The 57,671-nt window shown below is 71.4% G+C and carries 42 protein-coding genes (2 of these 42 cut by a window edge); 27 read left to right on the top strand and 15 right to left on the bottom strand.

Annotation, left to right across the window (positions count from 1 at the left end):
* Nucleotides 1-390 carry the 3' end of a hypothetical protein gene (locus tag WME89_RS33540; RefSeq protein ID WP_438003731.1) on the top strand. The gene continues 1,164 nt to the left of window position 1, outside the view, so the window shows 390 of its 1,554 coding nt (coding positions 1,165-1,554); its start codon lies beyond the left edge, outside the window; the stop codon is at nucleotides 388-390.
* 331 nt (nucleotides 391-721) lie between these two features.
* Here WME89_RS33540 and WME89_RS33535 read toward each other — a convergent pair whose 3' ends face one another.
* Together WME89_RS33535 and WME89_RS33530 are read right to left on the bottom strand one after the other, a co-directional pair.
* Nucleotides 722-1,417, bottom strand: coding sequence for a double-CXXCG motif protein (locus WME89_RS33535; RefSeq protein WP_438003730.1), 696 nt, complete (start codon nucleotides 1,415-1,417; stop codon nucleotides 722-724).
* Nucleotides 1,418-1,422: 5 nt separating this feature from the next.
* On the bottom strand, nucleotides 1,423-8,118 hold the full coding sequence (locus WME89_RS33530) for an RHS repeat-associated core domain-containing protein (RefSeq protein ID WP_438003729.1): 6,696 nt from the start codon (nucleotides 8,116-8,118) through the stop codon (nucleotides 1,423-1,425).
* A gap of 643 nt (nucleotides 8,119-8,761) precedes the next feature.
* On the opposite strand from WME89_RS33530, the gene WME89_RS33525 reads away from it, so the two are divergent.
* Together WME89_RS33525 and WME89_RS33520 are read left to right on the top strand one after the other, a co-directional pair.
* Complete coding sequence (locus WME89_RS33525) at nucleotides 8,762-9,220, top strand: hypothetical protein (RefSeq protein ID WP_438003728.1); 459 nt, start codon at nucleotides 8,762-8,764, stop codon at nucleotides 9,218-9,220.
* A 440-nt stretch (nucleotides 9,221-9,660) separates the two neighbouring features.
* Entirely contained in the window at nucleotides 9,661-11,034 is a 1,374-nt protein-coding gene (locus WME89_RS33520; protein WP_438012004.1) for a tyrosine-type recombinase/integrase, read from the top strand.
* 9 nt (nucleotides 11,035-11,043) lie between these two features.
* On the opposite strand, the gene WME89_RS33515 is transcribed toward WME89_RS33520, so the two are convergent.
* From WME89_RS33515 to WME89_RS33505, 3 genes are all read right to left on the bottom strand, one after another.
* Entirely contained in the window at nucleotides 11,044-11,817 is a 774-nt protein-coding gene (locus WME89_RS33515) for a YsnF/AvaK domain-containing protein (protein ID WP_438003727.1), read from the bottom strand.
* A 111-nt stretch (nucleotides 11,818-11,928) separates the two neighbouring features.
* A complete protein-coding gene (locus WME89_RS33510; RefSeq protein ID WP_438003726.1) occupies nucleotides 11,929-12,300 on the bottom strand; it encodes a DUF2382 domain-containing protein in 372 nt (123 codons plus the stop codon).
* A gap of 461 nt (nucleotides 12,301-12,761) precedes the next feature.
* A complete protein-coding gene (locus WME89_RS33505; protein ID WP_438003725.1) occupies nucleotides 12,762-13,367 on the bottom strand; it encodes a hypothetical protein in 606 nt (201 codons plus the stop codon).
* Nucleotides 13,368-13,598: 231 nt separating this feature from the next.
* Between WME89_RS33505 and WME89_RS33500 the strand changes: the two genes are divergently transcribed.
* From WME89_RS33500 to WME89_RS33480, 5 genes are all read left to right on the top strand, one after another.
* Nucleotides 13,599-14,501 carry a hypothetical protein gene (locus tag WME89_RS33500; RefSeq protein ID WP_438003724.1) on the top strand — a complete coding sequence of 301 codons (903 nt, stop codon included), beginning with the start codon at nucleotides 13,599-13,601 and terminating at the stop codon, nucleotides 14,499-14,501.
* Nucleotides 14,498-15,373 (top strand): S8 family peptidase, encoded by an 876-nt coding sequence (locus WME89_RS33495; RefSeq protein WP_438003723.1) that lies wholly within the window; start codon nucleotides 14,498-14,500, stop codon nucleotides 15,371-15,373. The genes WME89_RS33500 and WME89_RS33495 overlap by 4 nt, the downstream gene beginning before the upstream one ends.
* The gene (locus WME89_RS33490; protein ID WP_438003722.1) at nucleotides 15,360-17,270 is read left to right on the top strand and encodes a hypothetical protein; all 1,911 of its coding nucleotides are present in this window, start codon (nucleotides 15,360-15,362) and stop codon (nucleotides 17,268-17,270) included. The genes WME89_RS33495 and WME89_RS33490 overlap by 14 nt, the downstream gene beginning before the upstream one ends.
* Before the next feature lie 544 nt (nucleotides 17,271-17,814).
* Entirely contained in the window at nucleotides 17,815-18,675 is an 861-nt protein-coding gene (locus WME89_RS33485) for a PAS domain-containing protein (protein WP_438003721.1), read from the top strand.
* A 309-nt stretch (nucleotides 18,676-18,984) separates the two neighbouring features.
* Nucleotides 18,985-19,788 carry a sensor histidine kinase gene (locus tag WME89_RS33480; protein ID WP_438003720.1) on the top strand — a complete coding sequence of 268 codons (804 nt, stop codon included), beginning with the start codon at nucleotides 18,985-18,987 and terminating at the stop codon, nucleotides 19,786-19,788.
* A gap of 209 nt (nucleotides 19,789-19,997) precedes the next feature.
* On the opposite strand, the gene WME89_RS33475 is transcribed toward WME89_RS33480, so the two are convergent.
* On the bottom strand, nucleotides 19,998-21,851 hold the full coding sequence (locus WME89_RS33475) for a sigma 54-interacting transcriptional regulator (RefSeq protein ID WP_438003719.1): 1,854 nt from the start codon (nucleotides 21,849-21,851) through the stop codon (nucleotides 19,998-20,000).
* Nucleotides 21,852-22,011: 160 nt separating this feature from the next.
* Here WME89_RS33475 and WME89_RS33470 point away from each other — a divergent pair, with 160 nt between their 5' ends.
* Together WME89_RS33470 and WME89_RS33465 are read left to right on the top strand one after the other, a co-directional pair.
* Nucleotides 22,012-24,264, top strand: a complete 2,253-nt coding sequence (locus WME89_RS33470) for a TOMM precursor leader peptide-binding protein (RefSeq protein ID WP_438003718.1) — start codon at nucleotides 22,012-22,014, stop codon at nucleotides 24,262-24,264.
* Between the two features lie 37 nt (nucleotides 24,265-24,301).
* Entirely contained in the window at nucleotides 24,302-25,474 is a 1,173-nt protein-coding gene (locus tag WME89_RS33465) for an amidohydrolase family protein (protein ID WP_438003717.1), read from the top strand.
* Nucleotide 25,475: 1 nt separating this feature from the next.
* Here WME89_RS33465 and WME89_RS33460 read toward each other — a convergent pair whose 3' ends face one another.
* On the bottom strand, nucleotides 25,476-25,820 hold the full coding sequence (locus WME89_RS33460; protein WP_438003716.1) for a BMA_0021/BMA_0022 family TOMM bacteriocin: 345 nt from the start codon (nucleotides 25,818-25,820) through the stop codon (nucleotides 25,476-25,478).
* Nucleotides 25,821-26,069: 249 nt separating this feature from the next.
* Complete coding sequence (locus tag WME89_RS33455; protein ID WP_438003715.1) at nucleotides 26,070-30,308, bottom strand: TOMM system kinase/cyclase fusion protein; 4,239 nt, start codon at nucleotides 30,306-30,308, stop codon at nucleotides 26,070-26,072.
* Nucleotides 30,309-30,638: 330 nt separating this feature from the next.
* Here WME89_RS33455 and WME89_RS33450 point away from each other — a divergent pair, with 330 nt between their 5' ends.
* Entirely contained in the window at nucleotides 30,639-31,979 is a 1,341-nt protein-coding gene (locus tag WME89_RS33450; protein WP_438003714.1) for an MFS transporter, read from the top strand.
* A 5-nt stretch (nucleotides 31,980-31,984) separates the two neighbouring features.
* Here WME89_RS33450 and WME89_RS33445 read toward each other — a convergent pair whose 3' ends face one another.
* Complete coding sequence (locus WME89_RS33445) at nucleotides 31,985-33,481, bottom strand: arabinan endo-1,5-alpha-L-arabinosidase (protein WP_438003713.1); 1,497 nt, start codon at nucleotides 33,479-33,481, stop codon at nucleotides 31,985-31,987.
* A 136-nt stretch (nucleotides 33,482-33,617) separates the two neighbouring features.
* On the opposite strand from WME89_RS33445, the gene WME89_RS33440 reads away from it, so the two are divergent.
* Complete coding sequence (locus WME89_RS33440; protein ID WP_438003712.1) at nucleotides 33,618-34,460, top strand: hypothetical protein; 843 nt, start codon at nucleotides 33,618-33,620, stop codon at nucleotides 34,458-34,460.
* 21 nt (nucleotides 34,461-34,481) lie between these two features.
* Here the strand turns inward: WME89_RS33440 and WME89_RS33435 are convergent, their stop codons facing one another.
* Nucleotides 34,482-35,540 (bottom strand): GDSL-type esterase/lipase family protein, encoded by a 1,059-nt coding sequence (locus WME89_RS33435; protein ID WP_438003711.1) that lies wholly within the window; start codon nucleotides 35,538-35,540, stop codon nucleotides 34,482-34,484.
* 934 nt (nucleotides 35,541-36,474) lie between these two features.
* Between WME89_RS33435 and WME89_RS33430 the strand changes: the two genes are divergently transcribed.
* From WME89_RS33430 to WME89_RS33395, 8 genes are all read left to right on the top strand, one after another.
* Entirely contained in the window at nucleotides 36,475-37,716 is a 1,242-nt protein-coding gene (locus WME89_RS33430) for an enolase C-terminal domain-like protein (protein ID WP_438003710.1), read from the top strand.
* A complete protein-coding gene (locus WME89_RS33425) occupies nucleotides 37,713-38,831 on the top strand; it encodes a hypothetical protein (protein WP_438003709.1) in 1,119 nt (372 codons plus the stop codon). Before WME89_RS33430 ends, WME89_RS33425 begins: the two co-directional genes overlap by 4 nt.
* Nucleotides 38,828-39,601: an SDR family NAD(P)-dependent oxidoreductase gene (locus WME89_RS33420; protein WP_438003708.1), complete on the top strand. Its 774-nt coding sequence runs from the start codon at nucleotides 38,828-38,830 to the stop codon at nucleotides 39,599-39,601. Before WME89_RS33425 ends, WME89_RS33420 begins: the two co-directional genes overlap by 4 nt.
* A complete protein-coding gene (locus WME89_RS33415) occupies nucleotides 39,598-41,262 on the top strand; it encodes an MFS transporter (protein WP_438003707.1) in 1,665 nt (554 codons plus the stop codon). The genes WME89_RS33420 and WME89_RS33415 overlap by 4 nt, the downstream gene beginning before the upstream one ends.
* Before the next feature lie 110 nt (nucleotides 41,263-41,372).
* Complete coding sequence (locus tag WME89_RS33410) at nucleotides 41,373-42,470, top strand: PfkB family carbohydrate kinase (protein ID WP_438003706.1); 1,098 nt, start codon at nucleotides 41,373-41,375, stop codon at nucleotides 42,468-42,470.
* Nucleotides 42,471-42,574: 104 nt separating this feature from the next.
* Complete coding sequence (locus WME89_RS33405; RefSeq protein ID WP_437618655.1) at nucleotides 42,575-43,216, top strand: bifunctional 4-hydroxy-2-oxoglutarate aldolase/2-dehydro-3-deoxy-phosphogluconate aldolase; 642 nt, start codon at nucleotides 42,575-42,577, stop codon at nucleotides 43,214-43,216.
* 234 nt (nucleotides 43,217-43,450) lie between these two features.
* The gene (locus WME89_RS33400) at nucleotides 43,451-44,941 is read left to right on the top strand and encodes a hypothetical protein (RefSeq protein ID WP_438003705.1); all 1,491 of its coding nucleotides are present in this window, start codon (nucleotides 43,451-43,453) and stop codon (nucleotides 44,939-44,941) included.
* 160 nt (nucleotides 44,942-45,101) lie between these two features.
* Nucleotides 45,102-47,165, top strand: coding sequence for a dipeptidyl-peptidase 3 family protein (locus tag WME89_RS33395; protein WP_438003704.1), 2,064 nt, complete (start codon nucleotides 45,102-45,104; stop codon nucleotides 47,163-47,165).
* Nucleotides 47,166-47,247: 82 nt separating this feature from the next.
* On the opposite strand, the gene WME89_RS33390 is transcribed toward WME89_RS33395, so the two are convergent.
* Complete coding sequence (locus WME89_RS33390; RefSeq protein ID WP_438003703.1) at nucleotides 47,248-48,135, bottom strand: phosphotransferase family protein; 888 nt, start codon at nucleotides 48,133-48,135, stop codon at nucleotides 47,248-47,250.
* 228 nt (nucleotides 48,136-48,363) lie between these two features.
* On the opposite strand from WME89_RS33390, the gene WME89_RS33385 reads away from it, so the two are divergent.
* Both WME89_RS33385 and WME89_RS33380 read left to right on the top strand, forming a co-directional pair.
* Nucleotides 48,364-48,804: a hypothetical protein gene (locus tag WME89_RS33385; protein WP_438003702.1), complete on the top strand. Its 441-nt coding sequence runs from the start codon at nucleotides 48,364-48,366 to the stop codon at nucleotides 48,802-48,804.
* A gap of 36 nt (nucleotides 48,805-48,840) precedes the next feature.
* Nucleotides 48,841-49,440 carry an antibiotic biosynthesis monooxygenase family protein gene (locus WME89_RS33380; RefSeq protein WP_438003701.1) on the top strand — a complete coding sequence of 200 codons (600 nt, stop codon included), beginning with the start codon at nucleotides 48,841-48,843 and terminating at the stop codon, nucleotides 49,438-49,440.
* 43 nt (nucleotides 49,441-49,483) lie between these two features.
* On the opposite strand, the gene WME89_RS33375 is transcribed toward WME89_RS33380, so the two are convergent.
* On the bottom strand, nucleotides 49,484-50,173 hold the full coding sequence (locus WME89_RS33375; RefSeq protein ID WP_438003700.1) for a TetR/AcrR family transcriptional regulator: 690 nt from the start codon (nucleotides 50,171-50,173) through the stop codon (nucleotides 49,484-49,486).
* A gap of 99 nt (nucleotides 50,174-50,272) precedes the next feature.
* Between WME89_RS33375 and WME89_RS33370 the strand changes: the two genes are divergently transcribed.
* Nucleotides 50,273-51,625, top strand: a complete 1,353-nt coding sequence (locus WME89_RS33370) for an alpha/beta hydrolase family protein (RefSeq protein ID WP_438003699.1) — start codon at nucleotides 50,273-50,275, stop codon at nucleotides 51,623-51,625.
* Nucleotides 51,622-52,668 carry a DUF6268 family outer membrane beta-barrel protein gene (locus tag WME89_RS33365; RefSeq protein WP_438003698.1) on the top strand — a complete coding sequence of 349 codons (1,047 nt, stop codon included), beginning with the start codon at nucleotides 51,622-51,624 and terminating at the stop codon, nucleotides 52,666-52,668. Before WME89_RS33370 ends, WME89_RS33365 begins: the two co-directional genes overlap by 4 nt.
* A gap of 175 nt (nucleotides 52,669-52,843) precedes the next feature.
* Here WME89_RS33365 and WME89_RS33360 read toward each other — a convergent pair whose 3' ends face one another.
* Nucleotides 52,844-53,326 (bottom strand): SRPBCC family protein, encoded by a 483-nt coding sequence (locus WME89_RS33360; protein ID WP_438003697.1) that lies wholly within the window; start codon nucleotides 53,324-53,326, stop codon nucleotides 52,844-52,846.
* A gap of 440 nt (nucleotides 53,327-53,766) precedes the next feature.
* Here WME89_RS33360 and WME89_RS33355 point away from each other — a divergent pair, with 440 nt between their 5' ends.
* Nucleotides 53,767-54,399: a MarC family protein gene (locus tag WME89_RS33355; RefSeq protein WP_438003696.1), complete on the top strand. Its 633-nt coding sequence runs from the start codon at nucleotides 53,767-53,769 to the stop codon at nucleotides 54,397-54,399.
* Between the two features lie 30 nt (nucleotides 54,400-54,429).
* Here WME89_RS33355 and WME89_RS33350 read toward each other — a convergent pair whose 3' ends face one another.
* Complete coding sequence (locus WME89_RS33350) at nucleotides 54,430-55,299, bottom strand: PAS domain-containing protein (protein WP_438003695.1); 870 nt, start codon at nucleotides 55,297-55,299, stop codon at nucleotides 54,430-54,432.
* A 577-nt stretch (nucleotides 55,300-55,876) separates the two neighbouring features.
* Between WME89_RS33350 and WME89_RS33345 the strand changes: the two genes are divergently transcribed.
* Nucleotides 55,877-56,791, top strand: coding sequence for an NAD-dependent epimerase/dehydratase family protein (locus WME89_RS33345; RefSeq protein ID WP_438003694.1), 915 nt, complete (start codon nucleotides 55,877-55,879; stop codon nucleotides 56,789-56,791).
* Here WME89_RS33345 and WME89_RS33340 read toward each other — a convergent pair.
* Complete coding sequence (locus tag WME89_RS33340; protein ID WP_438003693.1) at nucleotides 56,769-57,191, bottom strand: cupin domain-containing protein; 423 nt, start codon at nucleotides 57,189-57,191, stop codon at nucleotides 56,769-56,771. The two genes, WME89_RS33345 and WME89_RS33340, sit on opposite strands and share 23 nt — an antisense overlap.
* A 189-nt stretch (nucleotides 57,192-57,380) precedes the next feature.
* Here WME89_RS33340 and WME89_RS33335 point away from each other — a divergent pair, with 189 nt between their 5' ends.
* Nucleotides 57,381-57,671: the start of a TetR/AcrR family transcriptional regulator gene (locus WME89_RS33335; protein WP_438003692.1), read on the top strand. Its footprint extends 348 nt past the window's final position; only the first 291 of its 639 coding nucleotides appear in the window; the start codon lies at nucleotides 57,381-57,383; its stop codon lies off the right edge, out of view.

Genomic DNA, 57,671 nt, shown 5'->3' with positions numbered 1-57,671 from the left:
CCGAGCATCGGGATCGTGGCGCTCCACGCCAAGGTGACGGTGCGCGACAGCGTCATCATCAGCTACGACGGGGGCCCAGGTGGGGACGGCGGGGTGCCGGAGGAAGGCGGCAAAGGCGGTCGAGGCGCGCCAGGCGGCGCTGCGGGGGACGGCACGTGGTCTTGCCAGGGGGCCAGCGGTGGTCTAGGCGGCCCCGGCGGCTACGGCGGCCCCGGGCGCGGCGGCGACTCGATCGGCATCGCCTACCTCGACGAGGACCAGCTCACCTTGGATGGCGTTACCTTCGAGCTAGGGCTGCCGGGCCCAGGCGGCACGAGCTGGGCTTGGTCTGGCGACGTGATCACGGGGGAGGACGGCGTCGCCGTCGAGACGCTTCGCTTCCGCGAATAGGTGCGAACTTTAGCTTCTTCGGTGGACTCTGAATCGACGCCAAGCGAGCAATCCAACTTGAGTCCACTCAGATCTGTGCATTGCATCGAGTTGTTGAGCACCTAGTTATACGGATTCTCCTGGAAGCGCCCGCGTTGTCCACGTCCGTCAAGTGCCAGTAGGCGAACCTCGTTCCGCTGTCGCGTTCGGCGATCACATGACCGTGCGTGTCGTGTTCGTAGGCCATGACCAACGGCGCCGCGTTGGCCGGCGCAGGCAGATGGAATCCAAGATTGCTTGTTCGTTGCTCGGCCATCACGTGAACACGAAACGCTTCTGCGATGCGGGCACATCAAACAGGAATCGCCACGAGGTTCGAAAAATTTGCACCGATAGTCTTCGCGACACGGTCGGTTACAACGATGATATTTGGATTGTGGTCAAGGAGTACAAAATCGGATCCATCCCAGCGCGTTTCGTCAACCGACAGGTCTTTGGGTGAGGGGAATCCACGACGCCCGCAGACTTCACAGAGCCGAATGCTGTCAGCTGTCGAACCCCGTCGCCACGCACGCCCATGGACAACAAGCTCCCACATTTCGACCTCTCCGCAGTCGGCAGGCAGATCAACATGCGCAAAGGACACGCCGCTGAGTCCCGCTGCTACCAGTGCGTCTCTCACACGGGAGCCAATCCATACCTGGCCAGGGATGGGATGCACGGCGTCTTCCTGGATCGCGGCTGTACAAGTTCCCATCGGTGGACCCAGCTCGGCACCGGGGGTTAGATCATCGGGAGACGCATGCAACAGATTGGCCCACTCGTCTCGAGCTAGTTTCCAATCCATCAACGGGAGAAAACGTACCCCGAAGAAGTCATCGGCCGTTGACGGCAATGAAACACGTAGTCGGTCGCTGGAGGACCAAGGGCCGCACAGATCACATGATATGCCCGGGATGCGGTAAGCTGCCGTCGACATCACGGGGTTGCGAGAGTTGTCTTCTTGATCGGATTGGTATTCCGGGTGCGTCAACTTGAAGAATTGCATTGTGCTCACCTATACGGCACAATCGGCAGACGGTTGAGCCCATACTCATCCATGAGACGTCCGCCAAATTGGTAGATGTCCTTGGCTGTTGCGTTCGGATTCGCCTCGATGAACTCGGCCCATCTCTGGTTGTAGCGTCCTGGTGTGTTCAGTTCGCCCCGACCATGAACACTGCTCAAATGGTGACCCTGGCTTATCTCTACGGTGAATTTGTCGATATCTACACCGCGCGCTTGAAAGAAGGTCTTGAATTTTTGCGGGAATATATGATGCCTCTGGATCTTCACCGGCGCGAGCAGCGCTGCTGGCGTCTGCGGTACTCCCACTGCAGCCGAGGGCGTGCCTTGTGGGCCTGTCGTTCCTGACCCGCTTGACATCAGCGCCTGCGACAGCCCCTGGAGCCCCGCCGCGATGTTGCCGACCCCACCGACGACGAGCCCGGTCGACACCGCGATCGCAGGCACACCGATCGCGGCGCCGATGCCGGTGGCGCTCGTGATGCCCCCGAAGACCTCCCCCGTCAAGCCCCCGATCGTGAGGGCGAGCCCACCCACGATCTGCCCGATGGCCAGGCCCATCCTGGCTTCCGGCGTCCCATGGGCCAGCACGCCCGCGGCATCCAGGAGCCCGTGCCCCACGCCGGCGAAAGGGACCGCCCCGAGCAACAACCCGGCGACGAACCCTCCCTCGATCTGGACATAGGGGTTCTGCGACCAGTCGATCGGCGCCGTGGTCACCGGCTGCGGCACATGCCCCGAGGCGCTCCCGGTCGTGCTCACGTCAACCGGCGCCGCCGCCGCGCCGACCTCCGCAGCCTCACGCGAACCTTCCACCTGACTGGGCACTGTCTTGAGGCATTCGAGGCCGCTGCAACTCAGGATGCGCTGAACCTCCGGATCGTTGACGAACTCCGGATTGACCGGAAGCGGGTACCCCGGCTCGAACCCGCTCGGATCCACGAAGTTGAGCGGGCTATTAAGAACGTAGCTGTACGGATTCCAACTCTGTGCGAAGGCCGGGAGCGACACGATCGGGTCCGTTGTCAAGAACCGCCCGACCTTGGGATCATAGACTCGGCCTTTCATGTTCACGAGCCCGAGTTCGTCGTCGCTCTCGTGCCCCGTGAACCCTTGCGTCGTCTTGCTGGAGAACGAAGCCGGCGCGCGCTCTCCCCACACGTGGTTCCTGCGTTGCCCGAACGGATCGTAGCTCCGCCGTTCGATCACGTCTCCGTCCTCGTCGGTGAGCGCATCGATGGATCCGAGGTGTTCGACGTGCACGTAGTGCGTGCCGTCGTCAGATCCGCCCCGGGTCACGATCGCCACCACCCGCTCCGGCGAGTGAACGTAATATTGATGCTCCACGGCGCCCGATCCCGCCTCGGTGACCCGCTCGTACAGGTCGTCGAAGTAGAGCGTCTCCCGCTCCGGGGTTGTCTTGCGGATCCGCTGCTGGTCGCCGTCGTAGCCGAACGTGATGGTGCGCGCGCCCTGCGTGATGCGCTCCGGCAGGTCGAACGGCGTATAATGCACCGTCGTGCCGCCGGGCCGCGCGATCTGATGGCCCACGGCGTTGTAGGCAAAGCTGTCCGTGCCCGCGCCGGTTACCGCGTGCGGGTGCAGCGGGTCATCGTAGGAGAGCGTTCCGACGTCCGACTTGAAGGTGAGATTACCGTTCGGGTCGTGGTCGTAGCTGAGCGCGCAGGGGGCCGAGGCGCGCTCGACGTCGCTGAAGTACGCGCAGGTCAGCCGCTGGAGCGCGTCGTGGCGGAAGCGCTCCGTCTTGTTCTCGGGCTGGAGCGCGTCGGTGCGGCGTGTGAGATTCAACAGAGCGTCGTACCCATACTCCAGGTCCTGCACCTCGCCCGCACCGTTCTCCGTCACCATCCGTCGGAGGCGCTGCTTGTCGGCGAAGTAGCTCCGCTCCGTGACAGCGTCGTTGCCGAACACCTCCTTCCGGAATCGCCCCGCGTCGTCCACATCCGTCAAGCGCCAGTAGGCAGGGCTCGTTCCGCTGTCGCGCACGGCGAGCAGATGGCCATGCGCGTCGTGGTCGTGCGCCACGACGAACGGCGCCGCGCCGGCCGGAACCGGATACGTGATCGTCTCGACGCGACCGAGATCGTCGTAGCCGAGCCTGCCCACCAGCGGAGCGCGTTCCCCGTCGATGCGGAGCGAGATCGTCTCGACCTGACCGAAGCGGGTGTACCCGTAGGTCTTCTCCGCGTCCGGGCTCATGAGCGTGTGGAGCTTGCCGATGCCGTGCGGTGCGGTGTCCCAGGTCCACGTGGTCGTCTGGCGCTCGGCGCCGTCCTGGTCCAAGCGCGAGCGGGGTCGACCGAGCGCGTCGTACGCCCACGTGGTCTCGCGCCCGAGCGCATCGGTCGATGTGATCAGCTCGCCGAAGCCGTCGTGCGTGGAGATCGTCGTGCCCCTGTCGGGATCGTCGAGCTGGCGGACGCGGCCGAGCGCGTCGCGCGTCATGCGCGTCACCGCGCGGCCCGGATCGGTGACCGTGTGCAGCAGGCCGAACGGGCCGTAGGTGTAGCGGGTGATCCCATCGGCCGCGTCGGTGATGGTCTCGATACGCCCCAGCGGATCCTGTTCGACCTCGGTCACGTGATCGAGCGGGTCGGTGACACGCACGCGCAAGCCGTCGTGCTCCGTCGTGATGACCGCGTTCCACGGCGTCGTATGCCGCACCTCACGGCCTACCGCGTCGTACTCGTAGCGGTCGTACAGGATCTCGCTCTCGGGCGTATCCTCGCTGACCGGCACCGAGCGCCGCGCGACGTACTCGCCCAACGGGTCGTACGCGATCTGCTGCATGATGCGCTTCGCATCGCCCGAGCGCTGCGGCGCCTCCGGTTCGGGCCCGTACCACCACCACCGGATCGGGCGGCCGAGGCCATCGAATTCGACCGTGTCGTCGGCCCCGCCGGTCGTAGTGCTCCGCTGCCTCACCCACCACGCGTCCTGCTCCGGGTCGCCGTCCTTGGTTCGGGAGAGCGTGACCGTCGTCGTCGTGCCGTCTGGGCGTCTCTCGACGCCGAGTCGCCCGAAGCCGTCGTACGCCCACCTCGTCACGAGCTGATTCGGATCGACCCGTTTGAGCAGCACGCCGAGCGCGTCGTCGAACTCGACGAGCGTGGTGTGCCTCGCCGCGTTCACGTACTTCTCGGGCAAGATGCCCTCCTCGTCGTACGCCGTGCTGGATGTCCGCTGGTGACCGAAGTCGTCCTCCGCCGTGACGCCGGTGATGTTCCCGAAGTCGTCACGCGCATAGATCAGCGTCAGCTTGGTGTCCGGCAGGCCGTCGTCGCTCTCGGTGGACTCGGTCTCTACCTCGCCGTAGATCGTGGTTGTTCGCGTGAGGGTCCGGCACTGCGACATCCCCGCCGCCGCGCTGCATTCCTCCTGCGCCTCGAGCTGGCCGAGGACCCAGCGCTCGGTGTCGTTCTTGAACCTCCGCGTGACCTCGAACGTCAGGTCGACGCCGCCCGTCGAGACCTCCTCGGCGCGCACGTTGCCGAACGTGTCGAAGTCCGTCACCTCCGATACCGAGTCACGCAGCAGCGTCGCGCCGTCGCCGCCGCGCTCGATCTCTCGCACGTACGCCTCGATGGCGGGCGTCGTGCCGCTCGGGGGCGGATAGACCCCTTGCGCTCGCCTCACCCGGCGCTCGGTCGGCAGCGTGAAGTACGTCGCGCCGTCGTTCGTCGGTACGAGCGTCCGCGTCACGTCGATGAACGAGAGCTCGATCTGGTCCGGCCTGGGCTGGTTCGGCAGCCCAGGAGCCCAGTGCCACGTCCGCTGGACGTGCCCCGCGAAGGGAAAGACCTGGAGCTCCTCGTCGAAGGTGACATGGTCGTAGGCCTCGAGCGTCGCGGCGCCCGTGTCCAGATCGGTGACGATCCGCTCCCCGAACCCGAGAAATCCGCGGCCCAGCCGGTGGTAGCGCCCGTCCCGGTAGCCGACCTCGAAGCGCCGCGGTCGGTCCGCGCCGTTGTTGAAGGCGTACGTGCTGACCACCCGACGAGGCCCAACGACACAGCGCCGCGGATAGCCGCAGTCGTCGGCCGCGCTGGACCGCGCGAGGTAGAGCGCGCTCCGCCGCGTCGGGTCCTCCGCGGCGCCTTCGCTCGTGACCGGCGCATCGCTCAGGTGGCCGTACGAGATGCTCACGTTGGGCACGAAGCCCGGCTCGGTCGGGTCGTGCGCGTTCATGCCGTCGGAGACCGCGACCAGGAGATCCTGGTCGGCCGAGAGGTTCTGGAAGACGTTGAACACGCCGCCGAGCGGCAGGATCACGTCCTGGGCCCCATCCCCGTTGACGTCGCCGGTGCGCGCCCCGCGTGGATCAGCGAGGGTGACGGCATCGCCGAGGCTGGCCTCGAACGGCACCCCTGCATCGACGAGCGTGAACGGCGGCCCCGCGTGGTCGCCGGTCGCCAGCAGGACGGCCCAGGACGGCAGCACATCGGAGCCACCCAGCAGCATGCCTGGTGGGACGGGCAGGAGGAGATCCTGCCGCCCGTCGCCATTGAAGTCGAGCGGCACGGCGAGCCCGAAGAACACATCTTGATCCGACACACCCAGCAAATCGCCGAAGCTGAACGCGCTCACGGTCCGGAACGGCGAAGCCACGAACGTCGGTCCTGTGTTGACGTAGGTGATGAGCGCGTGGTGGCTGAAGCCGGATTCCACGGCATCGGGTAGGCCATCGCCGTTCACGTCGAGGAAAACGACGCGGCCGCTGGGTCCAACGATGGGGAGCTCGGTGTCGATCACCTCCCAGCGGCCGTCGCCCCGGCGCATGATCGCGTCGTAGTTCGATCCGGTGAGGACCGTTCCGTCACCGAACCGCAGCAGGGATGGCACGATGAGATCGATCTTGCTGTCGGCGTCAACGTCGAGCGTGTGGAGCTCCGTATCGCAGGGATAGCCGGTCAGCAGCTCGATCGATTCGCGCGAGGGGTCGAATCCGGCGGGCGTCGCGCCGCGCGCAGGCCTCCAGAGGTGGACGGCCCACGCGGGGGAGACCGGGATCGGCGCCTGTCCCTCGCGGTCGTGGTCCTCGCACTGGATCAGATCCGGCGCGCCATCGCCGTCCAGGTCGGCCAGGTGCATCGAGGCGCCGGGGCTGCTCAGGTTCGGCGGTGCGGGCTTGGCCCCGAGCGGGAACGGTCGCCGGATGCCCGTGTCATGAAGCGCGAAGGTCCAGTCGGGCCGGGATAGAAGCACATGCCACGTGGTCTTGGCGTCGTAGACGTCGTGGAGCAGGACGTCCATGCGCCCATCGTCGTCGTAGTCCAGGACGGTCCCGAGCTCGGGCTGAAGAAGGACCGGATCGGAGGGCCCAGCCGGATCGACGACGAACGGCCACTCCTCGAGGAAGGCGAGCTCCGGCCTTGCGAGGTACGCCGGGGAGGCGCGCGGCCCGAGGTTTCGCGCCGCCCACCACGCGGTGATCGGATTCGACGGCGTGCTGAGCGCCGCGTCGCTGTCCGGGATCACGAGGTCGTCGAGCCCGTCGCCATCGACGTCGAACACCATGGGGCTCGCGAGTCTGGAGATCGGCTTGTCGACGTCCGTCGCCAGCCGCTCGAATCCGGGCTTCGCGTGGCTGTACTGAAAACGCGTGGGAGGCCTGCAGACCCCATCGCTCGCGCACTCCTCGACCTCGGTCAGCAGCGTCCGGCTCGTCGCCGGGCTTAGCTCGTAGCGGAATCCGTAGCTCCGGACCCGCGCATCGCCCGGGCCGAGCATCTGGATCTCCTCGAGGCGAAGCGAGCGCTGGAGCGCCATCCCGCCCGAGTAGCCGGTACGAATCGCGGCCGAATCCTTGGTTCCGTACACGAAGCGCACCGCGCGGGAAGGCTCGAGCGACGGCGTGCCCTCGAAGCTCGTGTAGCGGATCTCGTCCACCGCGTACTCGGCGGCATGGCCGTCCTCCGCCTCGGCGAGGCAGTACGCGTACGTCATGGCGTTGCCGCGGCCGTCGCGGGTCTCGTTCGCGAGCCACGCGCGCGGGACGCCGCCCCGCGCGAGCGGCTTGCTGCCCTCGGTGCGCCCGTACTCGACGACGCGGCCGGTAGGCAGGTACGCCTCGAAGAAGAGCGCCTCGGCGGGCGCACCATCTCCCGGAGGGTAGTGTCCGACCACCTTGACGAAGGTATCCGGGAACGTCCGGTACTCGATGGTTCCCGGCCCCTGTCCCACGGGAACGAGGCGCTGGCCGTCGAGGCAGAGCTTGTCGTCGCGATCGTACCGCACGCCGCGGATCTCCCCGTCTTGCGCGAGGTTGCTCGGACATCGCGTGATCGCCGACAGCCCGGCGAGGGAGAAGCCGACGCCGAGCACGCCATCGCCGCCGTCGCTGCGATAGACGAGCTGAATCCGGGGACCGACGCCCGCCCGCGCGGGCAGCGAGGCCAGGTCCATGGTGTACACGGCCTCCCCGGTGCTCGTGATGGAGAACGTCCCCGGGATGGTACCAGCGGCGACGGTCTCGACCTCCGGCGCGGGGCGCTCCACGGCAGGGCTGTGTGCCCTCTGGGTGCGGCAGGCGACGACGCCCTGACGCGGATCCATGGGCGGGTCGGCGAATATACACTGGCATCCCCCCTGCGAGAGCACGCAGGCGAGAAACATCAAGAGCGGGATTATCGCCCGGAGAACGCGTTGAAGAACGAGCGCCATCGCAGCCTCCCTCGCACCGAGGAGGCCATGGCGCGGCGACTCGAGTCAAGCGCCGGACCGGCGTCGGTACGCCCTCCCTATGCCGAGCTCAAGGCATTTATCACGCGCGGCAACAGGGATTGCACTGTGTCGATAACGCTTTCGGCCGTCCGCGCTGGAGGCGCAGCAAGGCGAGATCGATCGGACCACGCATCGCGCAGGTCCTCGCCAGGCATCCTACGCCGGTGCCGCGGACGCGTCGCGACGAGATCCTGCTGCTCGTGGCGCGGCTCGACGTGGACGCACACGGGTCGCGTTCTGCGCGACGCGCCTGCCGTGGCGCCCTCTCCGTGTCGCCTCCGCGGGCGGCGCCGACGGAGCGCGCAGAATTACCAAATCGAGCCCTTCGCGACCCCCCGTTTTCGGCCCCTCCGCGGCGCTCCCCAGGACACCTAAACTCGCGATACCACATGGTTCCTCGCCAGGCGTGCTCAAGGGTAACTCGACACGAATTACCTTCAGAGCAGAGTTACCTTTTCGTGCCCCTTCCGTCGGCGTCGGTCACGGTTGCTCACGACCCCAACACAGATGGAGGTAAGGAATGACACGAGCGGCTCTCGCGCGTGTATCAGCACCGCTTTCTCTTCGTCAGGCTGGCAACGGCGTGCGCGCCATCGACAGAGAGAGCCTGGAGACGCCCGCCGACGGATGGTCCAGCCCGAAGGTAACCGACCGGCCAGCGACAGCGACCGCGACGCTCACGATCCCGCTGGACGGGCTCACGATCACGGCGCCGCAGCCGGAGATGCTCTCGCAGAAGAACGTCGAGGCGGTCACCGGCATCCCGGCGCGCGTCTTCCTCGACACGATCCGCGCGCCGGGCTTTCCCCTGCTGATCACAAAACTCGGCAAGTTACGCTTGGTCCAGCGCGAGGCGTTCATTGCCTACCTGCGGTCGCTGGCCAGTGAGCCGGCCTCGCGTCGCACCACAGAGGCGGATGAGCGCACCCGGGTTGCCGCCGTGCTGGCCTCTGCTGGCCTCGAACCTGTCCGATGTCCGGGCACCGGCCGGGCAAGCGCTCCTCCCGCAGGGACAAGCCGTGCTAGGCTGCCGCCGAAGTAGAGCGGGCCCGCTCGGCGCTACCAACGCCGGACGGGCCCTTGATCGACCCCCGTAGCACCGGAGACCGATCCATGACCGACGTACCCCAGCGACGGGCGCGCGCCAAGCGCTCGGCTTCGTTCCCCGCCTCATCCCTTCCTGCACCAGCATCGACCGACCGGCGTTCGCGTTCGAGCCGCTCTGGCGGACGCCCCTCTCCGGTGGTGGATGCAGCTACGCCCGTCGCCGATTCGCCGGGCCCGACGAGCACGACGGAGCGCCCGAAGCTGGCCGTCCGCACCCCCGGCAGGCCAGCAGGAGACAAGCGGGCCAACGGCTCTGGGTCCGTCCGGCTGCGCCGGAAGACGTGGACCGCGCGCCTTAGCCTCGGCGACGCCGGTCGAGCCACGTTCAGCTTGCCGACGTGCCGGACCGAGCACGAAGCCAACGCGCGCTTGGAGGTGCTGGCCGACCTCGCCGGGCGCCTGCTCGCAGCCGGCCAGATCGTGCTCGGCCTGCCGCTGCTGGAGCAGGCGGCCGCGCGCGAGGGCAGCGCGCTCCGTGATCTCCGGCTCGCGATCGACCAGCTGTGTAGGGGCGAAGCGCGTCCCCGAGCGAGCGGGGAAACAACCTTCGCTGAGTTCGCCGAGTCGGTTGTTTCTGGAAAGCTCGCCGAGCAATACCCACTGCATGTGAAAGCGCTTCGACGTCCGGAACAATACCGGCACAAGCTGAATCATGTTCTGGCGGTTCTCGGCCCCGTCCCTCTGTCGCGTTTGACGCTCGACCATGCGGACCGCGCGATCTCGATGCTGCCGGGACATCTTGAGGACTCTTCGCGTCAAGGCATCGCAAAGGTCATTCATCGGATACTCGCGCTCGCGACCTATCCGGCGCGCATCATTGCCAGCAATCCGCTGCCGCGTGGATGGATCCCCAAGGCGGACGACAACAAGGCCAAAGGCTCCCTCTATCCCGATGAGGATAGACGCCTCATGGCGGCGGTGGGCATTCCACTGTCTTATCGGATTTATTATGGCTTCCTGATCCGCGAGGGAATGCGGGCAGACGAGGCTGGAAGGCTGGAGCCGTCCGATCTCGATCTCGAACGCGGCGCCGTGGTGCTCGACGAGAACAAGACGGATGGCCCACGCGCCTGGGCACTCTCACCCGATGTCGTGCGCGCGCTTCGGGCCTATTTCGCTATGTGCCCACCGAAGGAGCGTGTCTTCATGGGGCCGAGTGGGCACCTGCCGGGGCGCAATGGGGCGCAGAACTTTCGAAACCACCTGCGCCGCGCCGGCATTCATCGCCCTGAGCTGTTCGAGACCACGGACTCGAGGCTGAACATCCGCTTGCACGACACGCGCGCGACCTTCATCACCATCAAGCTCGCGAACGGTCGCACGGAGACGTGGATCTCCGATCGGACCGGGCACAAGTCGAGCCGTCAGATCCACCACTACAAGCGCGCGGCGCGCAAGGTCGCTGAGCTCGGCCTGGGCGACTTCGCCCCCCTCGATGAGGCGATCCCCGAGCTCCGAGGTGCGGGCGGGTCGGTCGGAGGAACTCCCCTGTTGGCTGGACCGGATGCCGGGGCGGCGAGCGAAGGCAGCTCCTTCGGCGCGCCGCCGTCGAGTCAGGCGCCGACCCCGACCGATGATGCCGCGGGTCCCTCGACAGCGGCCGACGCGGCGGCGGAGGGCGGCCCGTTGGGCCCGCGTTGGGCCATGTCGGATCCGCCCTCGGCGGTGGAACCGGCGGAAGCTGTCGAAATTACTGAGCTTTCCAGCGACAGCCCCTCTCCGACCGGGAATTCCTGGCGGGACTTCTGACGCGCGGAACTACGCCTTGCCCGAGACCTTGTCCCAGGCGTGGCGCACCGCGGCCTTCATGTGCTCCCACGTGCCGGGGTTGCGGTCTTCCCACGCCTTGCCCGCTTCGGGCTCGATGCTCGTCCAGTCGTGTCCCTTGAAGTTCTGGGACGTCCCGAGCTGGTAGCCGAACAGGTACGCCGGGGCGACCTGATCGTAGGCATAGCCGTGCGTGGAGTAGGCGCCGGCCTCGTAGTGCTTCCGGAAGTCAGCGTCGTACTGCTCGTACCCCCTCATCCCGTTCGTGCGCTCGACAGCGCTGATCGGCTCGACATGCACCTCGGTGTGGCGCAGCGTCTCCCGGATCTGCTCGGCCCGCTGGGTCACCGCCTTGCTGACGACGACCTCCTCGATGACGCGCGCCTTCTTGGCGACGACGGCCTCCTCGTCGGTCTCGACGAGCTCCACCGTGCCGGCCTGGAAGGTGTCGAGCGCGGCCGGCTGGAGCGGCCGATCGACCGGGTGCCGCTCGACGTGGACGTGCTCCTCGCGCAGCATCACCGACTCCTCGACCGGCTGCTCGACGAGGCGGCTCGATACGCGCACGCCGCCGCGGTTCACCTCGCGCTTGCCGACTTGCAGCTCCTCCTCGATCACGGGGACGGCGACCTGCTCCTGCAGGACATCGGCCCGGAGCTCCTCGGTCTTCGTCGTCTTCTCGGTCGCGGTCCTGGTCGTCTGCTGGGACTTGCTCAGCTGTTGAGCACGCTGGGACGGCGAAATGGAACGATCGGTGTTGTTCATGATGTGACCTCCATCGTTGTGGCCCCTCAGGGCGTTTTCACTCCCTCGCGCGGCGCGCGAGGTGGGGTTTGCTGATCGGGACCCTGGATTCCCGGGCCCCTCGGAGGCGCCTCAGCCTCCGTCACGTCCGCGCGGGGGTACGCGCTCGACCCGCACGTCCTCGCTCCGGAGCGTCACGTGCTCCGGCGGGCTCATCTCGACGGAGCGGACCCGGGTGATGTGGAGCTCCTCCTTCAACACCAGGCGCTTCTCGACGACGAGCACCTCCTCGACGACCGGCACGATCAGGGTGTCGCCCTCCTGCCGGGTCGCGGGCGGCTCCGTCACCACCTGATTGATGGCGACGCGCTCCACGAAGACGCGCTCGCGCTCGAGCGGCTCCGCGACCGCCTCGACCCGCTCGTGGACCTGCTTGGTGATGCGGACACGACCAGACTCGATCGTGCGCTTCGTCACCTCGAGCTCCTGCGCGACCACAGGCACGATGAGCTCGTCGACGGTCTCTGCGTTCCCGCCGGGCGGTCCCTGTCTGCTGCTCGAGTTCTGCACAATCCCCCGGTGCGCGCTCCGCGGAGCGCAGTCGGTCCCCTCGCTGACGTGCTCTCTGCGAGCGCTCCCAGGCAAAGCACGGCCCGGGCCAGAGGCGGTCACGGGCGCGGGGCGCCGCGCGGAGCGTGATCGCGCCGACGCGCGCGCCGGCCTCACGAGGCATCGCGCCACACGCGAGATACGGAGATGTGTTTACAAATCGAGTGTTGCTCTGAATGACAGCGCCAGAGACGATGACCAGAAGGTCACAGGTGAGACAGCAGCGCTGTTCAGCTCAGGGCATATCCCGAGGCATCGCCGGAATAGCCCGCTCGCCCGTCCGAGCTCCTCTGCTGGAGTCGCCCGCTCGCGTGGAGCTCGGAGATCTCGGGAGCTCTTCGCGCGCTCCGGCGGGCTCACGTGTCGTAGGGGCCGCCCGCCTGCACGGCCTGGCGGGCGAGCTGCTCCGCGCTGACCTCGGGCCGGGGCGCCTCTTCCGGGACGTCCGGCGCGATGCCGAGCGGGCGGCCAGCGAGCCCCCTCACCATATCGACGAGGATGGCCACGGTCCCCCAGGCGAGCGCGAAGGCGACGCCGGTGTCGACGATGGCGCGGTAGGGCGGGGACATCTGCCGCACGAGGAGGATGAGCGCCACGATGCCCGCGATGAGCGCCCACGTCGCGATCAGCCGGCGGCGCGTCGCGTGGAAGAGCGCCATGCAGTAGAGCGGCGCCAGCGCGACGTGGAGCGGCCGCCGGCGCTCCGCGAGGTGGAGCGCGCGCGCGACGACCCGCGGCGAGAAGCGCCGCTGAAAGCCGCGGTAGCCCTCGAAATAGGCGATCACGACCGTCCACGCGACAAGCAAGATGAGCTGGCCCGTCGTGAGCGCATGAGTCGTGAGGATGCGAGCCGCCGTCGCCCCGAGCCGATAGATGGCCTCGACGAGGACGGCCACGACGCCGAGGACACCCCACAGCACGACGGCGAGGCGGCGCCGCTGCTCGCTCGCAGGCGGGCTCATCGCACCTGCGCCGGAGCGAGAGGTCTGATGAGCCGCGACGCGTGCGCCGCGGGCGCGGGCGATCGCTGCGGACGGTGCGATGGGCAGCTGGATCGCCGCATGCCCTTCCATGCTAGGAGAGGCGCGGAGCACGTCAACCGGAACCTCGTGGGCGGGAGCGTGTGCGGCGCGTCCGGCGCGGACGTGATGGCGGTTCGCTCCGGCGGCTTCCGGGGGTAGCATCGCCGCCCCATGCCGCTCGCCGATCGCTCCGCGACGGGCGCTCCGCCCGCCCCGGCGCGGGCCCTCTCGCCCTACCCGCACGCGCTGCGGTCGCCGCTCGCGCCCTTCACCGCGCGCCTGCGCGATCTGCTCTCGACCGTGGAGTCGGCGGCGCTCCTCGGCGCGGTCGAGGCGCGCGTGCGCGGGCTCGGCGAGCACCTGCGCTTCGCCTGCCTCGCGGTGCCTTGCGCAGAGGCGCTCGTCGCGCTCGAGATGGAGGCGCTCGGGCGGCTCACGGTCCCCGTCGTCGCGGACGCGGGCGGCTTCCGCGCGTCGGGCGCGGAGTTCCCGCCGAGCGGCACCCCGTTCGCGTACCTGCTCGGCGGCGGCGGCGGGCACGCGGTGGCGCTGTCCGACAGCGACCCGATGATCGCGCCGCTCCGGCCGCTCCTGGCCGCGGCGCCGGCGGCCGCGATCTTCGTGCCGATCCGCGTGGGCGCGGCGACCGTGGGCGGCGCCGCGCTCTTCTCCCGCGACGCGCCGCTCGGGGGGCGGGAGCTCGATATGGCCGAGCGGCTCGCCGAGGTCCTCGCGCTCACCGTGGAGTCGTTCCGCACCGAGCGGGTCGTCTTCGAGCTCTTCGCGCGCGCGATGCCGGACCTGCTCGCGCCGGCGCCAGGTCAGGCGGCGACGGGCGCGGGTCAGCCGGAGCCGGAAGGGGCGGTCGCGCCGCCGACGTCGCTCCGCGCCGCGCTGGAGCGGCACATCCACGCGCTCCGCCTGACCCCCGAGTACCGCCGGCGCCTGGAGCTCGCCGCCGTGGTGGGGCGGCTCGCCGAGCGCGGCGAGGCCGAGGCCCGCCTGGCGCTCGACCTGCTCGCGCGGATCGACGCCTACGCGAGCGGCGCGCCGGGGGAGGGGAGCGCGGCGTGATCGCGGTCTCTCCGGCAGGAACGGGCGGCGAGCTCCGCGGGGGCGAGCTCGGTGGCGCCAGCGGCGAGCTCAGGGGCGTGCGTCACGGCGCGGGCGTGCGGGTCGCGCTGGTCGACTCCGGCGTCGACGCCTCGCACCCCGCGCTGCGGGCGGCGGCGCTGCGCCACGTGGCGCTGGTCCGGCGCGGCGGCGCGCACGAGGTCGCGCCGTGCGCGCCAGGAGACGTCAGCGGGCACGGGACCGCGTGCGCCGGCATCGTCCACCGCATGGCGCCCGGGGCCGAGATCACGAGCGTCCGCGCCCTCGGCGACGACGGGCGATGCTCGCGCGACGGGCTCATCGCGGCGCTGCAGTTCTGCGTCCGCGAGCGGTTCTCCGTGGTCAACCTGAGCCTCGGCATCGACATCCCGAGGGGCGCGCCGCTCCGCCCCGGCGACCACCGCTCCCTGGTCGAGCTCTACGAGGTCGCCGACGCCGCCTACACAGCGCAGGTCGTGCTCGTGGCCGCCGGCCCCAACGCGGCGTCGTTCCGAACGTATCCAGGGCGCTTCAAGTCGCTGATCGGCGTCGGCCGAGGACCGTTCCAGGACCCGGAGGCGCTCCGGAGCGAGCTCACGCTCGACCACGAGATCCTCGCGCCAGGCGACGAGGTGCTCGCGCCCGCGCCCGGCGGCGGCGAGCAGCGCTGGACCGGCACGTCGTTCGCGGCGCCCCACGTGACCGCGCACGTGGCGCGGATCCGCGCGGCCAGGCCGGAGCTCTCGATCGAGGCGGTGAAGGCGGCGCTGCACGAGCTCGCGCGCGGGGCCGGGAGGCGCGCGGAGGGGAGCGCCGCCGCGGAGGAGCCGGAGGAGCGCCGTGCTCCCGCTTGAGCCGTTCGATCGCGTGTCGCCGCTGCCGCGGCTGCTCCGCAGCGCGCCGGCCGGCGAGGTCCGCGCCGAGATCGAGCGCGTCGAGGCGCTGCTCGGTCCCGCCGGCGGCGAGCCCGGGGCGGGCGGCGCGCCGGTGCCCGGCGGCGGCGAACCCGGGACGGGAGACGCGGGGACGGGAGGCGCGCCGGTCCCCGGCGGCGGCGAACCCGGGACGGGAGACGCGGGGACGGGAGGCGCGCCGGTCCCCGGCGGGGCGCTCCTCGCGGCGGCGCTCGGGTTCGCGCGCGGCGCGCTCGCGCTGCGCGAGGGCGCGCTGGACGCCGCGGTCCTGCACCTCGACGGGGCCGCCGCCGCGTTCGGCCGCGAAGGCGAGGTCGAGGGCCGGGAGCTCGCCCGGTGCGAGGCGGCGCTCGCGCGCCTGCGCCGCGACGGGCGATCGGCCTGCGCCGGCGCCGCCGCGGAGCTCGACGCCATCGCGGCCGCGGGCGATCCCGGCCGCCGCGCCGCCGTCGTCGCCGGCCACTACCGCGGCGCGGCCGAGCGGCTCCTCGGCGACGCCGCGGCCGCCCAGCGCACGCTGCTGTCGGCGCTGCGCCGGTCGGAGCCGTTCCTCGACGAGCGGGCGCAGATCCTGAACTCGCTCGGCACGCTCTACGTGACCCTCGGGGCCCACGGCGCGGCGGAGGCGCTGCTGGAGCACGCGGCCGAGCTCCACCGCCGCCGGGGTGACGCCGTGGGCGAGGCGATCGCCTGCGGCCAGCTCGGCGCGGCGGCGCTCGGCCTCGGCGCCCTCGAGCGCGCCCGCGCCCCGCTGCAGCGGCAGGAGTGGCTCTGCGCGCGCCTCGGCGACGCGTTCGGCCGCGCGCGGGCGCTCACGTTCCTCTCGGATCTGGCGCTGGAGCTGGGCCGCGCCGACGACGCCGTCGCGCTCGCGACGTCCGCCCGCGACGTGGCCGCGCGCGCGGCGCCGCCGCTCCGGACCTGGATCGCCTACGCGGCGCGGGCGATCGGGCGCGCGCGGCGGGACCTCGGCGACCCCGGCGCCGCGGCGGCGCTCGACGAGGCGGGGGAGATCTTCCGCGACCTGGGGCATCCGCTCGGGGCGGCGCTCGCCGCCTGGGATCGCGCGTCGGCCGAGGCGCTCGCGCCCGGGGAGCTTCTCTCGGGGCACGCGCCGGGCGACTGGTTCTCCGCGGCGTGGGCGCTCGGCTCGCTGGGCCTGCCCGCGCGGGTGGCCCAGCTCCTCCGCGAGCGGCTGGAGATCGACGAGGGGGTGCCCCGCGCGGAGACGGAGCGCGGAGCGCCGGCGCCGGACGGGGAGACGCGCGAGCGGGCGCTCGCGGCGGCGGCGCAGACAGCGCCCCACGTCGCGGTGCAGCGCGAGGTCGAGCTCGTCTACGACCGGCCCGACGAGCTCGCCGGGATCGCCGCCCGGAGGGCCGCGGCGCACCGCAACCTGGGTCGCCTCGCGGCGCTGACGCTGGCCCCGCCGGGGCTCATCGTCGCCGCGGTGGCGGCCCCGCGGCTCGGGGCGCGCGGGATCGCGCTCCCGCCCGAGCGCGCGGCGGCGGCGTGCGTCGCCGACCTGCCGGGGATCGCGGTCTGGATCTGGCCGGCGGCGACGGCGCCCGCCGCTGTCGGGCGCGACCTCGCCGAGCTGGGCGCGGCGCTCGGCGAGCCGCCGCGCGCCGCGCTCGCGCTCGCGCCGGCGGGGCGCGTGCTCTGCCCGCCGTTCGCGGGTGACGCCGGCGCCGAGCTGGAGGGGGTCGAGGTCGGCGCGCTGCTCGCGCTGACTGGCGCGCTCGCGCCGGGCGAGGTGCGCCTGGATCCGCGGCTCGGCTGGGATGGCGACGCCTGCGCTGGCGTGGAGGTGCTTGGGTTCGTCGTCACGCGCTGACGCAGCTGCGGCTGTCCGCGCGGCGCAGGACGCGCTGACGCGGGCTCGGCAGCGCGGGCCTCGGCTCGTCGGCGGAGAGCCCCGCTTCAGATCCCGAGGATGGCAGACGTGGTGTCCTGTGCGCGCAATAACACGCGCGTCGCTCCCTCCTTCGAGCCAATGTCGTCTCGCGAGGTCGGTCCCACCCGCTGCTCACGTGGTTCCGGACGCCGATCGCTCGAACGATGTGAGTCCCGCGATGTGAGCACGGGCGCGCCTCTGTTCTACAAACGACGCTCACAGGGCCTGCCGAGCATGGCATCGCACGCTGACGCACACGGCGCCAGCCTTGATCCCCTGCGTCATCAGGCGCGCTCGGCAGGGGTACAGGCTGGCTCGGACCACGCGACCTCCGCAGCAAGGGGCGACACGGCCGTGATCGAACGGCTGTTCTTCTCCTGGCTCACAGGGCGAGCTTGTTGTGGAGCGAGGCGCACCCATGCTACGCCTCGATCCGGTGTGGACAGTACGTGGTACGCAGGGGTAGGGAGGGGGCATTCCAATCATGAAGGGTCAGGATGACCGAGAAGAGCTGAGCCGTCTGCGTCAACGCGTCGCCGAGCTGGAGCTCGCGGAGGAAGCCTGGCGCGAGCGCGAGCTCGTGAATCTGTCGCTCCTCGACCTGCTCCCTCAAAGCATCTACCGGAGTGATCTGGACGGGCGGAGTGTCTTCGCGAACCGCGCGCTCCTGGCGTCGGTGGGGATGACCATGGAGCAGCTCCGCGGAAAGACACCGTTCGACATCTACCCGCGCGAGCTGGCCGAGAAGTACAGGCAGGATGACGCCCATCTGTTGAAGACCGGTCAGGCCTTCGAGACGATCGAGGAGCACAGGGTGCCTGCGACAGGAGAGATGATCTACGTCAAGGTGATCAAGGCGCCGGTGCGCGACCTGCGCGGCGAGATCGTGGGGATCCAGGGTATCTTCTGGGACGTCACGTCGGAGCACGTCGCGCGGCAGCTCTCGGAGGAGAGAGAGGCGCACGCGGCGGCCGTGCGTGAGCTCAGCACCCCGCTCATCCCGATCGCCGACAAGATCGTCGTCATGCCGCTCATCGGCACCATCGATAGCACCCGCGCGAACCAGGTGCTCGAGACGCTCCTCGACGGCGTCGTCGCGAGGCAGGCGTCCGTCGCGATCCTGGACATCACCGGCGTACGCGACGTCGACTCGAGCGTGGCGGATACCCTCGTCCGCGCCGCTCGGGCGGTCGGCCTCGTCGGTGCGAAGGTCGTGCTGACGGGGATCAAGCCGTCGGTGGCGCAGACCCTCGTGGATCTGGGCGTCGATCTGGGGTCGATCGTGACGTCTGGCACGCTCCAGAGCGGCATCCGCTACGCATTGCAGCAGACGCGCCCCGCGTAGGCTCCGTCGCCGCGGCCAGCACCGAAGCGAGAGCGCGGGCTCGTGAGGCCGACGCGGCCCATCCATCCCACTTGCGTTGAACCAGGCCAGCGGGCGAGCCTGGCTTCGCCCCTCCCGGACACCGCATCCGTGCTTTTGCGTTGCCGAGCAAAGCGCCCGCCGCGCGCGAGGATAAACCCGCCCTCGGCAGGCCGGATCACACGCAAATTCCGGGGCGAATCGCGCTCCGGCGCGAGCGCGGGCGGGTGGCATCGCCGATGCTTTGGACGAGCAACGAACGGTCACCCACTCCACCACGGGATCCTCATCATGCCCGCAATGAACGCTCAGCTCGCTGGGACCCCCGACGCACGCCGGCCCGCTCGCGCCCCCGACGACGACAGAGGCGCCGCTCTCCGGGACGAGTTCCTGACGCTCGCATCGCACGAGCTCAAGACGCCGCTGACCTCGCTCGCGCTCCAGGTGCAGAGGATGAGGCGAATGAACGCACGGCGCGCGGAGGAGCCGCCGACGTGGGGCGACTCGCTCGAGGTCGTCGGCCGGCAGATCAACAGGCTCACCCGGCTCTGCGATGACATGCTCCAGGCGATGAGGCTCCGCTCGGGCGAGCTCGCGCCCGAACGCCAGCGCGTCGATCTCGGGGCGCTCGTCCGGGAGGTGGTCGCCGGCCTCGCCGTGGAGCTCCGCGCCCCTTCCGCCACGATCTCGGTCGACGCGCCGGATGGCACCATCGGCTGCTGGGACCGCGAGCAGATCGGTCGCCTCGTGTTCCACCTGATCAAGAACGCCCTCATGTTCGGCCAGGGGCAGCCGATCTTCCTCGAGGTGAAGGCCTGCGCCGGCGGCGCGCGGCTGCTCGTCCGCGATCGAGGCACGGGCATCGCGGAGCAGGACCAGGAGCGCATCTTCGAGTGCTTCGAGCGCGTGGGCGACGTGGAGCACTTCGGCGGCCTCGGCCTCGGGCTCTACCTCGCGCGCGAGATCGCGCGCTCCCACGGCGGCTACATCGGCGTGGAGAGCTCGCCGGGCTGCGGCGCGACGTTCCTCGTCGAGCTCCCCCTCGAGCCCGCGCCTGCCAGTCAGGCCCGCGCCGCGCGCTCCTCGACGCCGTAGAGCCCGTCGAGGGGCTGCCAGGCTCCCGATCCCCCGGGAGCGCCCGCGGGCGCCGTCCGGCGCCCTGCATTCCCTCCACGTCCAGCGACATCCGCGAGCGTTCGCCGCGTCACCGCCCGCTTGCCTTGAGCCTCGAGCCGGCGCGACGGCGCGCGAGGCGCCCGCGCAAGGCAGCGCGGCCAGCCCGCGCTGCCCGCGCTGCCCGCGCGCTACGCGTCTCCGGGCGGCGCGTACCCGGGCCGCTTGATCCCGAGCGCCTTGAGCTTGTAGACCAGCGTGCGCAGCGGCATCCCGAGCGCGCGCGCCGCCTCCGTCTGGTTCCCCCCCGCCTTGCGGAGCGCCTGGACGATCAGGTCGGCCTCGCAGCGCTGCAGCCGCGCCTTCAGGAAGTCCACGTCGGGCGGGGCGTTCGTGAGCTCGACGCCATCGTAGGGCAGATCGCGCTCCAGCGCCGGCGCGGCCGGGGGCGCCGCCCGGGCGCGCTCGGGCAGATCCTCCGCCGCGATCCACTCGCCCTCGGCGATGACCACGGCCCGCTCGATCGCGTTCCGCAGCTCCCGCGCGTTCCCCGGCCAGGAGTACGCCCGTAGCCGCGCGAGCGAGTCAGCGTCGAAGCCGCGGATGGCGCGGCCGTTCGCCTGGTTCGCCTGCTCGAGGAAGCGGAGCGCGATCGGCTCGATGTCCTCCGGGCGCGCCCGGAGCGGAGGGATCGTCATCGTCATCGCGTTCAGGCGGTAGAGCAGATCGGTGCGGAACGCGCCGGAGGCGCACATGGCCTCGATGTCGCGGTGGGTCGCCGCGATGACGCGCGCGTCGACGTCGACCGGCCTGTTCGAGCCGACGCGGGTCACCTGCCGGGTCTCGAGGACGCGCAGGAGCGCGGCCTGCGCCGCGGCCGGCAGCTCGCCGATCTCGTCGAGGAACACCGTCCCCCCGTCCGCCGCCTCGAACACCCCCCGCTGCTGCTGCCACGCGCCGGTGAACGCGCCGCGCTCGTGGCCGAAGAGCGTGCTCTCGACGAGCTGCTGCGGGATCGCCCCGCAGTTGACGCACACCATCGGCCGCCCGCTCCGCGGGCCGCGATCGTGGATCGCGCGCGCCACGACCTCCTTGCCCGTCCCCGTCTCGCCCAGCAAGAGGACCGGGATCGACGACCGCGAGACCCGCTTGACCATCTCGAGGACGCGGAGCATCGCGGGGCTCACGGCGACAGGATCGGCGTGCCCGGGGCCCGGGTTGCTCTTCCACGTCCCGACCGGCGCCGACCGCACCGGCTGCTCCACCGTCGCGCTGCGCACCGCGCTCCAGCACCGATCGAGCAGCTCCTCCGCCACCGTCCCCGCCTCGGGGAACGTCGCGAAGCCCGAGAGCACGACCGGCGCGCCACCCGCGGGCGGCTCGGCGAGCGCGCGCACCACGTCGAGCGCCTTGTCGGCCCCTGCCTCGAGGAGCAGCGCCGCCACCACGTCCGAGCTGTAGAGCGCGATCCGGTCCACGGGCCGCAGCAGCGCCCGCACGCGCAGGAACAGGTGGCTCACGTGGGCGCCCTGCGGGCGGGCGGATCGGGCCATGACGACGGCGAACCGCTGCCCGAAGTACCGCGCGCGCTTCACCTCCTCCTCGAGGGCGACGCGGAGCTGCTCGTGGCTCAGCAGGCCAGGCAGCTCGCTCTCGGCCGCCGTGATCGAGCGGACGGCGACCACCACCTTGCCGAGGAGCACCTCGTCGCCCGGCTTCACCTCGCCGCGCGCGACGCGCGCCCCGCCGATCCATGTGCCGTTGGTCGAGTGCAGGTCCTCGATGACGACGGCGTCGCCGGACTGGGTGAAGCGGGCGTGCTCGCGCGAGAGGCTGACGTCGCGGATCTGGACCTGCGATGGCGGCGCGCGGCCGATGACGACCGGAGCGCTCGGGCTCAGCACGACGCGCTCGGCGCCGTCGCGGTGGTAGACGAGCAGGGCGACGCGTCGGTCGTCCTGCCTGACACGCTGGATTGCATCGATGAAGCTGCTCGACAGCGGCGTCGTTTCCAGGCCGCTGTCCCTCTCGCGAATGACTGCCACGCTGCTAACCCCCTCTCAACAAGACCTCGCCCGGCGCTCTGTCCGCCGTGCACCCGTGCCGCTCGCGCCCGCGAGCCTGCGCGGGCGCATGCGGCCAGCCCGCCCGTCCGCGCAGGCAGGCGCTCGCTGACGCTGAATTGCGCACCGGCACGGGCGTCTCTTGCAAGCCGCGACGCACCAGGTGGTTCACCAGGGTCCGGTGTTCATGTCGCTCATGCAGCGCGCCTTGCAATTCAAGCACCACCTGCGCGTCGAGCCCGGCGGTGACAAGGAGACTTTGTTCCTGATCGGCGAGCGCGAGCGACTCATGCTCCGCGGCCGCGTCTATCGCCTCCTCGGGCCGCTCCTCGATGGGCGGCGGACCGCGGGCGAGCTCATCGCCGCGCTCGACGGCGAGGTCTCCGCCGCCGAGGTCCACCACGCCCTGAGGCGGCTGGAGGAGCGGGGCTATCTCGCCGACGCCGCGCCAGCGCCGGAGGTCGCGGGCTTCTGGCAGGCGCTCGGCGTGGACGCTTCCCGCGCCGCGGAGCGGCTCGCGTCGACGCCCGTCGCCTTGCGGGCGGCGGGGGGCGAGGACCCGGAGGCGCTCGCCAGCGCCCTCGCGGAAGCGGGCGTCGCTGTGCAGCCGGAGGCCGCGATCGTGGTCCTTTTGACCGGCGATTACCTCGACCCCGAGCTCGACGCGTGGAACCGGCGCGCGCTCCGGGAGGCGCTCCGCTGGGTGCCGGTCAAGCCCGGCGGGGTCGAGCCCTGGATGGGGCCGATGTTCCGCCCCGGCGCGGGGCCGTGCTGGGACTGCCTCGCGCACCGGGTGCGGCACAACCGGCCGGTCGAGGCGTACCTGGAGCGGCGGCGCGGCGGGCGCGAGCCGCTCCTGCCGCCGCTCGTCGGCCTGCCCGCGGGCCGGCGCGCGGCGCTCGGGCTCGCCGCCGTGCTGCTCTCGCGCTGGCTCGCCGCCGGGGGCGCCAGCCCGCTCGACGATCGCCTCTACAGCCTCGATCTCGATCGCATGCGGCTCGCGGAGCACCCGGTGGAGCGGCGGCCCCAGTGCCCGGCCTGCGGCGACCCGGAGGGCGCGTGGGCGCGCGCGCTCGCGCCCGTGGCCCTGGAGCCCCGTCCGAAGCGCTTCACGGACGACGGCGGCCACCGCGCCGTCCCGCCCGAGGAGACCCTCGCGCGCGTCCTCCGCCAGGTGAGCCCGTTGACCGGCCTCGTCGCGAGCGTCGGTCCTCTGGAGGGGCGCGATCACCCGCTCCGGCCGGTCCACGGGGCCATCCACCGCGCCTGCCCCGCCGGCGACTCTCCCGCTTTCGGCGACTTCCACCGCATGAGCAGCGGCAAGGGCCGCACCGTCGTCCAGGCCCGGGCGAGCGCGCTGTGCGAGGCCATCGAGCGCTACTGCGCGACCTACCACGGCGACGTGCCCCTCCGCCGCGCGCGCCTTTCCGAGCTGGAAGGGGACGGCATCCCCCCGGACGCCCTGCAGCACTTCAGCGAGGCGCAGCGCCGCGCGGCGGAGGCGGGCGGCGCCCCGCCGCGCGACGCCCGGCTGGCCGTCTCGCCGCCGTACGACCCGAGCGCGGCCATCGACTGGGCCCCTGCGTGGTCGCTGACCCACGGGAGGCGGCGCTACCTCCCGGCCGCGGCCTGCTATCTCCACCTGCCGGCGGCGTCCGGCGCGCAGCCCTGTTCGTTCAACCCGAACGGGCACGCGGCCGGCAACTGCATCGAGGAGGCGATCCTGCAAGGCTTCCTGGAGCTCGTGGAGCGGGATGCGGTCGCGCTCTGGTGGTACAACCGTGCGCGCCGGCCCGCTGTCGATCTGAGGAGCTTCGGAGAGCCGTACTTCGACGCGCTCGAAGGGCACTACCGAGAGCTCGGCCAGCGCCTCTGGGTGCTCGACGTCACGAGCGATCTCGGCATCCCTGCGTTCGTGGCCCTGGCGCGGGCGGCGGGCTCCGGCCGGCTCACGCTCGGCTTCGGCTGCCACCTCGAGGCGCGCCTCGGGGTGCAGCGGGCGCTGACCGAGCTCAACCAGCTCTTCGACCCGCGCGGCCTCGCGCCGCCCAGCGCCTGGGACCGCGCGTCCCTCGCCGGCGAGGCCTACCTGCTCCCCGACGAGGCGGCGCCGGCGCGGACGCTCGGCGACTACCCCGGCGTCCGGCGCGACGACCTGCGCGACGACGTGATCGACTGCGTGGAGCGCGCCGCGCGCGCCGGCCTGGAGACGGTGGTGCTCGACCAGACGCGGCCGGATACGGGCCTGTGCGCCGTGAAGGTGGCGGTGCCCGGGCTGCGGCACTTCTGGCCACGCTTCGGGCCGGGGCGCCTCTACGACGTCCCGGTCCGCCTCGGGTGGCTCGAGCACGCGACTCGGGAAGAGGACCTGAACCCGGTGCCGCTCCACGTCTAGTCCACATCTGGCCCACGTCTGGCCGAGGAGACCTCCCATGCGCGACGGCTATCGAATCCTCGACGCGGATCGTCACGTGATCGAGCCGCTCGATCTGTGGAAGGCCCACCTCGAGCCGGAGCTCCGCGCTCACGCGCCGTACCTCGCGTATGCCGGCGAGGGCGAGCCCCTGGCCGACCGCGTGGCGTACGCCGGACCGGAGGGCCTGATCCCGCTCCCGCCGCGGCCGATGATGGACGGGCGGCCGATCCACCACCGCATGAGCGCGCGGGCGTGGCGCGCGGTCGCCTCGGCCGGCCGCCGGCGGTCCGCGTGGCTCGCGCGGCTCGGCCCGCTCGAGCTGCCCCAGGCGCACATCGCGGACATGGACCGCGAGGGCATCGACGTGGCCTTCCTGTATCCGACGATCGCGCTGATGCTCCTCGGCATGGCCCCGCTGGATCCGGCGCTCGCGGTCGCGTTTGCCAGGGCCTACAATACCTGGTTGCGGGGCTTCTGCGATCACGAGCCCCGGCGCCTCCGGGGGGTGGCGTTGATGAGCCCCCACGATCCGGCGCAGATGGTGCCAGAGCTCGCGCGGGCGGCGGCGCTCGGCTTCCGCGCCGTCGTGCTCCGGCCGAACCCCGTCGCGGGCCGGACGCTGGGCGACCCCGCGTACGAGGCGTTCTGGGCCGAGTGCGCGCGGCGCTCCATCGCGGTCGCCATCCACGAGGGCGCGCACGCGTCGCTGCCGGCGGCCGGCGCGGATCGCTTCCACAGCCGCTTCGCCCTGCACGCTTGCTCGCACCCGATGGAGCAGATGATGGCGCTGCTCGCCCTGATCGAGGGCGGCGTGCTCGAGCGCCACCCCGGCCTGCGGGTGGCCTTTCTCGAGGCCGGCTGCGGGTGGCTGCCTTACTGGCTCTGGCGGCTCGACGAGATCGAGTACCGCAGCCTGGCCGAGGAGGTCGCGCCGCACGTCCGCCGCGAGCCCTCCGCGTATTTCCGCCGCCAGTGCTTCGTCGAGATCGAGCCCGACGAGCCGCACCTGGAGCAGGCGATCCCGTGGCTCGGGGAGGGCAACGCGATCTTCGGGACGGACTTCCCCCACATCGACCACGACGCGGGCATGGTGGAGCGGGCCCTCGCGCTCCGCGGCAGGCTCCCCGGCGAGGCCCTCCGCAAGATCCTCTGGGACAACGCCGCGCGCTTCTACGGGGTCGAGGGATGACTCAGCAGACACAGAGGGGCGGCAGCATGTCGCCCGAGAGCTCCGCCAGCGCGACGGGCTGATCTTCCAGCGCCGGCGGCGGTGGGACATAGAGCGTGATGGCGCTCGGCGACAGGTCCCAGCCCTTGCGCTGCTCGCAGAAGCGCCACTCGCCGCCGCTCGGCGAGCCCGGGTCCCAGGCGTCGCGGACGGTGAGCTCGATCCCCGGCGGCAGCGCATAGCCGCACTGGGTACTCAAGAACTCCCGCGGATCCCGCTTCAAGCGCTCGAGCTGCGCCGGGTCTTCCCAGCTGAGCGCGACGGCGCGCAGCCACGCTGTTTCCAGCTCCAGGAGGCCGTCATCCATCGCGGCTCCCTCTCGCGAGGGACCGGTTTCGAGTCCGCTATCGAGCTGCGCGGGGGTGCTGTTGGTATCCGACGTCCCGGACCTGTACTTCGATGACTCACGGAAAAACATGGCTCTCTCCATGTCGATGCCCTCTCCATTGTCGATGACAGAGGCGCATCACGAGATGCAGATCGCATGGAGCCGCCGCCGTGTGCCGTCGAGCCCTCCGCGCGTCACCGGGAGCGATCGAGATCGCGCCGCAGCAGCTCAGCCGATCACCTCCTGAAACAGCGCTCGCGCCTCGGCGAGATCGGGCAGATCGGCATCCTCGACAGCCCAGCCGCTGATCTCCCCGAGCAGGGGGCGCGCCTCGTCGCGCCTGTCCTGCCGCACGAGCATGCGGCAGAGCGCCAGGGTCGAGCGTAGCTCGAGCATCAGCGCGCCCTGCTCGCGCGCCACCGCGATCGACCGCTGCAAGCACTGCTCGCTCTCCTGCTCCGCGTCGGCGCCGAAGGCGCGAAGAGACAGCGCTTTCAGGCGGTAGAGCTCCGGGACGTAGTAGACGTCGCCTGACTCCGCGGCGAGCCGCAGGCAGTCCGCGAGCTGCTCGACCGCGGCTTCGTGCTGCCCGCGCTCGGCCTCGAGCTCTGCGACGAGGGAGAGCCAGTAAGGCAGGCCGAGCTGCTGGCCGGCGTCCCGGACCGTCCCGATGTGCCGCCTCAGCTGATCGAGGTCGTGCTCTGCCCAGCAGCGCATGGCCCAGCAGTGCTCCTTGAACCAGAGGTGGTGATGTTCCGTCAGCTGGAGGAGGGATTCGGTCGTCGCGGCGGCCTTCTCCCGTTCCTGGCCGTAGTGATAGACGCCGGCCAGGTAGAGCAGCGCCATCCCGAGGCTGTTCGGGTGGTCGAGATCGCGCGCCCACGCGACCGCGGCCTGCCCGTGGGCGAACGCCTGCGCCGGGCAGCCCATCAGGTAGAGCACCTGCGCGAGCGTGTACCGGGCACAGACCTTGGTATCGATGCCATAAACGAAGGCGTGCTCCCGATGTGCCGGAGGGTCGTAGAGCGCGACGACGCCGTCGAACTGCCGGCGCGCCTCCGCGAGCTTTCCCTCATGCCACATGCACTGTCCCAGCAGCAGCATCGACGACACCAGCTGGCCAGTATCCTGCGACCGCGCGGCGGTGCCGAGGAGCCGCTCCGCCAGCGCCCGCGACTCGCGGCGGTGGCTCCGCATGTGGTGGTACATGAACATCGCCCACAGCGTCGGCGCGGTCATCGGGCTGTCCCCGAGCTCATCGCTCAGCTCCTGGCAGCGCTGGACCGACGCCTCGAGCTCGCGGGGCATGTACCCGCGGCGGTCCAGGAGCGCGCGGATCAGCAGGCTGTTCAGGCGCAGCTCGGCGAGCGCGCGATCCCGGCCGTCCGGGATCGCCGGGAGCCAGCCGAGCGCCTGCGTCACGTGGACGACGGCCTCCGTGTCGTCGGCGTTCGCCGGCCGCTTCAGCGCGCGCTCCGCCGCGGCCTCCGCGTAGACGATCGCCTGTTGCTTCTGCTCGGCGGCGGCGTGGTGGTGCGCGAGCAGGTCGGGCCGCGCCGCGACGATCTCGGGAAAGCGCGCCTCGAGCGCCCTGGCGATCCTGGCGTGCACCTGCCGCCGGCTCCGCTTCGAGAGCGACTCGTAGGCCGCGTCCCGGATGAGCACGTGCTTGAACTGGTACGTCGGGTTGTTCAGCCGGCGCTTCCTGTGGATGAGATCCGCGGCCATCAGCCGATCGAGGTCCTCCTGGACCAGCTCCCCGTCGAGCGTGGACACGGCGCTGAGCACCTCCTGGCTGAACTCCCGGCCGAGCGCCGCGGCGACGCGGGCCGTCTCCTTGGCCCTGCCGAGCCGGTCGAGGCGCCCCATCAGCAGGCCTCGCAGCGTCGTGGGGATCGCGAGCGCCGAGATCGGCGCGGAGAGCGCGTAGTGGTCCCCCTCTTCCACGAGCGCCCCGGACTCGAGCACCATCCGCGTCAGCTCCTCGACGAAGAGGGGGACGCCGTCGGTCCTGTCGACCACCTGCGCCAGCAAGGGCTCGGGCAGGGAGCGGCCGCCGGCGAGGCGCGCGACCATGTGCTCGACGTGCGAGCGATCCAGGCGGCCGAGCTGGATCTGGAGCATGCCTGAGGTCGACCAGGGCGGCGAGAACTCCGGCCGCGCGGTGAAGAGCGCCATGATCCGCGCCGAGGGGAAATCGCCGATCATCATGCCGAGCCACTCCAGGCTCGTCGGGTCGGCCCATTGCAGGTCCTCGACCATGAACAGGACGGGGCGCTCCTCGGCCATGTCGAAGAGCATCGTCACGAGCGCGTTGAGCGTCCGCTCTTTCTGCCGCGGCGGCGGGTCCACAGGGGCGGCGTAGCGCCCGTCCAGGGGGATCGACAGCAGCGCCGCGAGCAGCGGCACGGTCTCCTCGAGGTCGAAGCCGCGGCGCGAGAGGAGCGCCTCGAGCCGGGCGAGCCGGCGCTCCGGCGCGTCGTCCCGGCCGGGGTCGATCAGCCGATCGAGCAGCTCGATCATCGGGTGGAGCGCGCTGCTGCGCCGGTCGGGGGTGCAGCGGCACTCGAGGCAGCTGTGCCACTCGCCCTGGAGCCGGCGGGCGAGCTCCCAGGTGAGGCGCGACTTGCCGATCCCGGGGCCGCCGGTGACGAGGATGCTCTGCCCGATGCCCTGCCCGACCTGGCTCCAGCGCTGGAGCAGCAAGTCGAGCTCCTGGCTCCGGCCGATCAGCGGCTCCGTGTCGTGGCCGGCGGTGCTCCAGTCCTGGGTCGCGGGGGGGATCTCCTGCCCCATGCGGTAGATCGCGATCGGCCGGTCCGCATACGAGAGGTCGCGCGACGTCTCCTGCTCGAACATGAACCGGCCCCGGAGCAGCCTGAACGCGTCGTCGCTGACGACGACCGTGCCCGGGGCCGCGAGCGCGCTCAGCCGGGCGGCGATCTGCGGTGTCGTGCCGAGGTGCTGCGTGTAGCGCTGGGACTGGCCAGCGATCACCAGGCCGGCGTGGAGCCCGATGCGGACCTCGAGCGAGACGCCCCGCGTCGCCTGCAGGCGCGCGCTGCGCGCGCGGACATCCGCCACGATCTCCAGCGCAGCGCGGGCGGCGCGCCGGGCGTCGTCCTCCTGCGCGGACGGATAGCCGAAGTGCAGCAGGATCTGATCGCCCAGCGCGCCGGCGAAGCGCCCGCGGTGGCGGCGGGCGATCTCGGCGCACACGTCCTGCTGGTCGCCGAGCAGATCATCGATCTCCTCGACGTCGGTGTTCTTCAGCGAGGGGCCGGACGCCGTGAAGGCGCAGCAGACGACGGTGAGGGGTCGCCGCTCGCCGTCGAGGCCCGCCGCGCTCGCGCCGTCGGGGCGCGCCGCCTCCGGTGAAGTGGGCCGCTCCGTCGAGGCGGGGGTGGCTGGAGAGGGCAGCGTGGAGGCTCCCGTGGAGCCCCCGGGCGCCGCCCCGGTCTCCCGCGGGCTCCGGTCGAGCGGCGCCGTCTCGCTCGCGCTGTAGCGCCACGGGCCCTCGCCCGCCGCGGCCCGCTCGCGGCCCCGCGGCGGGCCCAGCTCTCGCGCTGTCTCGCCGAAGTCCTCGCGGGTCAGCCCCTCGACGTCGCAGGCCTCGAGCTCGCGCAGCAGGCCGGAGGCGGTGGCGACGCGCTCGGCCACGTCCTTGCGGGTCGCGCGCCGCAGGAGCGTGCCGAGCGGGTGCCCGAGCAGCGCCCGGGGGATCGCGATCGGCTCGGAGCTCGCCTGTCGGAACAGCACCTCTTGCAGCGACCTGCCCTCGATCGACGGCCGCCCGGTGAGGCACTCCAGGAAGACGAGCCCCCACGCGTACAGGTCCGAGCGCACGCTCACCGGCTCCCCGAGGAGCTGCTCCGGCGCCGCATAGGCGGGCGTACACAGGATCTCGTTGCTCGGGGTGAGCTTCGCGTCGACGCCCTCCATGGCCCCGGTGATGAGCGCGCCGATGCCGAAGTCGAGCACCAGCGCGTTCCGCCGCGCGCCGGTGGAGACGATCATGATGTTGCTCGGCTTGAGGTCGCGGTGGACGACGTTCTGCGCGTGGGCGCAGCCGAGGGCGTCGAGGACCTGGAGCATCAGGTGCCGCGCCTCGCGCGGCTCGAGGGCGATCTCCGCGGCCAGCACCTCTGCCAGGTTCTGGCCAGGCACGAACTCGAAGATGGTGTAGAGGGTGCCCTCGTCCGTCTGTCCGGCGTCGATGAGCCGGACGATGTTGGGGTGGTGGAGCTGCGCGCAGAACCGCGTCTCCTGGTGGAACCGGGCGCAGCGCCGGGCGACGTCGGCGGGCTTGCCGCCGCGCACCGGGTGCATGACCTTGATGGCCACCGCCTGCCCGGTGGCGAGCTGCCGCCCCTGGTAGACATCGGCGAAGCCGCTCTCCCGCAGCACCGAGACGATCTCGTAGCGCCCCTGGAACAAGGAGCCCGACGCGATGCCGGTGCGGCTCATCGTCCGTCCCTCCGCCGGGCGGCGCGGCGTGGCCGGGCGAGCGGGCGTGACCCGGGAGGAGCTGTGCGCGGCGCCGGCCGGCTCGCCTGGTCGATGGAGCGCTCGCAGGGGGCGGCCGCTGACCTCTTCATCACAGCCTGTCCACGGCCGACCTCGCTGCTCACGCTAGCTCATATAAGGTGTGGAGCCGCCGACGTCCGCCGAGGGGCGCCCCGTTCCCGCGCGCCTGGTGAAGAAACACCGGCGCGCGCTCGCGCCCGGTCGGCGCCATTGGCCATGGCGGCGAGGCGGGCCGGTGCGCAGCGCGCGGTGGTGCTAGGCTCACGCCCCGTGACGCCGCCGGCCCGCACGGATCGAGGAGGCTCGACGCTCGCCGCGATGGGGCGCGCGTTCCGGCACCCCAACTACCGCCTCTTCTTCTTCGGCCAGGGCACGTCGCTCATCGGCACCTGGCTCACGCGCGTCGCCACGAGCTGGCTCGTCTACCGTCTGACGGGCTCCGCCCTGCTCCTCGGCTTCGTCGGCTTCGCCGGCCAGATACCGACGTTCCTCATCGCCCCCATCGCCGGCGTGCTCGTCGACCGCTGGGATCGCCACCGCGTCCTCGTCGTCACGCAGGTGCTGGCGATGGTGCAATCGGGGCTGCTCGCCGCCTTCGCGCTCACGGGCACCATCACCGTCTGGCACATCCTCTTCCTGGCCGCGTTCCAGGGGGTGATCAACGCCTTCGACACGCCGGCGCGGCAGGCGTTCGTCGTCCAGATGGTCGAGGCGCGCGAGGACCTCTCCAACGCCATCGCGCTGAACTCCTCGATGGTCAACGGCGCGCGGCTGATCGGCCCCTCGGTCGCCGGCGTGCTCATCGCCGCCGTGGGCGAGGGCTGGTGTTTCGCCATCGACGCCATCAGCTATATCGCCGTGATCGCCTCGCTCCTCGCGATGCGCATCGCCCGCCCGGAGCGGCGCGAGCAGAAGCGCGGCGACGTCCTCGCCGACCTGCGCGAGGGGTTCCGCTACGTCTCCTCGTTCGGCCCCATCCGCGCGATCCTGCTGCTGCTCGCCCTGGTGAGCCTCACTGGCATGCCCTACACGGTGCTGATGCCCGTGTTCGCGGGCGAGGTGCTGCACGGCGGCGCGCACACGCTCGGGCTGCTCATGGCGGCGTCGGGCGTCGGCGCTGTCACCGGGGCGCTCTGGCTCGCCTCGCGGCGGACGGTCCTCGGGCTCGGGCGCGCGCTGTGGGTCGCCGGCGCGCTGTTCGGCGCGGGCCTCATCGGGTTCTCGCTCTCGCGCTCGGTGTGGCTGTCGGTGCCGCTCATGATGGTCACCGGCGGCGGGATGATGGTGCAGATGGCGGCGAGCAACACCCTCCTCCAGACGATCGTGGACGAGGACAAGCGCGGCCGCGTGATGAGCTTTTACACGATGGCCTTCTTCGGCATGGCCCCGTTCGGCAGCCTCATCGCCGGCTGGCTGGGCGGCCGCATCGGCGCGCCCGCGACGGTGCTGTGGGGCGGCGTCGCGACGCTCGCCGCGGTCGGCCTGTTCGTGCGCAAGCTGCCGGAGCTGCGGCGGCTCACCCGGCCGATCTACGTGCGGCTCGGCATCCTGCCCGAGATCGCCGAGGCCCTGGGCCGGACCACCGAGGTGACGTCGCCGGCCAAGGAGTAGGCGCCTCAGGGGCCGCCGGAGATCGGCCACCCCGCGTCGTCCCAGGCGAGCTCCGAGACACGGAGCTTGGGTGCCCCGCTCTCGTTGGCGTCGTAGGCGTGGTAGACGTTGTAGGCCGACTTGCCGTCGAACAGCACCGCGTTGTGGCCCGGGCCGCGCCAGCGCCCGTCGCCCTGCACGACGACGGTGCCGCCGCCGTTCAGCATCGGCGTGCCGTTCCTGTCGACGTACGGCCCGAGCACGTTCGCGGAGCGCCCGACCCGGATGTTGTAGGTGCTCTCCGTGCCGCTGCAGCACCTGTCGAACGAGACGAAGAGATAGTAATACCCGCACCGCCGGACCACGAACGGCGCCTCGATCGCGCCGCCGCCGCGCGAGGCGAGCGCGTGCACCTGCGTGCCCACCCGGGCGCCGTTCTGATCGAGCTGGACGGCCCGGATGCCGTCCCAGAAGCTGCCGAACACGAGCCACGGCGTGCCCGCCTGATCGACGATGACATTGGGATCGATCGCGTTGTACCTGTCGCCCCGGACAGAGCAGATCACCGATCCCTGATCGGCCCAGCTGCCGGACGTCATCGAGGCCCGGGTGGCGTGGCCGATGCACGAGCTCTGGCTCCCGAACGTCGAGGCCGAGTAATACAGGTGGTACTTGCCGCCGAAATACGAGAGATCCGGCGCCCACAGGTCCGTCGCGCCCGGGACTTGCCGCGCGACCCACGCAGGGTTCGTCGCGCCGAAGGCGCTCGAGGCACCGCTCCAGTTGAGCAGATCCGTCGAGCGCTTGCCGGGGAGCCGCGGGCCGGTCTGCTGGATATAGAACGTACCCTCCTGGGCGATGATGGCGGGGTCGTGGGTGCCGAGGTTGCCGGCGACGTTCAGCGCCCTCGGCGGGTCGCTCGGGTCGAACACGCCGACGTCGCAGCGGTCCCCGGAGCCGCCGCCGCTCGACCCGCCGCCGGAGCCGCCGCCGCCGGAGCCGCCGCCGCTCGACCCGCCGCCCTCCACCGGCACGAGCTCGATGTAGTCTATCTTCAGGTCATAGCCCGACGCGGAGGCGTTCTTTCCCTTGCACTGCAGCGCGAGCTCGACGCTCCCGGAGAGCGGCTTCTCGCCGAGCGTCGCCGTCGTCCAGCGATCGCCCGTGGTCGGGCCGTAGGCGTCGAAGGTCGCCACCGGGGAGCCGCCCGCCTTCAGCTCGTACTGGCCATACGCGTTCCGCGTGGCGTGGCGGAGGACGACCCTGTACGTGCCGGGCGCGACCGACGCGGAGAACTTGAAGCTGTCGCCGACCTGGTTGGCGCGGAGCTTCACGTTGTCCGCGTTGTCCTCCACCCTGTCGCCTGGAGAGGTGGACCAGGATTGGTCCTCGACCTCGAACCTGACGACGCTCAACGCGCCGCCGAGGGAGTCCACCTCGACGGAGGGCTCGTCTGCTGCGGCGCAGCTGGCGAGACCGAGCGACAGCAGCGTACCCAGGGCATGGTCAAAGCTAATTCTCATGGTTCATCCCTCGTTGTCGATTGCACTGCATTTTTCTTCCCTCGAAGCGTGTTTCGCCCTCTCCGGCCGCCGGCGCTATCGCGTGACGTTGCTCGTGCGTGTAGACGGGTAAGGTTCCCTGGAAGGAGTACGAAGCATGCTGAGGTTCCTGGCGACGAACATCGTTTTGCTCGCGTTCGCGGCGGCTGGCCCGGCCGCGTGCACGGGATCGGAGGACAGCCCTGCGGACGCCGGCGGCAGCAGCGTCGCCAGCGGGAGCGGCGGCGCGGCGGCCGTCGGCGGACAGACCTCGGCCAGCAGCAGCGCCGGTGGGGATGGCGGGGCGGCAGGCAGCGCCGAGGGGAGCGGTGGCGCGGGGACAGGCGGCTCGGGTGGCGCGGGGACAGGCGGCGCTGGCGCGGGGACAGGCGGCGCTGGCGCGGGGACAGGCGGCGCTGGCGCGGGGACAGGCGGCGCTGGCGCGGGCGGCGGCGGGACCGGCTGCGTGGGGATGGGCGGGATCACCTACACCCTCGCGATGGCGCCCGCGCCGACGGCGGATCAACAGTCTGCCTACGAGATGATCACGAGCGCCATGGATGAGGCGTTGTCGCACTACAACTGCTACACGAGCATCGACAAGAGCCTGAGGGTGTCCTACGAGCCTTCCGTCGCGACGGCGGACGGCAACGTCAACGGATCCATCCGGTTCGGCGCGCGCAGCTCCATGAACTACATCACCGCGATGCACGAGATCTCTCACACCCTGGGGGTCGGCAGCAGGGAGTTCGGGGCGCTGGTGGTGGACGGCGTCTTCACGGGCTCGGAGGCGACGAGCCAGCTCAGGGCGATCACGGGGAACGAGAGCGACGTCGTGCACGCGGACAACCAGCATTTCTGGCCGTACGGCCTCAATTACACGACCGAGGTCAAGACGACGGACGATCTCGTGAACCACTGCAAGATCGTGGTCGCCATCCGCGCAGACCTGGGCTTCTGAGGGCGCCGCGCGGGCGCGGCCTCACTCGAGGTACGCGGCCAGGCCGAGCGCCTGATCGCGAATGGCCCCGGCCATGAGCTCGGCGATCTGCGCCGCGCCCGAGCGCGCGAAGTGCGTGTGATCGTCGCAGAAGAACTCGCCGACCGGCCCGCCGGTCGTCGCGCTCACGTCGCCCCCGGGGACCGGACAGAAGCCGAGGGTGTTGTACAGCGCGACGCTGAGCTCGTGTAGATCGATCACGGGCACGCCGTACTCCGCGCCCGCCTCGTGGGTCGCGGTCACGTAGCCGCCCCGGGTCCCCCGGGCCGTGCTGCCGCTACAGGAGATCGCGCTCACGGGCGTCACGAACACGGGCTGGGCGCCCCGCTCCTGTGCCGCGAGGGCCATCATCCCGTAGCTGCTCTTGAAGGCGTCGAGCCCCACGTGCCGGTCGCACGTGCGCGAGCCGTCGTTGATGCCGAACTGGATGAACAGGTAATCGCCCCGCTTCATGCCGTCGAGCATCTGAACCCACCTGTCCTGCAGCACCGGCTCGCCGCTCGCGTCGCGGTTGAGCTCGCACTCTCCGGTGCTGTCCATGGTGGTCTGCACCTCGTGGAGCCACGTGCGCACGCTGCGGCCGCCGACGGCGCTGTTCACGACGGTGACGCGCTCGTCGAAGAGCGCGTCGAACTGACCACCCCAGCCCGACGGGCAGGGGGTCTGCCCGTTGGCGACCGTGGAGTCTCCCGCGATCCAGATCGTGATGTCCTCCGGCAGCGGCGCCATGCCGCCCGACCCGGCGCCGCCCCCGCCGGCGTCGCCGGCCGATCCCGCCGAGCCCCCCGCTCCCGCGGTCGCTTCGCCGCCGGTTCCCGCGCCGCCGGCGCCCGACGACGACGACGACGCGGTGCTGCTCGCGACCGCGCTCGAGCTGCTCGCTCCGGGCAGCCCGCTCCCGCCGGCGCCGCCAGCCCCGCCGCCGCCGCTGCCCCCGGGCGCCTCCGGATCGCCGTTGCAGGCGGCGGTGAGCAGCGCGATCCAGGCCACCCGGGAAGCCATCCGCACGGCGGAGGCTCGATCGATCGAATCTAGGAACATGGGTTTTCTCCAGTCACGAAGAGGCTTGAGCTCGTGCACACAGGACGCCGCCCGGGAGGGCCCACGAACGGGAGCACAACGAAGCGAAGCAGCGCGGCGGCGACGTCGAGCAGGCACCGCTGCTCCTGGTGTCGGCTCCAGCCTCCAACCAATCACCGGAAGGCGTCCATTTGTCGATGCTTCTGGTCGAGCCGCGCACCAGGGCTCATTTCTCGTCACTTGTCGCAATTTTGAAAGAACAACAGAATCGAGCACGTCTCGATCCCTGACGAGGTCGAGGCGGCGCCGCGCTGCCAGGTCCCTGACGGGAGCGCACCCCGAGGGATCCCCGCATTCTGCGGCCATTGTCAGCGAAGAAATTGAACAGGGAGGCGGGGAGGCGGGGAGTACTCGAAGATTTTCCGCCCCGTCTCCCTGCAATTTTCCGAAGAATTTGAGGGGATACCTCGGGAGCGCACCACGGGCTCGAGCCCCCTCGCGCGCTGATCCGCGAGCGTCGCCGGCGCGTCGTCAGATTTCGTACAGCACGGAGCGAGCGGCGTGATCAATTGGTCGTGGTGCGGGAATTCACCGGCGCCGTACCGCAGGGCGTCGTGTATTCGACGCCGCTGCAATTTTCTCGTCATGGCCGCTGATCTGGCCTGCGCTCTGCAGCAGATCAGGCGATGGCATGCCGGGGCAGGTGTCACTGCCGTCAGCGTTCCTCTGTCTTGTCGAGTCGGCTCGGAGAGCTGGGGGACGGGGTGAAATCTTGGGACATCCGGTCGCTGTACCGCATCGACATGAGGGCCGCCGCGCAGTATGAGGGGCGCCGCACATTCGAGCGGCGATTCGCTCGATGGTCGTCCGACGTTCCAGTGGTTGATGCCTTGGTGGTCCTCGACGGCCTGGTGATGGATGCCGGCAGCCCGAGGTCCCTGGAGTCCTGTCCTGCATGAGAATCGTTGACATCCGCGCCACCACCGTCACCGTGCCGCTCGAGGCGCCCCTGCGCCACGCGAACGGCTGCCACTGGGGCCGCTTCGTGCGCACGATCGTCGAGGTCGAGGCGGACAACGGGCTCGTCGGCCTCGGCGAGATGGGCGGCGGCGGCGAGTCGGCCGAGGCCGTGTTCCGCGCGATGAAGAGCTACCTCGTGGGCCACGACCCGGCCCGCCTCGAGGAGATGCGGTTCAGGATCGCGAACCCGACGGCCTCCCTCTACAACAACCGCACCCAGGTCCTCGCCGCGCTGGAGTTCGCCTGCCTCGACCTCCTCGGGCAGGCCTTCGACGTGCCGGTCCACGACCTCCTCGGCGGCAAGCTGCAGGACGAGGTCCCCTTCGCTTCCTACCTCTTCTTCCGCTACCCGAACGCCGACGGCTCCGGCGAGGTCCGCACGCCGGAGCAGCTCGCCGACGAGGCGAGGGCGCTGAAGAAGAAGCACGGGTTCACCTCGCACAAGCTCAAGGGCGGCGTGTTCCACCCGGACTACGAGCTCGAGTGCTACCGCGCGGTGGCCGACGCCGTCGGCGAGGATCGCGTCCGCTTCGACCCGAACGCCGTCTGGTCGACCGAGCAGGGCATCCGCTTCGGGCAGGCGATCGAGGGCCTCAACAACGACTACCTGGAAGACCCCGTGTTCGGCCTGCACGCGATGCGGCGCACCCGCGAGAAGGTGCGGATGCCGCTCGCGACGAACACCGTCGTCGTCGGCTTCGAGCAGCTCGCCGCCAACGTGCTGGACACGGCCGTGGACGTCATCCTGCTCGACACCACGTTCTGGGGCGGCATCCGGCCCTGCGTGAAGGCAGCGGGGATCTGCGAGACCTTCGGCCTCGGCGTCGCCGTCCACTCCTCGGGCGAGCTCGGCGTGCAGCTCGCGACGATGCTGCACCTCGGCGCCGTCATCCCGAACCTCTCGTTCGCCGCCGACGCGCACTACCACCACCTCAAGGACGACGTGATCCGCGGCGGCCCGCTCCCGTACCGGAACGGGAAGATCCGCGTCCCCGAGGGCCCCGGCCTCGGCGTCCGCCTCGATCGTGAGAAGCTCGCCCACTACGCCGAGGAGTACCGGCGCCTGGGCTCCTATCCCTACGACAGGGACCCGCTGCGCCCGGCCTGGTGCGCGACCGTGCCGAACGACCGCTGGGCCGATCCAAAGGACGACCGTATCCCGGAGGTGCCGCGATGACCCTCGCCGAGCGCGTCACGAAGGCGGTCGACGCCGCGCCCATCATCGATCTCCACACCCACCTCTTCGCGCCCCAGTTCGGCGCGCTGAACCTCTGGGGCGTCGACGAGCTCCTGACCTACCATTACCTCGTCGCCGAGGCCCTGCGCGCCGCGCCGAAGGTCACGCCCGAGGCGTTCTTCGCGCGCGACAAGGCCGCGCAGGCCGACCTCGTGTGGGAGGCGCTCTTCGTCCGCCGGTCGCCGCTCTCCGAGGCCACCGCGGGCGTCGCCACCGTGCTCGACGCGTTCGGCCTCGACCCCGCCGCGAAGGATCTCCGCGAGGCGCGCGCCTTCTTCGCCAGGCGCCGGGTCGAGGAGCACGTGGAGGACGTGCTGCGCCTCGCCGGCGTCGCCGCGCTCGCGATGACGAACGACCCGACCGACCCCGCCGAGCGCGCTGTCTGGGAGTCGGGCGCCGCGCCCGATCCGCGGTTCCACGCGGCCCTGCGCCTCGATCGCCTCGTCGCCTCGAACGATCTCGCGTCCGAGCTCGACCGGTGGATCGCCCGCATGCGGCCGCGCTACCTGGCGATCTCCGTCAACGAGGTCTCGCCCCCGCCGCGCGCCGTGCTCGACGCGTGCCGCGAGCACGACCTGCCGTTCGCGATGATGATCGGCGTCCGGCGCGCGGTGAACCCCCGCCTCGGCGTGGCCGGCGACGGGGTGAGCATCGCCGATCTCGTGCCCCTCGAGCGGCTCGCCGCCGACAACCCCGACGTCCGCTTCCTCGTCACGACGCTCGCGCGCGAGAACACCCACGGCCTCTGCGTCGTCGCGCGCAAGTTCGCGAACGTCCTGCCGTTCGGCTGCTGGTGGTTCATGAACAACCCGAGCCTCATCGAGGAGACGACGATGATGCGCCTGGAGATGCTCGGGCCGACCTTCGTGCCGCAGCACTCCGACGCGCGCGTCCTGGATCAGCTGATCTACAAGTGGCGCCACACGCGGCGATCGATCGCCCGCGCGCTGACGCGACGCTACGAGGCGATGCCCGTGCCGCCGACCGACGCGCAGATCGAGCGCGACGCGCGGGCGCTCATGGGCGGTATCGCCGGGGAGTGGCTAGGAGCATGACGACTTTGTTCGATATCGCGGGCCGCACGGCCGTCGTGGTGGGCGGCACGTCCGGGATCGGGCGCGCGCTCGCCCTCGGCCTCGCCGAGGCGGGGGTCCACACGGTCGCCACGGGCACCCGCGCCGATCGGGCGCGGGCGGTCACCAAGGAGATCCTCGCCCGCGGGGTCCGCTCGCACGAGGCGACGTGCGACGTGGGCGACCGCGCGTCGCTCGACGCCCTGCGCGACAGCGTCCTCAAGGCGCTCGGCGGCGTCGACATCCTCGTCAACTGCGCCGGCCGGACCGCCCGGAAGCCGACGGCGGAGGTCGGAGACGCGGAGTGGAGCAGCCTGCTCGACACGAACGTCACTGGCATGCTGCGCGCCTGCCAGTCGTTCTACGGCCCCCTGCGGGAGAGCGGCCGGGGGCGCATCGTCAACATCGCCTCGCTGTCGAGCTTCGTCGCCTTCCACGAGGTGGCGGCCTACAGCGCGTCGAAGGCGGCCGTCATGTCGCTCACCCGGAGCCTCGGGGCCGAGTGGGCGAAGGACGGTATCCGGACGAACGCCATCGTGCCGGGGGTCTTCGTGACCGACCTCAACCGCGCCCTCCTCGAGGGCACCCCGCGCGGGCAGGAGCTGCTCGCCCGCACGCCCCTCGGCCGCTTCGGCGAGGCGATCGAGCTGATCGGCGCGGCGCTCTTCCTCTGCTCTGACGCGGTGAGCTTCATCACCGGCACCAGCATCGCTGTCGACGGCGGCTTCCTCGCCTCCGGGGTGAACCAATGACCGCCACGACGCCCGTCGCCTCGGCGCGCCAGGTCGCCATGACCCGCGTCCGCTGGACCGTCTGCGCGCTCCTCTTCTTCGCGACGACGATCAACTACCTTGACCGGCAGCTCTTCTCGCTGCTCGTCCCGTTCTTCGAGAACGACCTGCGCCTCGGGCCGACGGACCTCGCGCTCATCAACGTGAGCTTCCTGCTCGCCTACGGCTTCGGCATGGTGTTCGTGGGGCGCTGGATCGACCGCGTCGGCACCCGCAAGGGGCTCAGCGTGACGTTCCTGCTCTGGAACGTCGCCTCCGCGGCCCACGCGTTCGTCGGCAGCTTCGGCGGCTTCGCCGCGATCCGCTTCCTGCTCGGGGTCGGCGAGGCGGGCAACTTCCCGTCCGCCGTGCGCACCGTCGCCGAGTGGTTCCCCAAGAAGGAGCGGGCGCTCGCGACCGGGCTGTTCAACTGCGGCTCGAACGTGGGCGCCATCCTCGCCCCGCTCCTCGCGGTGCGCATCGCGGAGGCGTACGGCTGGCGCACCTGCTTCCTCCTCCTCGGCGGGGTCGGCGTCGTGTGGATCTTCTTCTGGACGCGCTTCTACCGGCGCCCGGAGGAGCACCCGAAGGTGTCGATCCAGGAGCTCGCGCACATCCGCTCCGACGCGAAGGAGTCGACCGAGTCCCTCGGCGTCGGCGAGGTGTTCGGGATGCGGCCCGTCTACGCGATCGCGATGGCGAAGTTCTTCACCGACGCGCCGTGGTGGTTCTACCTCACCTGGCTACCGAAGTTCCTCATCAGCGAGTTCAAGCTGACGCCGACGTTCATGGCCTACGCGATCCCCGTCGTGTTCATCGTCGCCGACGTCGGCGCGATCGGCGGCGGCTGGCTCTCCTCCAGGCTCATCGCGAGCGGCCGCTCGGTCGGCACGTCGCGCAAGCTCGCGATGCTCGCCTGCGCGCTCGCCGCGGTGCCGGTCATGGCCGTCGGGCAGCTCGTCGACGTCCCGAGCGTCGGCGGCATCCCGTCCGTCTACGTGGCTGTCGCGATCATCTCGCTCGCCGCGGCGGCGCACCAGGGCTGGAGCAGCAACCTCTACACGCTCGTCTCGGACACCCTCCCTCGTCCCGCCATGGCGACGGTGGTCGGCATCAAGACGGCGTTCGGCGTCGTCGGCGGCGCGCTCTTCCAGATCTTCGTGGCCCGGTCGCTCACGCTCACCGGCTCGTACGCCCTGCCGTTCATGCTCGCCGGGAGCCTGTACCTCGTCGGGCTGCTCGCGCTGCACCTCCTGCTGCCGCGGGTCGAGCCGGTCACGCCGAAGCGGCGCGTGCCGCAGGCCTTCATCATCGCCGGCGGCCTGGCGATGCTCGCCGGCATCGCGGCGACGCAGTTCACCCTCAACCGCCCCCCGTACGCCTCCGTCGCCGACTACCGCGCGACGCGGACCACCCAGCTCAGCGCCAAGGGCGCGCCGACCGAGGGCCCCGCCGCCCGCGTGGGCTGGATGGACGCGCGCTGGTACTTCTGGCCGACGGCCGAGGGGACCAAGGCCGAGCTGGTCAAGTTCGACCGCGATGGCCGGCCCATCGTCGAGACCAAGGGCGCTGGCGCCAAGGGCTACGCGGGCCCGTCCGCCGCCGAGGTCCAGTCCTCGCGAGCGCCTGGAGGTGGTCAGTGACCGCCGCCCCCGGCGCGCCTCATCGCTCCTCCGCGGCCCCAGCGTTCGCCGGAGCGCTCCGCCTCGACAAGGCCCTTCCGCCCCGTGGCGCGCACCTCTACCGGTAATCCATGTCCATCCCGCTCCGCGACCCTGCCTCCTGCCGCTGGGATCTCGTCTCGCTCGGCGAGGTCATGCTTCGCCTCGATCCAGGCGACGGCCGCATCTCGACCACCCGCACCTTCAACGCGTGGGAGGGCGGCGGCGAGTACAACGTCGCCCGCGGCCTCCGCCGCTGCTTCCGTCTGCGGTCGGCCATCGTGACCGCCCTGGCGGACAACCCCGTCGGCCGCCTCATCGAGGATCTCATGCTGCAGGGCGGCGTGGACCTCACGCACCTGCGCTGGACGCCCCATGACGGCGTGGGGCGGACGGTGCGCAACGGCCTGAACTTCACGGAGCGGGGCTTCGGCATCCGCGGGGCGGTCGGCGCCTCGGACCGCGGCCACACCGCCGCTTCCCAGCTGAAGCCCGGCGACGTCGACTGGGACGCGATCTTCGGCGCGGAGGGCGCGAGGTGGTTCCACACAGGCGGCATCTTCGCCGCCCTCTCCGAGACGACGCCGGGCGTGGCCAAGGAAGCGATGGAGTCGGCCAGGCGGCACGGCGTCATCGTCTCCTACGATCTCAACTACCGCCCTTCGCTCTGGAAGTCGATCGGCGGGCAGGCCCGGGCGCGGGAGGTCAACCGCGCCCTCGCGCCGTACGTCGACGTGATGCTGGGCAACGAGGAGGACTTCACGGCCGCGCTGGGCTTCGAGGTCGAGGACCTCGACGACGCGCACGCCAACCTGCACGTCGGCGCGTTCGAGGCGATGATCCAGCGCGTCATCGCGGCGTTCCCGAACATCCAGGCGGTCGCGACGACCCTCCGCGTGGCGACCTCCGCGACGCGCAACGACTGGAGCGCGGTGCTGTACGAGGGCGGCCGGCTCTACCAGGCGCCCGAGCGCAAGGATCTCGAGATCTACGACCGCGTGGGCGGCGGCGACTCGTTCGCTTCCGGCCTGATCTACGGCTTTCTCACGGGCAAGGGGCCGCAGTGGGCCGTCGACTGCGGCGCGGCGCACGGGGCGCTCGCGATGACGACGCCCGGCGACACGACGATGGCCACCCTCGATGAGGTGCTCAAGGCGATGAAGCTGGGCACGGCGCGGGTGGATCGATGAGCGCGATCGTGAGTGGAAACGAGAGCGGAATCGTGAGTGGAATCGTGAGTGGAACCGTGAGTGGAACCGTGAGTGGAACCGTGAGTGGAACGGAGAGCAGGACGATGAGCAAGCAAGACGTGCTCGGGTGGATCCAGCGCACACGCATCGTCCCCGTCGTGCGCGCCGGCTCGGCCGAGGAGGCGCTCCAGGCGGTCGAGGCGCTCCTGGAGGGCGGGATCGACGTGCTCGAGATCACGATGACCGTGCCCGGCGCGGTGGAGGTCGTGCGCGAGATCGCGGCGCTCCACGGCGAGCGCGCGCTCGTCGGCGCGGGCACCGTGCTCGACGCCCGCACCGCCGAGGCGTGCGTCGAGGCCGGGGCGCGCTTCGTCGTCAGCCCCGCGCTGGACGAGGCGACGGCGGGCGCGTGCCGCGCGATGGGCATCGTCCACGCCCCCGGCGCGCTCACGCCGACCGAGGTGGTGGCGGCGCACCGGGCGGGCGGAGACGTCGTGAAGGTGTTCCCCTGCGACGCCCTCGGCGGCGCCTCGTACCTCAAGTCGCTCAAGGCGCCCTTGCCGCATATCCCGCTCATGCCCACCGGCGGCGTGACGCTGCAGAACATCGGCACCTTCCTCGCCGCGGGCGCGGTGGCGGTCGGCGTCGGCGGCAACCTCGTGGATCTCAAGCTCCTGCGCGAGGGGCGCCGCGAGGAGCTCGTCGCCCGCGCCCGCGCGTTCCGCGACGCGTGCCGCCCGACGTGAAGTGAAGCGCGCGCAGGCGGCGAGAGCGCCGCTCGTCCTTTCCATCCCGGCCTGCGCCGCCGGGGGAGATTGACCTGCAGCCCGGGTCACGCTCCGCACGGCGCGACGCAAAAGTACAAACAAATCAATGGTTTGTGGCGCTCATGGGGCATCCCCGGCGCCATCGAGAACCCAGGGGCTTCGAACATGAACCAATCGCAGGTTGCGAACCTATTCGGTGCGTCGATTTTCCTCGTGGCTGCGGCCGCGCACGGCCAGGCCCCCGCGCCGGCGGGTGGGCAGGCGCCGGCCGCGGCGCCGCCGCCGGCCGCCGCTGCGCCGGCCCAGCCGGCGGCAACGCCCCCGCCGACGGACGCCGCCACGACGCAGCTGCCGACGGGCACGGATGCGCCGGCGACGCCGCCGCCGCTCCCGGGCGGCGCGCCCGCGGCCGCGGCGCCGCCGCCGGCTCCCCCCGCGGAGGTGACGAAGCCCGCCGTCCCGGCCGCCGTTCCCGTGACCTCCAAGTGGAAGGCCACGATCTACGGGATGGCCGAGTTCAACATCATGCACGACTCCACCCAGAGCTTCGGCGAGTCGGTGGGGGCCACGGTCGTCCAGCGCGACGACACCTACGCCGGCTCGCACGGCCGCACGCACTTCACGACGCGCAACTCGAGGTTCGGCGTCAAGGTGAGCGCGCCCGAGTTCGCGGGGATGAAGACCACCGCCAACCTGGAGCTCGACTTCTTCGGCAACCAGCCGCCCACCGTCTCGGAGGCGTCGCTCGTGAGCAGCGGCACCTTCCGCCTGCGTCAGGCCAACATCAAGGTGGAGTCGGAGTACGTCGACGTCCTGATCGGCCAGTACTACCACCTGTTCGGGTGGCAGCCGTTCTTCTTCCCGGCCACGACGTCCTTCTTCCCGGTGATGAACCAGGTCTTCGGCCGGATGCCGCAGCTCCGCGTCGGCCACACCTTCAAGACGGATCCCGTCAACCTGGAGATCGCCGCGGCCGCCGCCAAGCCGCCGCAGCGCGACGCCGAGGTGCCGGACGTGCAGGCGGGGCTCCGCTTCGGCGTCAACGGCTGGAAGGGGATCCACACGCTCGGCGCCGGCGGCATGTTGATCGACCCGCTGACCATCGGCGTCTCGGGTGTCTACCGCCACTTCCGGGTCCCCGAGTTCGCCGCCGCCCCGGTCGACGCGAGCTCGGCGGATGGATACGGGCTCTCGCTGGACGCCATGATCCCCGTCATCCCGGCCACCGCGCTGGACGACCCTGGCAATGCGCTGACGCTGACCGGCTCGTTCTTCACGGGCACGGGCATCGCGGACATGGTCGGCGTCGCGAACGGCGTGCCGCAGCCGGCGCTCCCCGACGGCGCGACCTACGCGCCGGGCATCGACAACGGCCTCGTCGTCTATGACGCGAACGGCAACCTGAAGACCATCGGCTGGAAGGGCTTCATGGTCGGGCTCCAGTACTACCTGCCCCCGTCGGGGCGCATCTCCATCTCCGGCAACTACACCCAGGGCTGGAACGACCGGGTGACGGAGGAGAACGGCTACGCCGCCCTCCGCACCGCCTTCCGCGAGTCGCGCTACATCGATGGCAACGTGTTCATCGACATCACGCCGGCCGTCCGCACCGGGCTCTCGTTCCAGTACTCGGAGCAGACCTTCGCCGACGACGTGACCGCGACCAACGAGCGCCTCGAGCTGTCGGTCTACTCCTTCTTCTGATCAGCGCCGCGGGCGCCCCGCTGGCCGCCGAGCGCGCGCCACGCGGGGAAGGGGGATCGCCGCGCCGGCCGTGTCCGCCGGACCGTCCGTGACGAACCCCTTTGCCGTGCCGCGGAGGCCTTCTCGCCGGCGGGCGCTTTCGGTACTGATCCCGCCCACGATGTACCGCCAGCACCTCGTCGCCCCCCTCGCCCTTTGCGCAGCCCTCCAGTCCGCCTGCTCTCCGGCCCAGCCGCCGGCCGAGCCTGCCGCGCCGGCGCCCCCGCCGCCCGCGGCCGGGGTCGCGAGCGCGGCGCCGGCCACCGGCGCGGCCGCGCCGGATAGCGCCGCCCCCGCGGCGGCCAGGAGCACCGTCAAGGTGCTCGAGGAGGTGGGCGGCGTGACCGCGGCCTCGTACGCGCCGCGCGGCTTCGACAGGCTCACGCCCGGGCAGCGCGCGCTCGCTTACCACCTCGCGCAGGCCGCGCTCGCGGGCGACCCGCTGTTCACGATGCAGACCTCCAGGTACGCCTGGCCCGCGACGGAGCTCATGATCCGGCTCCTCGCGCAGAAGGACAGGCTCGATCCCGCGCTGCGCGACAGGCTCGCGACCTACCGGAAGATGCTCTTCCTGCACCACGGGATCCACGACGCGCGCACGGGGCAGAAGCTCGTCCCGCCCTTCTCGCAGCAGGAGCTGGAGGGCGCGGCCAGGGCGCTGAACATCGCTGTCCCGAAGGACCTGCTCGCCGGGCTCTTCGACCCGAAGGTGGCGCCCGTCGTCACCAACAAGACGCCGGGCAACGGCAAGGACCCTTTGCTCGAGTCCGCCGCCAACCATTACGAGGGGGTGAACAGCAAGGACCTCGAGAAGTTCAAGGAGAAGTACGAGCTCAACGGCCGTATCGTCAAGAAGGGCGGCAAGCTCGTCGAGGAGGTCTATCGGGCCGGCGGCGACGGCGCGCCGCCCGGCGTGGGCGCGAAGGAGCTCGGCCGGGTGGTGAAGCACCTCGAGGCCGCCGTCGCGCTCGCGCCGCCCGTGCAGCAGGGGGCGCTCCAGCACCTCGTCCGGTACCTGAAGACGGGCGAGCCGGGCGAGTTCACCGAGCACGACGTCGCCTGGCTCAAGCAGGTCTTCCCGGTCGATTACATCCTCGGCTTCATCGAGACGTACAACGACGTCCGCGCGCGCAAGGGCGGCTTCGAGGGCATCGTGTTCATCGCCGATCCGGAGCGCGATCCGCCGCTCCAGGCGCTCGCGAGGAACGCGCAATACTTCGAGCAGAAGATGCCGTGGGAGGCGAGGTGGAAGCGCGACGCCTTCCAGGTGCCCGCGGCCGCGGCCGTGATCGCCATCGCGGCCACGGGCGACGGCGGGCCGTTCACGTTCTCGGGCGTGAACCTGCCGAACGCGCAGGCGATCCGCGAGAAGCACGGCTCGAAGAACTTCGTGGTCCTCTCCACGATGGATACCCGCGAGGCGCTCACCTACGACAAGATGATCGACGAGTTCGCCCCGGAGGAGGCGCGCGCCGAGATCCGCCGCTGCGGGCGTCACATGAGCTTCGCGGCGACCTCGTTCCACGAGGTCACCGGCCACGGCTCGGGCAAGGTGAACCCGGACCTCAAGGCCGATCCGGCGGAGCTCCTCGCCCCCTACTACGCGGCCCTGGAGGAGGGCCGCGCCGAGCGCGTCGCCGACTGGCTGACCGGCGACCCGAAGACGGTCGAGATCGGCATCCTGCCGGACGCCGCCTGCGCGCGGGCCTTCCCCGCCTACGCGGCGACGACGCAGCTCACGATGCTGAGGACGGTCCCGCAGGGCGACGTGGCCGAGGAGGACCACCTCCGCGCCGAGCTGATCGCCTTTGGCTGGGTCAAGGACAGGGGCGCTGTCGCCGTCGAGGTGCGCCAGGGCAAGACCTTCTTCGTGGTGAAGGACCCTGACGCCTGGCGCAAGGCCTCGGGCGAGCTGCTCGCGGAGCTCCACCGCATCAAGGCCACGGGCGATCGAGAGGCGCTGAAGGCGCTGGTCGAGCGCCACGGGAGCCGGATCAACCCGGCGTGGCGCGACGAGGTGCTGGCCCGGCTCAAGGCGCTGGACCTGCCGCGCACCATCGCGACGATCCCGCCGATGCTCACGCCGATCCGCGACGCGGCGGGGAAGGTGGTGGACGCGAAGGCCGAGCAGACGACCTCGCTCGATGCCTACATCGCGGCCCTGGAGCAGGTCTGGGCCGGCTGATCCCGGGACGCGCGGGGGGCTCCCCGCCCGCGGGGAGCCCGGCGCGGGCCGCAGACGGCGCTCGGCTCAGGGCATGTCGGCTTCAGCCATGCTCCGCCGGCTCGAGCAGCACCTCTCGGCACCACTGATGCAGCCGCACGTCGTCTCGAGCGAACGACCAGCGGGCGGCCAGCCAGCGCTCCGCCGGCGCGAGCAGGGCGTCGAGGCGCTGGGCCTGCAGCCACTCGCGGGCCAGGCGCCGATCGCGATCCGTGGCGGTCGGGGTGATGAACGGCGTGAGATAAGCGACGGCCGACAGCGGCTCTAGCCGGGCGTCCCCCAGGGCGGATGGGCCCCCGAAATCGACGACGGCGCTCACCTCCCGATCTTCGACGAGCACGTTGCCCGGGAAGAGATCCATGTGCACGAAGCTCGGCCGATCCGGCTCGGGCAGCGCGGCCGCGAGCCGCGACGCATCGACGCCCGCGAAGGCGCTCCCGGCGGACGCCAGGCTCTTCTTCGCACGCTGCTCGAGGTAAGCGCGGTGAGAGCTCGCCCGGATCGGCTCGGCCTCGCACAGGTCGCCGTACCCTTCATGGTCCAGGCGCAGGGCGCAGAGGCGCGTCGAGGCCTCGAGGAAGCGCGTGATGAGGTCGTCGCGCTCGGTGCCCGTCGCCTCCCCGAGCACGCGCAGGAGAGGCCGCCCCGGGAGGCGCGGCTCGATCGTGATGAGGCGCCCGTGACGCTCGGTGATCTCCAGGACATGTGGGATCGAGAACGGCACCGCGCTCGCGCTCCGGCGCAGGTCCTCGAGCAACCGGGCTCGCAGGTCGACCGCTTCCCGCGCCGTCCCGGGGTGGTGGACGCGCGCGATCTTGTCCTCGTCGAGCGCGAAGACGCACGCCTCACCGCCGATACCGAGCAGCGCGTCCTCGCTCAGGCCGAAGTGGCTCATCACCGACAGGAGCGGGGCGTCGTCCTGGATGCTCACGGCGCCCTTATCCGCCATCCGTCTCTGGCCATCAATACGCCGCCGCCTCGGCTCTGTTCATGTATTATAACGCGTTGCGTTAGCGCTGCCTGCGCTCATGCCGACCGTCGCGAACGAAATCGCGGTCGCGGTTGAACGTTCCGCGATCGTCCGGGAACGCAGGTGCATTCGGTGACGCAGCGGTGGCCCCAGGAGGGACGCTCGCGGCGCGCCCTCAAGGAGTCTCAGATGATGCTTGTCTCCTCTGCCCGAGCGGCGCGGAGCGCGGCGCCGCGGCACGCCCGGCGCCGGCTCGTGAAGCCGCTCCTCGGCCTCGCGGTCTTCGCGGCGCTCTTCATCGCGCTCGCGTGGCGGCTCGACAGGCCCTCCGCGGCCGCGGGGCCGCTCGACGCTGTCGCCGCGAACCCTCTCGGCCAGCTCGCCCGCTCCGCCGCCGACCGCGCGCCCATGGCCGGCCGCGTGGAGGAGCGCCTCCCGGCCGGCTCGTACACCTATGTGGCCGTGCGCGACGGCGAGGCCCTCACCTGGGTCGTCACGCTCGGCGACGCGCCGCCGCCCGGCACGCCGGTGCAGGTGCGCAGCATGGGCCGCAGGACGGACTTCCACTCTCGTCGCCTCGAAAGGACGTTCCCCGAGCTCGTGTTCGGGATCGTCTCGCGCGCCGACTGAGCTCCCCGGAGCACACGAACAGAAAGGACCATGACCATGAAGACACGTAGGTTGAACGAGACGATCGAGCTCTCCTCGCGCGCAATCGCGGCCGCGATCGTCGCTGCGCTCGGGGTGATCCTGTCGGGATGCGGCTCCGACTCGGGCGGGACGGCGCCCCAGACCTCTGACCCCGAGTGCACGGGCGGCGCGCTCGAGGCCGATCTGCAGGCGGCGCCGCTGAGCGGGCCCGGCGTGGATCCCGAGACAGGCAAGCTCCGGCCGCCGCCGGAGGGCTCGTCGTACACGATCAGCGCGACCTACGGCGTCCCCCTGCCGGGGGACGCCGCGCGGGAGAAGTACATGCAGTACTTCGGGGCGATCCAGGCGCAGCTCGCGTCGCAGCCCGGCCTCGTGGCGATCCAGCTCGCCCAGTCGCCGTCCTGCGGCTCCGGGCGCACGCTGGCCGTCTGGGCCTCGACCGATGAGATGTACGCCTTCGTCATGAGCCCGGCGCACGTGGCAGCGGTGGACGCGGTGAACGAGCTGATCGAGCCGAACTACGCGGTCACCCACTGGGAGGCGGCCAGCACCGACGAGATCACCCAGGAAGAAGCGGCCCGTCGCATCAAGGCGAGCGAGCCCGCGGCGCCCTGAGCTGACGCCGCCGGCCTCGCCCCGAGCGCGCCGGCGACGTCGTTCACCCGCGCTTCGGCCGCCGGCCTCGAGGCGCCGGTGCCGGGGATGGCGCCGGTGCCGGGGATGGCGCGGGCGCCGGGGATGCCGCGGGCGGGGGCGCCAGGGTCTGGCGCGCCAGCTCTCGCACGTAGGCGAGGCGGTCGGCCGGCGAGCCGAGCGCGCCCAGGCCCTGGTAGAGCCCCGCGAAGAACGCCGGGAAGAACACCGCCGAGAGCGCGGCCACGACGCGGTGCGCGGCCGCGCGCTCGTCGAGCCCGGGCACGGCCGCCTGGACGAGATCGCGCAGGCGCCCGATCACGGGCGTGAACAGCACCGGAAAAGGACCGCTGTAGTCGTCGGCGTGAAACGCGTCGTTCAGGTGGGCCCTGCTCAGGTTCGGGAAGCGCAGGCAGCCCTCGAGGTAGTAGCCGAGCAGCCCGCTGAGCGCGTCCATGGGCTCGCCAGGTATCCGGGCGAGGAGCTCCTCGCCGTCCTCGAGCATGTTGCGGATCGAGACCTCGAGCGCCGCCGCGAGGAGCGCCTCCTTGGACCGGAAATAATAGTTCACCGCGGCGATGTTCACGCCGGCCGCGGCCGCGATCTTGCGCACCGTCGCCTGCCCGATGCCGTGCTGCTCGATCTGCTCGATCGCAGCGACGACGAGCCTCTGCCGTGGATCGTCCGCGGAGGTGGGTCGGTCTCGGTCGTTCATACAGTTGTTTGAAACGCACCTTGACAACCCTCCGCCCAGGCGTCAACTGTTGAAACACTTGTTTCAATCATTTGTTTTATCAGCCCTGGAGGTGCATCCATGATCGAACGGCGGAGATTTCTCACCCACACGGCCGTGGCGGGCGGCGCGGCCGCGCTCGGCTTCGCCACGGGCCGCCGCGGGCTCGACAAGGAGGTCGCTTCCGCGCGGTTCCACGGCGACGACGTGCTCGGGCAGGGCCAGGCGGCGAGCGTCTGGCACCGCTACAAGTTCGTCGGCCAGCCGGTGATGGACGCGCAGATCGTGTTCTGGCTCGGCCTCGCGTCGATGGGCCTGACCGACGTGGGCGAGGTGCTCGACACGGCGACGCGCATCCGCCCGGGCGACGAGCGCTCGTGGTTCGAGCAGTGGCTGGCGACCGCGGAGCGCGTGCGGGGCTACGGGGAGGAGGCGGAGGCGCGCGGCCACGCGCGGAGCGCCGCGTCGCACTTCCTCCGCGCGGGCGCGTACTACCGGGCCGGGCTCATGCGCTACGCGGATCGCGCCGATCCACGCCTCGTCGAGGCGACGATCGCGGCGCTCGACCTGCACGGGCGGGCGCTGCGCATGCGGGGCTACGACTCGAGGCAGGTCGACATCCCCTACGAGCGCGGGGTGCTCCACGGGCGAGTCCATTACGCGCCTGGCGTCGAGCGCGCGCCCACGATCGTGCTCCAGCAGGGCCTCCACGCGTGGCCCGAGGACACGATGTGGGTCATCGACGGCGCGCTCGAGCGGGGCTACCACGTCCTCTCGTTCCACGGCCCTGGCCAGGGCGCCTCGCTGCGCCTCCATGGACACCCGTTCCGGCCCGACTGGGAGGTCCCCGTGGGCCGCGTGCTCGACTTCGCCGAGCGCGACGAGCGGCTCGACGCCGATCGGTTCGTGCTGATGGGCCTCTCGTTCGGCGGCTACCTCGCGCCGCGCGCGGCGTCGCGCGAGCGCCGCCTGCGCGCCCTCGTCGCCAACCCGGGCGTCGTCAGCTGGCGCGACGCGATGCTGCGCCACTTCGCGTCGATACCCGGCGTGCTCGAGCTGCACCGGCGCGGGCCCGCGGCCTTCGACCGCGCCATCGACGCCGCGTCGGTCGTGCTGCCCGACGCTCGCTGGTACTTTGACGACGTGACCTGGAAGCACGGCGTCTCGACGCCGCACGAGGTGATCGATGAGCTCGGCAAATACGACAACAGCGACGGCGTCGCGGACATCCGGTGCGAGACGCTGATCATGGAGGGCAGCGCCGAGGACGCGTCTCCGGGCGAGTCGGAGCGCCTCCTGCGCGCGCTCACGTGCCCGAAGCACATGATGGTGTTCGACGCGAGCACCGCGTCGCAGGTGCATTGCCAGGGCGGCAACCAGCTGCTGGCCCAGGCGCGGCTCTTCGACTGGCTCGACGAGCGGGTGGCGCGATGAGGCCGGCCGATCGCACCGCGGCGCGCTCCCTGCTCTCCCTGCGGAAGAGGCGACGGGGCGACGGCCCCCGCCGGAGCGCGCGGACCTCGCGGCTCCTCGTCCTCGCGGCGCTCCTGTGGGTCTTCGCGCCCGGCGTGGCGTGGGGCCAGCTCCCCGATCTCGTGGACCTGAGCGCGCAGTACATGCCGGGCGTCGCCCTCGAGGATCCGCGCCCCACGCGGGCGCAGGTCACGTCGTACGAGGTGAGCGCCAACGTGCCGATCCCCCTCGGGGAGAAGACGTACCTGATCCCGGGGGTGGCATACCACGTCGAGGCGGTCTCCTACGCCGATGCCTCGCCCGGCTTCGACCAGCTCCGGGCCTTTCACTCCGTCGACGTCGCCGCGCTCTTCGTCCAGCTCCTTCCCCACGACTGGGCGCTCTCGCTGCGCGTGGCGCCGGGGCTGGCGGGCGACTTCGAGGGGTTCGACGGCGGGCTCGCCCGCGTCAGCGCGCTCGCGCTGGCGACCCACACGCTCTCGGAGAAGCTCGTCCTCGGGGGTGGAGCGCTCGCGTCCTTCAGCTTCGGCTCGTTCCTCCCGCTGCCGGCCGCTTACGTCGAGTGGGCGCCGAGTCCGTACTTCCGACTCGAGGCCTTCCTTCCGGGCTTCGCGACGGCGAAGCTCACGTTCTCGGATCGCGTCGAGCTCGGCCTGCGCGCGGACGTGGCGGGTAACGCCTACGCGGTGCGCGATCCGCGCGTCACGGGCGCGTGGCCCTGCGCGGCGCAGCCTGCGGACGACCCTTTGACCGAGCAGGATGAGCGGGTGGCGCGGCCCGAGCAGTGTGTCGACCACATCGCCTACTCGGTCGCGACCGCGGGCGTCACCCTCGGCGTGCGCGCGTTCTCCTCGGTGTGGCTGACGGCCCAGGCGGGCCACAGCCTGTTCCGCCGCTTCGAGCCGATGAACGACGACGACGACGGCATCCCCGGAGGCGGCCAGAGCCTCCCGGACGTGTTCTTCTTCCGGGCCGGCGCGACGTGGCGTATCCCGAAGAGCTGAAGCGCCGCCCGTCCCCGGCGAGCGCCTCGGCCCCGGAGCCTCACCGCCCGACTCGCCGCCTCTGTGTCGCGACCCCCGCCTGCCTGTCCGTCGCTCTCGCTGCGTCGACGGACAGGGGCGGCCCCCGAGGGACGAACGACCCTCACCGCACGGCGAGGTCGCCAGGCGTCACTTCTTACCCGTTCGCGGTGACGAGGGCCGCGAGCTGGTCGGCGCACTGGCCCCAGCCTTCGTGGAACCCCATCTTCTCGTGCGCCTCGCGATCGGCGACCGTCCAGTGCCGCGCGCGGGCGGTGTACTTCGTCTTGCCGCCCTGGTCCTCGAACGTGATGATCACGGTCATGAACGGCTTCGCCGACGGCTCCCACGCCCTCGTGTAGGCGTCGGTGAAGACGATCCGCTCGTTCTCGACGATCTCGAGATAGACGCCCCGGTTCGGGTACTCGTTGCCCTGCGGGTCGCGCATCACGATCAGGTTGGCGCCGCCGGGCCGGAGGTCGAGCTCGGCGACAGGCGTGGTGAAGGGCTTTGGCGCGAACCACTGCTTGAGCAGCTCGGGATCGGTCCATGCCTTGAACACCTTCTCGGGCGGCGCGTCGATGATGCGCGTCAACACGAGCTCGCGGTCGGAGGTCGGCGCTTCGGCTGTGGTGGTCATTCGTCGCTTTCCTTGGTGGGTCGTGGATGACGCGAGGGCGACAGGGAGAGCCCCGAGCAGACGTCGCGCGCAGGCTACTCGAAACGCGCGGCGCCCGGTGCGTCGAAGCGCGTGATCTCGACACGACCGCTCCGGCGGCGGGCGGCCGCGCCTGTCCATTCCCTCGACCGCCGGTTCGTTCTCGTCCGGCGCTCGAGGCGCTGGACAGACCGGCGGCCCGGAGCCGAGGTGGAGCCGCCGGCCGGGGAGAGTGCTACTGAACTCGCCGTGCGCCGTGTCGACCCGTACCCCTGCAGTTGCCCTCGGCGGATCGAGGACGTGCGGCGCGCGCGCTCTTCCTCGCGCCCGGGCGCGGGGCCCGCGGTGGACGGGGCCGCGCTGCCCGGCGCCGCCGAGGTCGCGCGGCGCGCCGGGACCCATCGCGGCGGCGGCGGGCGACGATGAGCGGGTACGTCTCGCTGTTCCTCATGTCGCTGTCGGCGGTCTTCTTCGTCGTGGACCCCATCGGCATCGTGCCGCTGTTCCTGACGATGACCGCGGGCGATCCGCCGGAGAAGGTGCGGCGCACGGCGCGGCGGGCGTGCGCGGTCGCCGGCGGGCTGATGCTCTTCTTCGCCCTCTTCGGCGGCGTCATCTTCAAGATCTTCGGCGTCTCGCTCGGCGCGTTCCGCGTCGCGGGCGGCATCCTGCTGCTCATCACGTCGCTGGACATGCTGCGCGCCCGCGCTTCCGCGACGCGCACGACCCCGTCCGAGGAGCAGGAGGGCATCGCGAAGGAGGACGTGGCGCTGGTGCCGCTGGCCATGCCGCTCCTGGCCGGGCCGGGCGCCATCGCCACCGTGATGGTGCTCATGTCGCGCGGGGGCGACGACCTCGTCGCCATGGCGCTGGTGCTCGCCAGCGTGGCCATCACCTTCGTGGCCTCCTACTTCGTGCTGCGCGGCGCGGGGCTCTTGCAGCGGGTGCTCAAGGCGTCCGGCGTGGCCGTGCTCGAGCGCGTCATGGGCCTGATCCTGGCCGCCATCGCGGTGCAGTTCATCGCCGACGGCGTGAAGGCGCTCTGGGGCGCGTGAGCTCGCGCCGCGCGGCGCGCCGGGGCAGGGTCAGCGGGCGGGCGCGCTGGCCGCGCGCTTCGCGCCGAGGCGGCTCATCGCATACGCGAGGCCGCTCTGGAGCGTGCCCTGCGTGGTGATCCGGCCGAAGTCCACGCCCAGCCCCACGAGCGTCATGGCGATTTCCGGGCCGATGCCCACCATCACGCTCCGGCAGCCGAGCAGCTCCGCCGCCTGGACGGCGCGCACCAGGTGGCGCGCCACGGCGGTGTCGATGACCGGCACGCCGGTGATATCGAGGATCACGAACTCCGCGCTCCGCTGACTGACGGCCTCGAGCAGGGTCTCGAGCGCCTGGGCAGCGCGCCGGTCGTTGATCTCCCCGACCAGCGGCATGAGCAGGATCCCCTGCCAGACCTGGATGACCGGCATCGCCACCCGATCGAGCATCGCCGCCTGCGCGTCGATGATCGCGCGCTGCTCCCGGTTCTCCGCCGCGATCCGCTCGGCCTCCGTGTGCCGCCGCTTCAGGTCGGTGATATCGGTGATGATCCCGCAAAGGCCGACCACGTCGCCCCGCGCGTTCTTCATGGGGAACTTGCGGGTCCAGATCGTGCGCGTCACCCCGTCCGAGCCCGTGGCGACCTCCTCGTTCTCGTTCGGCTCGCCGGAGTCGAAGACCGCATCGTCATAGCTCCAGAAGAGGTCCGCCTGGTGCTTCGGCCAGTAATCCGGGTCGCTGCGGCCGATCAGCTCCTCGTAGCCCCGCCCGATCAACCCGCAGAAGCCCGGGTTGCAGGCGATCCAGCGATGTCGCCGATCCTTGACGAAGATGGGGTCCGGGATGGTGTCGATGACGAGCTGGAGAAGCTCGAATGTCTTCCAGTCCGAGACGTCGATGCAGGGGAGCGTGAACGCCATGCCGTCAAGCCGATCTCCCCCCGGCCAGCCTCTTCCTTATCAGTCATCGTGGCGGGCTCTGCAAGGACAGAAATCGATACGGCTCGGCGCTGGAGGCGGAGATGTATTGGCGCACTCCAAGGCGTCTTGAACGTATTTCGTCTTTCTAACCGCCACCACAACTTTGCGACGATGCTTCACATGGATACGGGCGCGCGAGCGCTCCGCGGGGCCAGCTCGGCGCGTCGGCGACGGCGCGGAGCTGCGCCGGGATCACCGCGCGCCGTCAGCGCGAGCCCGCGCCCCGCGCGGACGAAGGGCGGCGCCCCCCACGCCGGCGCGAGCCGACGCGAGCCGCCGCGAGCCGCCGCAGCGCCGCGCTCCCCGCGGTGGGCGTGAGGTACAGGCGGCTCGCCGCCGTCGCGACGCTACCCGCCTCCGACACCACGAGGAGGATCGGGCGCAGGTCGACGTCGAGATCCTTCTCATAAATTGAATTTATGATTCATATACATCCTATTCACTCGACTTCATGGTGGGGGGCCTTAATCTCGCGGGCGTCGCCTGGGTGGGGGGCTCAGGGGAAAGGGTGGTGCTCATGCGGATACTGGTCACTGGAGCGACGGGGTATATCGGGTCACGGGTCGCGCGGCGGTTCCATGACAAGGGACACGCCGTCATCGCGGCGGTGCGCGACGAGGCGAGCGCGGGGCGCCTGCGGGACATGGGGGTCCCGGCCGAGCCGCTGCGCGCGTCGCTCGACGACGTGGAGGTCCTGGCCGAGGCGGCCCGGTCCGCGGACGCCGCCGTGCACATCGCCTTCGAGATGCGCGGCGGCGATCTCCGCGCGGCGGTGGCGCAGGAGCGGCGCGTGGCGCAGGCCCTCGCCGCGGCGCTCGCCGGGACGGGCAAGTGCCTGATCGGGACGACCGCCACCGGCGTGGTGGGCGACACGGGGCCCGTCCCGGTGGGGGAGGACCACCCCTCGGCGCCCGGTCACGCGGCGGCGGTGCGGCGCGAGGTCGAGGGCGATTACCTGGCCGCGGCGGAGCGGGGGATCCGGAGCGCGGTCATCCGCCCCTCGATCCTCACGCACAGCGACACGCTCCAGAGCGTCTTGCCGAAGCTCGTGGCGGCCGCGCGCCAGCACGGCGTCTCCCATCACCTCGGCGCGGGCGACAACCAGGTCACGTGCGTCCATGTCGACGACCTGGCGGAGCTGTACGTCCTCGCCCTGGAAAAGGCGCCGCCGGGCCGGATCTACAACGGGGCCGGCGCGAACGTGGCGACGGGCGACGTGGCTCGCTGGATAGGTCGCGCCCTGAAGGTGCCTGTCGCGAGCGCCTCGCGCGAGCAGGCAGGCGCGATCTGGGGGCCGTTCTTCGCGATGCTGCTCGCGCTCGACAACCGGATGTCGAACGAGCGCGCGCGCGGCGAGCTCGGCTGGCAGCCTTACCGGACCACCCGCCATCTGGAAGACGACATCCCGCTCATCGCGGCGCGCCTCGCCTGAGCGCGGCGCTTTCCTCGCCGGGCGCCGGGCGGGCGCCCGCCTCGGCGTCGCGCCAGGTGGCGTTGCCGTCGCCGGGCGTCACGAAGAACACGTGCACGTCGTCGGCGACGCGCGCCGAGTGCGCCGCGCCGCGCGGGATCAGCAGCGCCTGGCCCGGGCCGACGTCGGTCACCTCCGTCGTGCCGTCGGGCAGGTCGATCGTGAACGTCGCGCGCCCGCGGAGGACCACGAGGAGCTCGTCGCCGCCGTCGTGCCGCTCCCAGAAGCCGTCGGTGCTGCCGGCGGCCTTCGTCGTGACGCCGACCATGCAGGGGCCGCCGGCCGTGTACGACCCGAGCAAGCGCAGCGCGCCGGGGTCGGTCAGCGAGGCGAGCGCGCTGGCGATGTCGAGGGCGCTCACGCCGCGCCTCCGCGCCCTGCCGCGGGCGGGGGCCAGGGGCCGGACGAGGCGCCGGCGCGCCGCGCGACGGGGCCGTGGGGCTCGGGGGTCGTGGTCTTCATGATGGTCATTGCCTCCTGTGTGGGGTCGAGCCAGTATGCGAATGTTCATTCGTGTTCGCTATTCGCGTTGCCGGAGGCGCGTCCCACGATGGGCACTGTCGAGACAAATCCGCGGAAAGCACCGCGCCAGAAGCGCTCGCGGGCGACGGTGGAGGCGATCCTGGAGGCGACGATTCGCGTTCTGCTCGACCGCGGGTATGACGGGTTGACCACGATCGCTGTCGCGGCGCGCGCCGGCGTCAGCGTCGGGTCGCTCTATCAATACTTCCCGAGCAAGGAGGCGCTCGTCGCGACGCTCGTCGAGCGGCACGCCGCCGCGCTCGTGGCGTGCGTCGAGGGCGCGCTGTCCGCGGCGGAGCCGGCGGATCCGGAGGCGGCC

It is taken from the genome of Sorangium sp. So ce321, from assembly GCF_051530195.1.
Lineage (GTDB): Bacteria > Myxococcota_A > Polyangia > Polyangiales > Polyangiaceae > Sorangium.
This window is presented reverse-complemented; position numbering and strand designations above follow the sequence as displayed.

Coding starts and splice junctions, on each gene's coding strand:
- WME89_RS33535 (WP_438003730.1), bottom strand. CDS start 1,417: ATGCAATTCTTCAAGTTGACGCACCCGGAATACCAATCCGATCAAGAA.
- WME89_RS33530 (WP_438003729.1), bottom strand. CDS start 8,118: ATGGCGCTCGTTCTTCAACGCGTTCTCCGGGCGATAATCCCGCTCTTG.
- WME89_RS33515 (WP_438003727.1), bottom strand. CDS start 11,817: ATGAACAACACCGATCGTTCCATTTCGCCGTCCCAGCGTGCTCAACAG.
- WME89_RS33505 (WP_438003725.1), bottom strand. CDS start 13,367: ATGAGCCCGCCTGCGAGCGAGCAGCGGCGCCGCCTCGCCGTCGTGCTG.
- WME89_RS33500 (WP_438003724.1), top strand. CDS start 13,599: ATGCCGCTCGCCGATCGCTCCGCGACGGGCGCTCCGCCCGCCCCGGCG.
- WME89_RS33485 (WP_438003721.1), top strand. CDS start 17,815: ATGAAGGGTCAGGATGACCGAGAAGAGCTGAGCCGTCTGCGTCAACGC.
- WME89_RS33480 (WP_438003720.1), top strand. CDS start 18,985: ATGCCCGCAATGAACGCTCAGCTCGCTGGGACCCCCGACGCACGCCGG.
- WME89_RS33465 (WP_438003717.1), top strand. CDS start 24,302: ATGCGCGACGGCTATCGAATCCTCGACGCGGATCGTCACGTGATCGAG.
- WME89_RS33460 (WP_438003716.1), bottom strand. CDS start 25,820: ATGGATGACGGCCTCCTGGAGCTGGAAACAGCGTGGCTGCGCGCCGTC.
- WME89_RS33455 (WP_438003715.1), bottom strand. CDS start 30,308: ATGAGCCGCACCGGCATCGCGTCGGGCTCCTTGTTCCAGGGGCGCTAC.
- WME89_RS33445 (WP_438003713.1), bottom strand. CDS start 33,481: ATGAGAATTAGCTTTGACCATGCCCTGGGTACGCTGCTGTCGCTCGGT.
- WME89_RS33440 (WP_438003712.1), top strand. CDS start 33,618: ATGCTGAGGTTCCTGGCGACGAACATCGTTTTGCTCGCGTTCGCGGCG.
- WME89_RS33435 (WP_438003711.1), bottom strand. CDS start 35,540: ATGTTCCTAGATTCGATCGATCGAGCCTCCGCCGTGCGGATGGCTTCC.
- WME89_RS33430 (WP_438003710.1), top strand. CDS start 36,475: ATGAGAATCGTTGACATCCGCGCCACCACCGTCACCGTGCCGCTCGAG.
- WME89_RS33425 (WP_438003709.1), top strand. CDS start 37,713: ATGACCCTCGCCGAGCGCGTCACGAAGGCGGTCGACGCCGCGCCCATC.
- WME89_RS33420 (WP_438003708.1), top strand. CDS start 38,828: ATGACGACTTTGTTCGATATCGCGGGCCGCACGGCCGTCGTGGTGGGC.
- WME89_RS33415 (WP_438003707.1), top strand. CDS start 39,598: ATGACCGCCACGACGCCCGTCGCCTCGGCGCGCCAGGTCGCCATGACC.
- WME89_RS33410 (WP_438003706.1), top strand. CDS start 41,373: ATGTCCATCCCGCTCCGCGACCCTGCCTCCTGCCGCTGGGATCTCGTC.
- WME89_RS33405 (WP_437618655.1), top strand. CDS start 42,575: ATGAGCAAGCAAGACGTGCTCGGGTGGATCCAGCGCACACGCATCGTC.
- WME89_RS33395 (WP_438003704.1), top strand. CDS start 45,102: ATGTACCGCCAGCACCTCGTCGCCCCCCTCGCCCTTTGCGCAGCCCTC.
- WME89_RS33385 (WP_438003702.1), top strand. CDS start 48,364: ATGATGCTTGTCTCCTCTGCCCGAGCGGCGCGGAGCGCGGCGCCGCGG.
- WME89_RS33380 (WP_438003701.1), top strand. CDS start 48,841: ATGAAGACACGTAGGTTGAACGAGACGATCGAGCTCTCCTCGCGCGCA.
- WME89_RS33375 (WP_438003700.1), bottom strand. CDS start 50,173: ATGAACGACCGAGACCGACCCACCTCCGCGGACGATCCACGGCAGAGG.
- WME89_RS33370 (WP_438003699.1), top strand. CDS start 50,273: ATGATCGAACGGCGGAGATTTCTCACCCACACGGCCGTGGCGGGCGGC.
- WME89_RS33365 (WP_438003698.1), top strand. CDS start 51,622: ATGAGGCCGGCCGATCGCACCGCGGCGCGCTCCCTGCTCTCCCTGCGG.
- WME89_RS33360 (WP_438003697.1), bottom strand. CDS start 53,326: ATGACCACCACAGCCGAAGCGCCGACCTCCGACCGCGAGCTCGTGTTG.
- WME89_RS33355 (WP_438003696.1), top strand. CDS start 53,767: ATGAGCGGGTACGTCTCGCTGTTCCTCATGTCGCTGTCGGCGGTCTTC.
- WME89_RS33350 (WP_438003695.1), bottom strand. CDS start 55,299: ATGGCGTTCACGCTCCCCTGCATCGACGTCTCGGACTGGAAGACATTC.
- WME89_RS33345 (WP_438003694.1), top strand. CDS start 55,877: ATGCGGATACTGGTCACTGGAGCGACGGGGTATATCGGGTCACGGGTC.